This is a genomic window from Allomuricauda sp. CAU 1633, from assembly GCF_017313225.1.
Lineage (GTDB): Bacteria > Bacteroidota > Bacteroidia > Flavobacteriales > Flavobacteriaceae > Flagellimonas.
Map to the genome: position 1 here is coordinate 516,654 of NZ_JAFLNE010000002.1, position 57,671 is coordinate 574,324.

Annotated in this window: 50 protein-coding genes and 1 tRNA gene (2 of these 51 cut by a window edge); 22 read left to right on the forward strand and 29 right to left on the reverse strand. The window is 42.6% G+C overall.

The genetic code is table 11. The features are described 5' to 3' along the window. From J0X14_RS07310 to J0X14_RS07330, 5 genes are all read right to left on the reverse strand, one after another. A protein-coding gene (locus J0X14_RS07310; protein ID WP_207097106.1) for an amidohydrolase family protein crosses the window boundary here: on the reverse strand, positions 1 to 260 show its 5' end (the start). The gene continues 2,680 nt to the left of window position 1, outside the view; 260 of the gene's 2,940 nt are visible here — the first part of the coding sequence; it begins with the start codon at positions 258 to 260; its stop codon lies off the left edge, out of view. 63 nt (positions 261 to 323) lie between these two features. Further along, on the reverse strand, positions 324 to 1,388 hold the full coding sequence (locus tag J0X14_RS07315) for a DUF3810 domain-containing protein (protein ID WP_207097107.1): 1,065 nt from the start codon (positions 1,386 to 1,388) through the stop codon (positions 324 to 326). A gap of 70 nt (positions 1,389 to 1,458) precedes the next feature. Next, positions 1,459 to 2,565, reverse strand: coding sequence for a peptidylprolyl isomerase (locus J0X14_RS07320; protein WP_207097108.1), 1,107 nt, complete (start codon positions 2,563 to 2,565; stop codon positions 1,459 to 1,461). A 13-nt stretch (positions 2,566 to 2,578) separates the two neighbouring features. Further along, a complete protein-coding gene (gene gldI / locus J0X14_RS07325; protein WP_207097109.1) occupies positions 2,579 to 3,127 on the reverse strand; it encodes a gliding motility-associated peptidyl-prolyl isomerase GldI in 549 nt (182 codons plus the stop codon). Beyond that, entirely contained in the window at positions 3,124 to 4,140 is a 1,017-nt protein-coding gene (locus J0X14_RS07330; protein ID WP_207097110.1) for a DHH family phosphoesterase, read from the reverse strand. The genes gldI and J0X14_RS07330 overlap by 4 nt, the downstream gene beginning before the upstream one ends. 75 nt (positions 4,141 to 4,215) lie before the next feature. On the opposite strand from J0X14_RS07330, the gene J0X14_RS07335 reads away from it, so the two are divergent. Both J0X14_RS07335 and J0X14_RS07340 read left to right on the forward strand, forming a co-directional pair. After that, the gene (locus J0X14_RS07335) at positions 4,216 to 5,226 is read left to right on the forward strand and encodes an alkaline phosphatase D family protein (RefSeq protein ID WP_207097111.1); all 1,011 of its coding nucleotides are present in this window, start codon (positions 4,216 to 4,218) and stop codon (positions 5,224 to 5,226) included. Between the two features lie 50 nt (positions 5,227 to 5,276). Further along, positions 5,277 to 5,696, forward strand: a complete 420-nt coding sequence (locus tag J0X14_RS07340; RefSeq protein WP_207097112.1) for a nucleoside-diphosphate kinase — start codon at positions 5,277 to 5,279, stop codon at positions 5,694 to 5,696. Positions 5,697 to 5,813: 117 nt separating this feature from the next. On the opposite strand, the gene J0X14_RS07345 is transcribed toward J0X14_RS07340, so the two are convergent. The 5 genes from J0X14_RS07345 to recF all read right to left on the reverse strand — a co-directional run bounded on the left by J0X14_RS07345 (position 5,814) and on the right by recF (position 9,933). Next, positions 5,814 to 7,322, reverse strand: coding sequence for a BspA family leucine-rich repeat surface protein (locus J0X14_RS07345; RefSeq protein WP_207097113.1), 1,509 nt, complete (start codon positions 7,320 to 7,322; stop codon positions 5,814 to 5,816). 259 nt (positions 7,323 to 7,581) lie between these two features. Further along, a complete protein-coding gene (locus J0X14_RS07350) occupies positions 7,582 to 8,112 on the reverse strand; it encodes a GNAT family N-acetyltransferase (protein WP_207097114.1) in 531 nt (176 codons plus the stop codon). 21 nt (positions 8,113 to 8,133) lie between these two features. Beyond that, positions 8,134 to 8,430: a DUF721 domain-containing protein gene (locus J0X14_RS07355; RefSeq protein ID WP_036379111.1), complete on the reverse strand. Its 297-nt coding sequence runs from the start codon at positions 8,428 to 8,430 to the stop codon at positions 8,134 to 8,136. Continuing rightward, positions 8,430 to 8,852 carry a hypothetical protein gene (locus J0X14_RS07360; protein ID WP_207097115.1) on the reverse strand — a complete coding sequence of 141 codons (423 nt, stop codon included), beginning with the start codon at positions 8,850 to 8,852 and terminating at the stop codon, positions 8,430 to 8,432. The genes J0X14_RS07355 and J0X14_RS07360 overlap by 1 nt, the downstream gene beginning before the upstream one ends. A gap of 1 nt (position 8,853) precedes the next feature. Continuing rightward, complete coding sequence (gene recF / locus J0X14_RS07365) at positions 8,854 to 9,933, reverse strand: DNA replication/repair protein RecF (protein WP_207097116.1); 1,080 nt, start codon at positions 9,931 to 9,933, stop codon at positions 8,854 to 8,856. A 126-nt stretch (positions 9,934 to 10,059) separates the two neighbouring features. Here recF and J0X14_RS07370 point away from each other — a divergent pair, with 126 nt between their 5' ends. The 7 genes from J0X14_RS07370 (at position 10,060) to J0X14_RS07400 (ending at position 16,330) form a co-directional block, all read left to right on the forward strand. Continuing rightward, positions 10,060 to 10,821, forward strand: coding sequence for a tetratricopeptide repeat protein (locus tag J0X14_RS07370; RefSeq protein WP_207097117.1), 762 nt, complete (start codon positions 10,060 to 10,062; stop codon positions 10,819 to 10,821). A 3-nt stretch (positions 10,822 to 10,824) separates the two neighbouring features. Beyond that, a complete protein-coding gene (ribH, locus tag J0X14_RS07375) occupies positions 10,825 to 11,307 on the forward strand; it encodes a 6,7-dimethyl-8-ribityllumazine synthase (protein ID WP_207097118.1) in 483 nt (160 codons plus the stop codon). Between the two features lie 224 nt (positions 11,308 to 11,531). Further along, positions 11,532 to 11,816: a riboflavin synthase subunit beta gene (locus J0X14_RS07380; RefSeq protein ID WP_207097119.1), complete on the forward strand. Its 285-nt coding sequence runs from the start codon at positions 11,532 to 11,534 to the stop codon at positions 11,814 to 11,816. Then, positions 11,816 to 13,663 (forward strand): DNA mismatch repair endonuclease MutL, encoded by a 1,848-nt coding sequence (mutL, locus tag J0X14_RS07385; protein ID WP_207097120.1) that lies wholly within the window; start codon positions 11,816 to 11,818, stop codon positions 13,661 to 13,663. Before J0X14_RS07380 ends, mutL begins: the two co-directional genes overlap by 1 nt. Beyond that, the gene (locus J0X14_RS07390; RefSeq protein ID WP_207097121.1) at positions 13,664 to 14,419 is read left to right on the forward strand and encodes a rhomboid family intramembrane serine protease; all 756 of its coding nucleotides are present in this window, start codon (positions 13,664 to 13,666) and stop codon (positions 14,417 to 14,419) included. Positions 14,420 to 14,422: 3 nt separating this feature from the next. Then, positions 14,423 to 15,286: a rhomboid family intramembrane serine protease gene (locus J0X14_RS07395; protein ID WP_207097122.1), complete on the forward strand. Its 864-nt coding sequence runs from the start codon at positions 14,423 to 14,425 to the stop codon at positions 15,284 to 15,286. A gap of 117 nt (positions 15,287 to 15,403) precedes the next feature. Then, positions 15,404 to 16,330: an endonuclease/exonuclease/phosphatase family protein gene (locus J0X14_RS07400; RefSeq protein WP_207097123.1), complete on the forward strand. Its 927-nt coding sequence runs from the start codon at positions 15,404 to 15,406 to the stop codon at positions 16,328 to 16,330. On the opposite strand, the gene J0X14_RS07405 is transcribed toward J0X14_RS07400, so the two are convergent. The 12 genes from J0X14_RS07405 to udk all read right to left on the reverse strand — a co-directional run bounded on the left by J0X14_RS07405 (position 16,319) and on the right by udk (position 27,103). Then, positions 16,319 to 16,627, reverse strand: a complete 309-nt coding sequence (locus J0X14_RS07405; RefSeq protein WP_207097124.1) for a DUF6122 family protein — start codon at positions 16,625 to 16,627, stop codon at positions 16,319 to 16,321. The two genes, J0X14_RS07400 and J0X14_RS07405, sit on opposite strands and share 12 nt — an antisense overlap. Beyond that, positions 16,620 to 17,267, reverse strand: a complete 648-nt coding sequence (locus J0X14_RS07410) for a WbqC family protein (RefSeq protein WP_317194437.1) — start codon at positions 17,265 to 17,267, stop codon at positions 16,620 to 16,622. The genes J0X14_RS07405 and J0X14_RS07410 overlap by 8 nt, the downstream gene beginning before the upstream one ends. An 18-nt stretch (positions 17,268 to 17,285) precedes the next feature. Further along, a complete protein-coding gene (locus J0X14_RS07415) occupies positions 17,286 to 17,645 on the reverse strand; it encodes a four helix bundle protein (RefSeq protein WP_207097125.1) in 360 nt (119 codons plus the stop codon). A 57-nt stretch (positions 17,646 to 17,702) separates the two neighbouring features. Further along, positions 17,703 to 19,451, reverse strand: coding sequence for a signal peptidase I (gene lepB, locus J0X14_RS07420; RefSeq protein ID WP_207097126.1), 1,749 nt, complete (start codon positions 19,449 to 19,451; stop codon positions 17,703 to 17,705). Between the two features lie 48 nt (positions 19,452 to 19,499). Further along, positions 19,500 to 20,201 (reverse strand): 4-hydroxy-tetrahydrodipicolinate reductase, encoded by a 702-nt coding sequence (gene dapB, locus J0X14_RS07425; RefSeq protein ID WP_207097127.1) that lies wholly within the window; start codon positions 20,199 to 20,201, stop codon positions 19,500 to 19,502. 3 nt (positions 20,202 to 20,204) lie between these two features. Continuing rightward, positions 20,205 to 20,861: a DUF5683 domain-containing protein gene (locus J0X14_RS07430; RefSeq protein ID WP_317194432.1), complete on the reverse strand. Its 657-nt coding sequence runs from the start codon at positions 20,859 to 20,861 to the stop codon at positions 20,205 to 20,207. Continuing rightward, on the reverse strand, positions 20,854 to 21,759 hold the full coding sequence (locus tag J0X14_RS07435) for a ParB/RepB/Spo0J family partition protein (RefSeq protein WP_207097128.1): 906 nt from the start codon (positions 21,757 to 21,759) through the stop codon (positions 20,854 to 20,856). The genes J0X14_RS07430 and J0X14_RS07435 overlap by 8 nt, the downstream gene beginning before the upstream one ends. Beyond that, on the reverse strand, positions 21,760 to 22,533 hold the full coding sequence (locus tag J0X14_RS07440) for a ParA family protein (RefSeq protein WP_207097129.1): 774 nt from the start codon (positions 22,531 to 22,533) through the stop codon (positions 21,760 to 21,762). Positions 22,534 to 22,668: 135 nt separating this feature from the next. Next, positions 22,669 to 24,777, reverse strand: coding sequence for a methylmalonyl-CoA mutase (gene scpA, locus J0X14_RS07445; RefSeq protein WP_207097130.1), 2,109 nt, complete (start codon positions 24,775 to 24,777; stop codon positions 22,669 to 22,671). Further along, a complete protein-coding gene (locus J0X14_RS07450; protein WP_207097131.1) occupies positions 24,770 to 26,167 on the reverse strand; it encodes a methylmalonyl-CoA mutase subunit beta in 1,398 nt (465 codons plus the stop codon). The genes scpA and J0X14_RS07450 overlap by 8 nt, the downstream gene beginning before the upstream one ends. Then, positions 26,160 to 26,492 (reverse strand): FtsB family cell division protein, encoded by a 333-nt coding sequence (locus J0X14_RS07455; protein ID WP_207097132.1) that lies wholly within the window; start codon positions 26,490 to 26,492, stop codon positions 26,160 to 26,162. Before J0X14_RS07455 ends, J0X14_RS07450 begins: the two co-directional genes overlap by 8 nt. A 2-nt stretch (positions 26,493 to 26,494) precedes the next feature. Then, complete coding sequence (udk, locus tag J0X14_RS07460) at positions 26,495 to 27,103, reverse strand: uridine kinase (protein WP_207097133.1); 609 nt, start codon at positions 27,101 to 27,103, stop codon at positions 26,495 to 26,497. Between the two features lie 175 nt (positions 27,104 to 27,278). On the opposite strand from udk, the gene J0X14_RS07465 reads away from it, so the two are divergent. From J0X14_RS07465 to J0X14_RS07480, 4 genes are all read left to right on the forward strand, one after another. After that, a complete protein-coding gene (locus J0X14_RS07465) occupies positions 27,279 to 27,779 on the forward strand; it encodes an acetyl-CoA carboxylase biotin carboxyl carrier protein subunit (RefSeq protein ID WP_242527948.1) in 501 nt (166 codons plus the stop codon). A gap of 6 nt (positions 27,780 to 27,785) precedes the next feature. Then, the gene (gene accC, locus J0X14_RS07470; RefSeq protein ID WP_207097134.1) at positions 27,786 to 29,228 is read left to right on the forward strand and encodes an acetyl-CoA carboxylase biotin carboxylase subunit; all 1,443 of its coding nucleotides are present in this window, start codon (positions 27,786 to 27,788) and stop codon (positions 29,226 to 29,228) included. A 5-nt stretch (positions 29,229 to 29,233) separates the two neighbouring features. Then, positions 29,234 to 30,775, forward strand: a complete 1,542-nt coding sequence (locus J0X14_RS07475) for an acyl-CoA carboxylase subunit beta (protein ID WP_207097135.1) — start codon at positions 29,234 to 29,236, stop codon at positions 30,773 to 30,775. Between the two features lie 308 nt (positions 30,776 to 31,083). Beyond that, a complete protein-coding gene (locus tag J0X14_RS07480) occupies positions 31,084 to 32,292 on the forward strand; it encodes a multidrug effflux MFS transporter (protein WP_207097136.1) in 1,209 nt (402 codons plus the stop codon). On the opposite strand, the gene J0X14_RS07485 is transcribed toward J0X14_RS07480, so the two are convergent. From J0X14_RS07485 to nagB, 5 genes are all read right to left on the reverse strand, one after another. Next, complete coding sequence (locus J0X14_RS07485; RefSeq protein WP_207097137.1) at positions 32,289 to 33,374, reverse strand: anhydro-N-acetylmuramic acid kinase; 1,086 nt, start codon at positions 33,372 to 33,374, stop codon at positions 32,289 to 32,291. The two genes, J0X14_RS07480 and J0X14_RS07485, sit on opposite strands and share 4 nt — an antisense overlap. Beyond that, the gene (locus tag J0X14_RS07490) at positions 33,371 to 34,972 is read right to left on the reverse strand and encodes a glycoside hydrolase family 3 protein (protein ID WP_207097138.1); all 1,602 of its coding nucleotides are present in this window, start codon (positions 34,970 to 34,972) and stop codon (positions 33,371 to 33,373) included. The genes J0X14_RS07485 and J0X14_RS07490 overlap by 4 nt, the downstream gene beginning before the upstream one ends. Next, positions 34,965 to 36,245, reverse strand: coding sequence for an MFS transporter (locus J0X14_RS07495; RefSeq protein WP_207097139.1), 1,281 nt, complete (start codon positions 36,243 to 36,245; stop codon positions 34,965 to 34,967). The genes J0X14_RS07490 and J0X14_RS07495 overlap by 8 nt, the downstream gene beginning before the upstream one ends. A gap of 10 nt (positions 36,246 to 36,255) precedes the next feature. Next, positions 36,256 to 37,740 (reverse strand): glycoside hydrolase family 10 protein, encoded by a 1,485-nt coding sequence (locus J0X14_RS07500; RefSeq protein ID WP_207097140.1) that lies wholly within the window; start codon positions 37,738 to 37,740, stop codon positions 36,256 to 36,258. Positions 37,741 to 37,834: 94 nt separating this feature from the next. Further along, positions 37,835 to 39,781: a glucosamine-6-phosphate deaminase gene (nagB, locus tag J0X14_RS07505; RefSeq protein ID WP_207097141.1), complete on the reverse strand. Its 1,947-nt coding sequence runs from the start codon at positions 39,779 to 39,781 to the stop codon at positions 37,835 to 37,837. A 173-nt stretch (positions 39,782 to 39,954) separates the two neighbouring features. On the opposite strand from nagB, the gene J0X14_RS07510 reads away from it, so the two are divergent. Beyond that, positions 39,955 to 40,704: a DeoR/GlpR family DNA-binding transcription regulator gene (locus J0X14_RS07510; RefSeq protein ID WP_207097516.1), complete on the forward strand. Its 750-nt coding sequence runs from the start codon at positions 39,955 to 39,957 to the stop codon at positions 40,702 to 40,704. 5 nt (positions 40,705 to 40,709) lie between these two features. Further along, positions 40,710 to 41,522, forward strand: coding sequence for an N-acetylmuramic acid 6-phosphate etherase (murQ, locus tag J0X14_RS07515; RefSeq protein WP_207097142.1), 813 nt, complete (start codon positions 40,710 to 40,712; stop codon positions 41,520 to 41,522). 3 nt (positions 41,523 to 41,525) lie between these two features. On the opposite strand, the gene J0X14_RS07520 is transcribed toward murQ, so the two are convergent. Then, a complete protein-coding gene (locus J0X14_RS07520) occupies positions 41,526 to 42,644 on the reverse strand; it encodes a PQQ-dependent sugar dehydrogenase (protein WP_207097143.1) in 1,119 nt (372 codons plus the stop codon). A gap of 156 nt (positions 42,645 to 42,800) precedes the next feature. Here J0X14_RS07520 and J0X14_RS07525 point away from each other — a divergent pair, with 156 nt between their 5' ends. The 7 genes from J0X14_RS07525 to J0X14_RS07555 all read left to right on the forward strand — a co-directional run bounded on the left by J0X14_RS07525 (position 42,801) and on the right by J0X14_RS07555 (position 57,228). Continuing rightward, a complete protein-coding gene (locus tag J0X14_RS07525; RefSeq protein ID WP_207097144.1) occupies positions 42,801 to 51,089 on the forward strand; it encodes a T9SS type B sorting domain-containing protein in 8,289 nt (2,762 codons plus the stop codon). A 215-nt stretch (positions 51,090 to 51,304) separates the two neighbouring features. Next, complete coding sequence (locus tag J0X14_RS07530) at positions 51,305 to 51,604, forward strand: hypothetical protein (RefSeq protein WP_207097145.1); 300 nt, start codon at positions 51,305 to 51,307, stop codon at positions 51,602 to 51,604. Positions 51,605 to 51,817: 213 nt separating this feature from the next. Next, positions 51,818 to 51,891 (forward strand) — tRNA-Pro (locus J0X14_RS07535). A gap of 228 nt (positions 51,892 to 52,119) precedes the next feature. Further along, complete coding sequence (locus J0X14_RS07540; RefSeq protein ID WP_207097146.1) at positions 52,120 to 53,376, forward strand: site-specific integrase; 1,257 nt, start codon at positions 52,120 to 52,122, stop codon at positions 53,374 to 53,376. Between the two features lie 104 nt (positions 53,377 to 53,480). Further along, positions 53,481 to 54,092, forward strand: a complete 612-nt coding sequence (locus tag J0X14_RS07545) for a DUF6088 family protein (protein ID WP_207097147.1) — start codon at positions 53,481 to 53,483, stop codon at positions 54,090 to 54,092. Then, the gene (locus tag J0X14_RS07550) at positions 54,073 to 55,101 is read left to right on the forward strand and encodes a nucleotidyl transferase AbiEii/AbiGii toxin family protein (RefSeq protein ID WP_242527949.1); all 1,029 of its coding nucleotides are present in this window, start codon (positions 54,073 to 54,075) and stop codon (positions 55,099 to 55,101) included. Before J0X14_RS07545 ends, J0X14_RS07550 begins: the two co-directional genes overlap by 20 nt. Before the next feature lie 330 nt (positions 55,102 to 55,431). Further along, the gene (locus J0X14_RS07555) at positions 55,432 to 57,228 is read left to right on the forward strand and encodes a ParB/RepB/Spo0J family partition protein (protein ID WP_207097148.1); all 1,797 of its coding nucleotides are present in this window, start codon (positions 55,432 to 55,434) and stop codon (positions 57,226 to 57,228) included. Between the two features lie 47 nt (positions 57,229 to 57,275). On the opposite strand, the gene J0X14_RS07560 is transcribed toward J0X14_RS07555, so the two are convergent. Further along, positions 57,276 to 57,671, reverse strand: the 3' portion of a protein-coding gene (locus J0X14_RS07560; protein ID WP_207097149.1) for an SOS response-associated peptidase. Its footprint extends 363 nt past the window's final position; the window shows 396 of its 759 coding nt (coding positions 364–759); its start codon lies beyond the right edge, outside the window — the gene reads right to left on this strand; the stop codon is at positions 57,276 to 57,278.

The following is a 57,671-nucleotide window of genomic DNA, read 5'->3' on the forward strand; positions in this document are numbered from 1 at the left end:
ATAAATTTCCCCTGCAGGTCTTCAACAATAGCATTTTTGGGAATATTGACCGATTTTCCAACTTGAACCACTTTTCCATTCTGAATAAGAAGGGTTCCATTCTGGATGACCTCTGAAGGGGTCACGTAAATTTTGGCATTGGTAAATGCCTGGTAATTGTTGTTTTTTGCTTTTACCCCATCGTTTTTTGGAAAATACTCCTGTGCGAACAGGGAAGTACCTCCTAAAAATAGGATTAGAGCTGTTAGTTTGAGTTTCATATATCCAGTATTGAATTAGTCGGACTAAAGGTAACGGAAGTGTGTGTTTTGCACAAGTTGCAATTACCCCCTTTTTTTATGGTGGTTGATCATGAGCCCAACCACGGAGTGGTAGCTAAGAATTCCCTCTTTTTGATTGTTCACCTTTAAAAAAGTATTGAAAATGGCTTTAAACATTGGCTCCAAAGGATTTTGGTAACTCTCCCAAAAACTTCGCAACTCCTGATAGTTCTTTTTCACTCCGGGATGCAATTGGGCAATGATTTCCTTGGATTTTGCTTCATTTTTTCTAGCAAGATCAGACAGGCAATACCCCAAAGCATGATTGTAAGCAGAATATTTAAAATAGATATCGTCACTATTGGAAGTGACTAAAAAACCGATAAAATTGGTGGCATCTTCAGCTGAATACCCCAATTGATGCCCAACTTCATGTCCACTTACGGCAGGTAATCTGAAGAACGGCATAATCCCATTTACTTGGGCTTCATTAGTAAAGGGATTCAAATAACCGCCGTAACCCATATAGGTAAGGGGAATGCTGTAAATTGATGATTTTAAACTGTGATTTTGGTATTCAAAATCGGGGTAGTATTTCTGTAGTTTGATGTACCCTTCTTCTGTTTTCTGGAAAATTTCCCTTCGGGAATAAGGAACTTCAACCGCTGCCAAACTATCGCCTGTGATGTCCATTTGGTAAGTATTGGTTCGCTCAGCAAGGTATTGGGTGAAATCAATCAGTTCGGATAGGGTATATTCTTTTTCGATGCCCATTTTCCAGGTTATGGGCTGGCGGTAATAGTTCATGCCCCATAAGAAGTGAAACGCAAAATAGGTGATGGACAATACCACAACAATATCCTTCAGAAAAAGCAAGGGTTTTGTTCTGATGGTTTTCCAATGTTTATAGACATATCGAATGCCAAGAATGACCAAGGCGGTATAGAGCAAATCTCCAAATGAAAAGGGAATCCAACCCAAAAAAAATCGCAATGTCTTTGAAATAAGCGGGTACAGGCCATTACTGTAGTAGTTCTCCACAAAATTGGGATAGCTCCCTATCCATTTCACCAACAAAATTTGGATGGGTAGGGCTAGGGCAATGCTAGTTTTGGTTTTCTGTCCCATAAATCAGCGGTTGAGAAATTAAAAAGCCGCACGGAAAAGTACGGCTTTTTCTATGGTTTCTCAATTTGATTTACTCTTGGATTCCGGTGATTTCCAAATCAAAAGTTAGATTGGCATTAGGAGGAATTGGTCCACTACCTTGGGCTCCGTAGCCCAAATGTGGAGGAATGAACAAACGTACTTTGTCGCCCACTTTCATAGTTTGGAGCCCTTCCTTAAACCCTGGGATCAAACGGGCCTGTGGGCCATATTCCATGGGGGCTGGGACATAGCCTCCTTGATCTCTTTGTCCAGGATTTAATTTGTTGAACTTTTCAGCTATCTCTTGAACGTTGCTTTCAAGCAGATCACCATTTGGTAAATAAACGGCATAATTTACCATTACCTGTTGTCCTTCCACAGGTTGTTCTCCTTCGCCTTTTATTAAGGAATAGATTCGCAATCCGGTTGGGGTTTCTTCGGCCTCCTCTTTTTGTTGGGCCAATTCAGCCACAAAATCTTCCTTCATTTTTTGGAAAGCAGCTTCTACCAACTTAGCCTCCTCAAAATAATCGCTCATCACCTGAATGGCATCAAATTTTTTGGCATCCTTCCCATTGCGCACAATTTCTACCTTGTTCATGACCACTGGAACTTTTGGTTTATCGCCTTGTGCTGTTTCCACATTGGCTATAGTATCTACCACATCCATTCCTTGAACCACTTCTCCAAAAACAGTATGTTTTCCGTTTAGCCAAGGTGTGGCCTTATGGGTAATAAAAAATTGGCTGGTATTGGTCTTTGGACCACGGTTGGCCATAGAAAGGATTCCTTTTTTGGAATGCAACAAAGAATCATTGAACTCATCCTTAAAAGTGTACCCAATATTTCCGCTGCCAGTTCCCGATGGGTCTCCGCCTTGAATCATAAAATCTTTAATGACCCGGTGAAAGACAACGCCATCATAAAACTTTTTCTCTTTGTATTCATCGCTCACAAAAGGACTGTTGCCTTCGGCAAGGGATACAAAATTGGCCACTGTCACGGGAGTTTTTTCATATTCCAATTTCACAATAATGTCTCCTTTGGTCGTTTGGATATCAGCAAAGATACCGTCGCCCAATTCTGCATACTTGCTGGATTTACATCCAAAAAGTACCATGGAAAACAAGGTGATCAGCAATAGGGATTGTTTCATTTTTCTATACGTTTTAATTTATACTGTCTTTATTTATGATAATTGTGTGGAGTTCCACAGATGATTTTATTGGCGTCTGAGGCGCTACGGCATTGTTGTCTCCTTGATAGCCATATGCTTGTAAAGATGGGAACACAAAGGTGGCCTTTTCACTTATTTTAAGCAGTTTTACCGCATTCTGGAGCCCCGGGAACAACTGCTCTTTATCCACCACATACGATGTTGGACCAATCTCCTCCGCACTATAAATGGTATCGTTGTTCAATGACATGACATTGTATGAGAACAATATTTGGTCATTGGGTTGTGGGATATAGGTAGCCGTGTCGTTTTTGGTTTCAAAATAGTACCAAAACCCATTGGAGCTGGTCAAATAGTCATGAAGGGTGTCCTTGGCAATCAATTCCTGAATCACTTTTTCTTCTTTGGCCAGCAACGCTTTGTTCCGTTCCACAGATTCCTTAAAAAAATTTCCGGATTTTACTTCCACGGGCCTACGAGGTTCCGGGCCTCCACAGCTCAGATAAAGTAATGCAACTAAAAGAATCAAAACAGGTCTCATGGATTCAATTCACTTTTATGGGTTTTCAGGATTTCATTAAACCGCGCAACGGTTTCCTGCATGGATAAATCACTTTTTCCACCTGCGGCGTTATCATGGCCACCACCATCAAAATGCTCTCGAGCAAATTGATTCACAGAGAAATCCCCAACAGAACGCAACGAAATTTTGATGATGCCTTCGTCTTTGTTCTCAATAAAAATCAGGGCAAAAATAATCCCTTCCAACGTTAAACCATAGTTTACAAACCCCTCGGTGTCTCCTTTTTTAAAATCGTGCTGGTCTAATTCCTCTTGAGTCAATGTAATATAGGCTGTACTATATTCTGGTAAAATAACCATGTTGCTGAGGGCAACTCCTAGCAAATGCAAGCGCGAAGGAGAATTGGTATCAAACACCTGACGATGGATTTCCATATTATCTGCCCCTTTGTCAATGAGGTCCGCAACCACGCGATGGGTATTGCTAGAGGTAGATTTATATTTAAACGAACCTGTATCCGTCATGATACCGGCGTATAAGTTGGTTGCAATATCGGCCGTAATGCTATCGGTCTGCCCCAAATATGCAATGAAATTGTAGATCATCTCGCAGGTGGAGCTCATGCTTACATCAGAATAGGTGATTTTGGCGTAATCACCGGGCTGTTGGTGGTGATCGATCATGATGAAATCAGCATCTCTTCCCTTTAAAGCAGCTTCCATGGGTCCAATTCTGGATAAATCATTGAAATCCAAAGTGAAAATTACCGTTGCTTCATCCAAAAGTGCGTAGGCTTCTTGGGGTTGCCATTCAAAATTGACCACCTCGTCATTGCCGGGCATCCATTTTAAGAATTTTGGATAATCGTTGGGGGAGACTACATGGGCTGTTTGCCCCATTCCCTTCAGAAAACCGCACAATCCCAAGCAAGCGCCCATGGCATCACCATCGGGGTTTTTATGGGGTACAATTACGATTTTTTGAGGCTGGGAAAGAATCGACTTAATTGTCGTGATATCCGCTAAATTCATGCGGCCAAATATACAATAATATAATGTAGAGGTAACTTGTCATGCCCTATTTTTGTGATTTGCGAAATGAATGTAATGAGACTTTTTCCTTTTTTGTTGTGTGTTGTTTTCGTTTTGGGATGTAAACAAAGAGAGAATCCAAAGGATTCCACTTTTGTGGTGGCTTTTGGTTCGTGTAATATGTCCCAAGAGCCCAATCCGTTTTGGGATGATATTTTGGACGAAGACCCCGATGTTTGGATTTGGGGTGGGGATATTGTCTACGCAGATACGGATGATATCGATAGGTTACGGGCCATTTATGCCCAACAGGATACAGTTAAGGGCTATGCAGCGTTGAAAGCTGAGGTTCCTATAATCGGTACATGGGATGACCACGATTTTGGCGTGAATGATGGTGGAGCAGAGTTTGCCGTGAAAAAGGAAAGCCAACAGGTGTTTTTGGAATTTATGGGGGTTCCCAAAGACAGCGAGCGATGGAACCAGGAGGGCGTTTACACTTCCCATGACTATGAAACCCCAGAAGGGAAGGTGAAAGTCTTGGTCTTGGATACCCGCTATTTTAGAAGTGAATTGATAAATGACGAAGACCCCGACCGACGATATAAACCCAATCTGGACGATGAGGCTACGGTTCTCGGCGAGGCGCAGTGGAAATGGCTTCAAAACGAATTGAATACTTCAGATGCTGAGTTCAATTTGATTATGTCCAGTATTCAGTTTTTATCGGGAGAGCATGGGTTTGAAACCTGGGGCAATTTTCCCAAGGAAGTGGAAAAACTAGAAAACACGATTGTGGATTCCAAGGCAAAGGGAGTGATTATCTTGTCTGGAGACCGACATATTTCGGAGTTCTCCAAAAAGACGCTTTCTGGTTTGAGTTATCCACTCATCGACTTTACGAGCAGTGGACTTACCCATTCGTATTTCAGTTTCAGTGGAGAACCGAATCGGTATCGAGTAGGAGAGGTGGTTTCCAGTAAAAGTTATGGAACCTTGACTATAAATTTCAAAAACAAAGAAGTCGATTTTAAGATAATGGGTGATAATGGAGCGGTTCTGCAAGAATTAAAACAGGCCTATTAAACCTTGCCCGTTGGTTGAAAAAATGTACTTTTGCGCAAAATTTAAAGTAAATGACTGGAAATAGAACGTTTACCATGATCAAGCCCGATGCTGTTGAGAATGGATACATTGGTGCGATTTTGGAAAAAATAACGGCCGCAGGATTCAAGATTGTGGCCATGAAGTATACACAGTTGAGCAAAAGGGATGCTGAGGAATTCTATGGTATCCACAAAGAGCGTCCATTTTTTGGGGAGTTGGTTGAATTCATGACCCGCGGCCCCATTGTTGCCGCCATTTTGGAAAAAGACAACGCCGTTGATGATTTTCGCGCATTGATTGGTGCAACCAATCCAGCTGAGGCTGCCGAAGGTACCATCCGTAAATTATACGCAAATGACATCGCAGAGAATGCTGTTCACGGTTCAGACAGCGATGACAATGCAGCCATAGAAGGTGCTTTCCATTTTTCAGGTAGGGAAGTATTTTAATTGAAAATGAAAATTATTGAAGAAAGCCACTCAAAATGAGTGGCTTTTTTTGTTCTCAAGAAAAGCAACGAATGGATTAAGCTATTTCGTTGCTCTAACTATCCTAATAGTTTACGTTTAGTTACATTCAGAATCTCCAATAATACTCCATCCATGATTATTGATAAGTGTCTCTCTAGCAGATACTCCTTCATCACAAAAAATCATACCAGAAGCTCCAAGAGTCATATCTTGAGGAATATTTTGTTGTTCAGACCAGCCAACTAGGGTATTACTGTAGTTGTTTTGTGAGATCCCAGAATTATCGAACATATTGTTCATGTCCTCCACGGTACCAATATTCCATTCACCTAAATCAAGATTAAATGAGGTGGCTCTGGAAAACATCTCTGCCATAGACTCCACATTGCCGACGTTCCAGCCGCTGATATCTACATTGAACATTTCAGCTCCTCTAAACATTCCTCCCATGATAGTTACATTATTTACATTCCATCCACTAATATCTTCACTGAATGAGCTGGCTTCAGAGAACATCTGGTTCATGCTGGTCACATTACTGACATCCCAGCTTGCAAGTCCATTTCCTTGAAAGGAGGTAGCCTCATGGAACATACCTTCCATAGTTATAACATTTATCAGGCTCCAATTGCTTAAATCTCTATTGAAAGATGAAGCATGTGCAAACATATGATCTGTTGTAGTCACATTGGCCATATCCCAATTACTAATGTCACCATTGAACAACGTGGCACTTCTGAACGTACTAAACATATTGGTTACATTTTCTACATTCCAATTTTCAAGCCCCGTTCCTAAAAAAGAAAAGGTATTATAAAATGTATATTCCATATTTTCCACATTTTCTACATTCCATCCACTTAGATCACCATTAAATTGATAAGCCTCAAGGAACATCCATTTTAAACTGGTTATTTGTGATAAATCCGGAACATCCGTTGCATTATATTGCATATTCTGACATCCACTAAAAGCAAATTCTAAACTTTGCCATTGGATGGTACCCCATTGTTCTATACTCCTTAGATTTAGTTTGGATTGAGAGTTAAACATAGTAATGGAGGGAAATTGCCCCTCGATTATCACGGTATAAGTTCCCAAAGATTCATACATATGTGAAGGAGATCCCTCTGTAAGTTGTTCAACGGCACCATCTCCCCAATTAATAGTATAGTCATATACCAAATTGATATCAGCACTAGTTCCAATGGTAATAACCTCACCATCTTCTGTGGTATCCCAAATGGTAATAAAAGATGAGAAATCCTCTCGTTCAGCTTCAACAATGTCTGTAACATTAATCATTACAGGGACTGTAACTGGTGCATTTATGCTATCATTCACAGCCACTGTGATTTCATGGAACTGTGCAGCTTCGAAATCCAACACCTGTCCATCGGCCAAACTTAGTTCTCCTGCTTCTGTGATTTCAAACAAGTCATTGTCGTTCACGGTAATTGAAAATGTAAGTTGGTCGTTCTCTGGATCGCTAGCTACTACGGTTCCTATCACATCGGCATCCGTAATGTTCTCTGGTACTTCAAATTCGAGTCCGGTGACAAATTCTGGAGGGGTATTGACATCCCGTTCCTCTCTGTTTGTCATGGAGTTATGACTAGTGTTCTCATTCAGTTCTGTAGTTTCCTCCTTTTCACAAGCTAGAATTGCTAGCGAAAGAAAAATCAAATAAAGTAGGTTTTTCATTTTCATCCTTTTTTGGTTTTTAATTACACGATTGTAATAAACATCTATTTAGATGAGGTTTTAAGGAAGGATTGACGGATGGTCTATATGAATTGATGGATTTTTGTAAGGTGATTACAAAGCAGGAACTACGATTGGGATTGATAGATACAGATACCCGTTATGATTTGGTAGATGGATTTTTTTTGTTGGAAAACAAGAGCAGTTCCTGGCCTCCTGTGTTTTGCTTTATCGTCCCAATTTCTTGCAGTCCAATTTTTTCCAGAAGTCTGCATGATTTTCCATTGGTCGGTAACACAATGGCGGAAACGCATTCGAGTTTTAGTGCAGACTCAGCATGGTTCATTAGGGCATGGCATGCTTCAAACATGAATCCTTGCCCTTCAAATTCCGGAAGTAGTGCAAAACCAATGTCAGGATGGTCCAAATAGTCGCGTTGCAAAAACCCACAGAGCCCAATTGGAATCAAAGATGATTGTAAACAAAGTTTATAGAGTCCAAAGCCATTCTTTTTATAGGAACCGACCAAGCTCTCATCGATATAACTCAGTGCTTGCTTCTTGGTTTTCACACCTTTATCTCCAATAAATTTCAGCCAAGTTTGGCTGTTCAGCAACTGAACGATAAAGTCAGCATCGTTGTGGTCAGCTTCCGCAATCAAAAGTCGCTCGGTCTTCAGGATGGTTTTCACAGTATTTGGGAATACAGAGATTTAACGGAGTACCAATTTCTTCACCAATTCCCGGCCCAATTCCTCATTGATCATGGAAATAATCTTGGTCTTGCCCAAACTCAATTCTTCGCGAAGTACAGAAGAAGATAATGAAACAAAAAGTGTCTCATTTTTAAGCTCAACACCTGTGGTGTAGTTGTTCACCCCATTCCCCATCAAATTGGCCCACGCTTCCCGCGCATCCACCTTGTCCATGCCTTTTTGGAGCTTGTTTTCTTTGATGAATTCGTTCAACGCTTCGCTTAAAGGTAAGTTTGAATTTTGTCGCTTTGCCATTATTTTGGGATTTTAATGGGTTCAAATCGCTTGTAGAAATAGGTGATCCCATCTTGGTTGACCACTGCGAACGAAGTGGAATCCAATTGCACCAAGGTTTCCTCCCAATCGCTGAAATCATTTTCATAAAGAAAGGCAAAACCACTGTTCACATGGGCAATGGAGAATTTTTCTGTATCGTTGGAAGTGGTGTAGCTGCCATCGAACTTGGGTTGCATTTTTTTTCGATAGCCCTCGTTTTCCTCCAATTGGATAAAATCGATGCTGGGGTTCATGCCATATTCCTTTACGCTACCATCCGGGAATACTACTTCGTCAATTTCCCAGTAGCCATTCAAATAATGTAGGTCTGCTTCGGCTACAGAGGTTTTCTTGCAGCCCATAATCAGTAAAAACAGGAAAAAGGGAAGAATTCGAGACATACTACAAGGTAAAGATTTTATAACTCTGGTGAATGGTTTTAACAACATTTTCCGTGCGTTCTGCGTGGGTGTCGCTGATAAAAATCTGTCCGAAATTCTCATTTTTCACCAATCCAACGATGTGGGATACCCGACTCTCGTCAAGCTTATCAAAAATATCATCCAGCAGTAAAATAGGTGTGGTGCTGGCCAGCTCTTTTATAAAATGGAACTGGGCCAGTTTCAATGCAATCAAAAACGATTTTTGCTGACCTTGACTCCCAAATTTTTTAATGGGATGTCCCGCAATGGTAAAGTTTAAATCATCTTTATGGATTCCTACAGAGGTATATTGCAGAGCCCTGTCCTTATCAATGTTGCTTTCCAATAGTTTCAACAGGTTTCCTTCGGAAAGTTGACTGTCGTATGACAGCATGATTTCCTCGTTTTTGTCCGAAATATGGGCGTACTGCTCTCGAAAAATCGGGACAAAAGCGGCGATGAAGGCTGTTCTTTTTTTATGGATTTCCGTTCCTAGAAGATGTAATTGCTCGTTGTAAATCGCCAAGGTATTCGGGTCGAAGGTATGGTTGGCCACAAAATACTTCAACAACGAATTACGCTGTACCAATACCTTATTGTATTTGATAAGGGTCTGTAAATAGGCTTTGTCTGACTGCGAAATCACCCCATCCATGAATTTTCGGCGGGTATCGCTTCCTTCAAGGATAAGATCACGGTCCGAAGGCGAGATGATGACCAACGGTAAAAATCCGATGTGCTCTGAAAACTTTTCGTAGGCTTTCCCGTTACGCTTGATGATTTTTTTAGTACCCTTTTTAAAGGAGCAGAGTATTTTTTCGGTGCGTTCTTCCTTCTCAAATTCACCTTCTACTACAAAAAAATCGGTGTCGTGTTTTATGTTTTGGGTAGAGACGGGATTAAAATAACTCTTGCCAAAACAAAGGTGGTAAATGGCGTCCAAAATGTTGGTCTTTCCCACGCCATTATCGCCCACAAGACAGTTGATCACAGGGTCGAAATCCAGTGTCTTGGAATCAAAATTTTTGTAATTGACTAAAGATAAATGTCTTAAAAACATAGAGAGTTAGTGGAACAATGTGATTTTTGGGGTTTGGCAACCGATTAAAGATTCCAAAAATAACGAATAAATTGCCTTTTGGTTTTGGATAAAAACTTTATTTTTGCGCGACCAATTAAATGACGCATGGCAACATACAAGAAGAGAGGCTTTAAGCCAAAAAATAAGGCTGAAGAAGCTCAAATTGAAGAACATGACAGTACAACGGCTGAGGTTTTCAATACCCTTGATGAAAGTGCTTCCAAGACCGAAGCATGGGTTCAGAAGAACCAAAACTATATTCTAGGGGTAATTGGAGCGGTAGCTATTGGAGTTTTGGCTTTTTTGGCCTACCATCAATTTATACAGAAGCCTAAAGAGGCCTCAGCGGCGAACGAGCTGTATTATCCACAACAATATTTTGACCAAGCTTTGGCCAGCGAAACCGCCAAAGATTCTTTGTTCACTTTGGCTTTGAACGGCGCCGAAGGAAAATATGGTTTTTTGGATATCATTGAAGAATATAGTGGCACCAAAGCAGCCAATTTGGCTGAATATTCTGCTGGTATGACCTATTTGAACCTTCAGCAATATGGTGAGGCTGTTTCACATTTGGAGAACTTTTCTTCGGATGATGCCATTATGGGGGCCATGGCTAAAGGAGGTATCGGTGATGCATTCTCACAGTTGAATCAACCTGAAGATGCTTTGGACTACTACGAAAAAGCGATTGCCCATAGTGATAATGAATTCACAACGCCTAGGTTTTTGTACAAAGCCGGAGTTGCAGCCATGGAGCTAGGTCAAAATGAAAAAGCTTTGGGGTATTTTGAACGTATCAAGGAAGAATATCCAAAATCCCCTGAGGGCATTGGCATTGATGCGCTGATTGGATTGGCCCAAAATTAAACTATGGCCACCGAGAACAAGAATTTATCCACTTACGATAAAAGCAAAATCCCAAACGCGAAGGACCTTCGGTTTGGGATTGTTGTTTCTGAATGGAACAACGAAATCACCTCGGCACTTGCTCAAGGTGCCTTTGATGCTTTACTCGATTGTGGGGCCAAGACCGAAAATATCCTAAAATGGGATGTGCCTGGAAGCTTTGAACTCACCTTCGGAAGCAAAAAAATGATCACGACCCAAAAAGTGGATGCAGTCATAGCCATTGGAAGTGTTATTCGCGGGGAAACCAGTCATTTCGATTTTGTCTGTAGTGCCACGGCTCAGGGCATTAAAGATTTGAATGTTGCCTATGATATCCCGGTAATTTTCTGTGTCCTGACGGATGACACCATGCAACAAGCCAAAGATCGTAGTGGCGGTAAGCATGGCAATAAGGGAACGGAAGCGGCTATCGCGGCAATCCAAATGGCGGTGTTGGGCAAATAATCTTAAGTTCAAGTACAGGTTTCAAGCTCAAGCTCAAAAAATCCAATATTCCAGTAATCCAACTGTTCAAAAGTTCAATTTCATAAAATTAGGGAACCCCTATGTTCATTCTTGATTCTTGAACTTGCACTTGAACCTGTCCCCCTGTTAACATTTTTTGGGAGCAGTCCCCAATGCCTTTTTTCTATTTTGAGTACCTTTGAAGTTACACGGAAAAGGATACCATGCGAAACCCGCTAAAGCTCAGAAAAAATAAGGAGTTCAATTATTCGCCACGCTATTACAAGGGCGAGGGCAATCCTTTTAAAATAGAACACAAACTAGATAAATTCCGAAGTACAGCAAATACAAAAAGAGGACTCAAAAATAAGGTCAATTCTGCCATGGATGATCTAAAGGTAGAAGGGGACAAAAACCTAAAACTCCGTTTTGTCATCATTGTGGCCATTTTGGTACTGCTCTTCCTTTTTGTGATCGACTTTGATTTATCGATATTCCTGAATCCCTAATGGCCGACATCATTAAACTTTTACCGGACCATGTTGCCAATCAAATTGCAGCAGGGGAGGTGGTTCAACGGCCAGCTTCTGTAGTGAAGGAGTTGCTGGAGAATGCTATTGATGCGGGGTCCACTACCATTAAATTGATTGTAAAGGATGGAGGTAAGGCTTTGATTCAAGTGGTGGACAATGGCATAGGCATGAGTGAAACCGATGCCCGTTTATCTTTTGAGCGCCACGCCACTTCCAAAATATCCTCCGCACAGGATTTGTTCAACTTGCAGACCAAAGGGTTTCGGGGTGAGGCTTTGGCTTCCATTGCAGCCATTGCGCATGTGGATATGCAAACTCGGACCGAATCCAAGGAAGTCGGTACGCAATTAAAAATTGAAGGAAGCAAGATTGTTTTCCAGGATGTGGTGGCCACGCCAATTGGCACTTCCATATCTGTAAAAAACCTCTTTTTCAATATTCCGGCACGTCGTAATTTTTTGAAATCCAATCAGGTGGAATTGAGGCATATTACGGATGAATTTCATCGAGTGGCCTTGGTACATCCCAATATTGAGTTTCATTTTTATAACAATGGCTCTGAAATTTTTAATCTACCCAAGAGCAAGCACCGTCAACGTATTGCCCATATTTTTGGAAGTAAGATGGAAAGTCGCTTGGTGCCTGTGAATGAGGAAACGGAAGTGGTGAAGATTTCAGGATTCATTTGCAAGCCCGAGTTTGCCAAAAAGAGCAGGGGAGAGCAGTTTTTCTTTGCCAATAACCGATTTATCAAGAGTCCATATTTGCATCATGCAGTAGTGGCCGCTTTTGAAGGACTCATCAAACAAGACATGTACCCAGGCTATTTCTTGTATTTGGATGTGGACCCGGCCTCCATCGATATCAATATCCATCCCACAAAAACCGAAGTGAAGTTTGATGATGAAAATACACTGTATGCCATTCTTCGGTCGACCATAAAGCACAGTTTGGGTCAGTTTAATGTGGCCCCGGTCTTGGATTTTGACCATGACCCCAATCTGGATACACCGTATGCCTACAAAGAAAAAGGGGCAACACTGCCCAAAGTCACGGTAGACCCAACCTTTAATCCATTTCAAAATACTTCAACGGGACGGAGTAGCGGGGGCAGTTTTCAAAAAAAGAGCAGCAAAGGTTGGGAAGGCCTATATGAAGGGCTTGAAAGTGATGTGGATATTGAAGCGTTCAGCAGTGTGGCCATTGAATCTGAGGGGGAAGTGCAGGGGACCTTCTATTCGGATACGGATTTGGAAGAACACTTGGCCACTACGTTTCAACTGCGGCGTAAATATGTGGTGAGCACGGTAAAATCGGGAATGTTGGTCATCCATCAAAATAGGGCGCATGAGCGCATTCTTTTTGAAAAATTTTTAGGTGAAATCACCGTAAAGGAAGGAGTGAGTCAGCAACTTTTGTTTCCTTTGGAATTGAATTTCAGTAAACAAGAGTTGGTCATATTAAAAGAAATTAAGGATAGTCTAACAAATATTGGTTTTGCCTTTGAAAGTTTGGAGGAAGAAACTGTAAAAGTGACAGGTGTGCCGTTGGTGGTCCCCGAAAGTGGGATTGGCACGGTGTTGGATCGCTTGATAGCGGATTATCAAGATGGGTTCACCGATGGTTCCCTTTCGCAGGCCGAAGTGCTGGCAAAAGTACTGTCCAAAAACTTGGCGGTGCGAACTGGGGAATCTTTAGATCAGGAATCACAACAGGCCTTGGTGAACAATTTGTTCGCTTGTAAGGAACCTAACTTGAGTCCGTTTCAAAAATTGACGTATACCATTATCTCCGAAGGAGATATCGATAAAAAATTCAGTTAGATGGGTAGAATGACCGAAACCGTAAAGCACCTATTGATCATTAATGTGATCCTATTTTTTGCCACGCAGATATATGGAGCCCAAATGGAGCAATGGCTTGCCCTTTGGTTTCCAAAAAATGAAAATTTTCATGTGTGGCAAATAGTTTCCCATATGTTTATGCATGGAGGTCTTATGCATATAGCGTTTAATATGTTTGCTCTTTGGATGTTTGGAACTCCCGTTGAACGGGTTTTGGGCAGGAATAGATTCTTATTTGTCTATTTTTCTGCTGGATTGGGAGCCGTATTGTTTCAATTGGGGTATTATTATTTTAATTTCTTACCGGCTCAATCTGAAATGCTCAGTACCGGACTCTCAAATGAGCAAATCATGCAAATGTTGTCTACTAACCAACTTCAGGATGGTTTGACTGAATTGCAGGTTAACACGTTGAGGTCGGTTATGCCGGAATACGCTTCAATATATTATGCAAGAATGGTGGGTGCTTCTGGATGTATTATGGGAATATTGGCTGCCTTTGGAATGATGAATCCCGAGGCAAGACTTATGCTGATTTTCTTGCCTATTCCAATTAAGGCCAAATACTTCATCCCTGGAATTATTCTGCTGGATGTTATTTCGGCGATTACAGGACAATCATTTTTTAGCCCAAGTAACACCGCTTACATGGCCCATGTTGGGGGTGCTATAACAGGTTTTATTATAATGTGGTACTGGAAAAAGAACCAGTTTAACCAAAATCGTTGGGATTGATTTATGGCGAGCGGAGGAATACAATATTATATAACGCGGATGAATATCGCTGAAAAGCTGATAGTCATCAATGTGTTGATTTTTATTTTGGATGGTTTGTCCACGGCACTTTTGGGGTATTCAGTCTCCCAATGGTTCCATTTGCCAAAAGGTTTTATGGACTTTTTTGGTCAACCTTGGTCTTTGGTGACGTATTCTTTTTTTCATGGGGGGCTTGGACATATCTTTTGGAATATGCTGATGCTGTATTTTACCGGACGGATTTTCCTCAATCTTTTTGATGCGCAACGATTCATCAATGTGTATTTTTTGGGAGTGATCATCGGTGGATTGGTATTTCTACTGAGCTACAACGTATTTCCAACTCTTTTAAATACCAATACGGCTTTGATAGGGGCCTCTGCTGGGGTCACCGCTGTACTGATTTTTATTTGTGCCTATATTCCCGATCAGGAAGTACGAGTCATTTTCTTTAATGTGAAATTGTGGTACATAGGGGTGTTTTTTGTTTTGATAGACTTGGTACAGATTCCTATCGGTGGAAATATTGGGGGCAGATTGGCCCACTTGGGAGGTGCTTTTTTGGGCTATGTATATGCGAGACAATTATTAAAAGGAAAAGATATTGGTTCAGGATTTGCCAAAGTTTGGGAAGCCATCGCCCAACTCTTTAAACCTAAAGAGAAAAAGGCGCCTATGAAAACGGTTTATAGGAAGAATGCCTCAAAAAAGAGCGCAGCGGAATATGACAAGGAAGCCCGTCAACGAAAAATAGATACCATTCTGGATAAGATCAGTAAATCGGGATATGAAAGTCTGTCCAAGGAAGAAAAGGATTTTTTATTCAAAGCAGGTAAGGAGGATTGAGCTGTGAAAAAAACAACTTCAATAGCTGACAGGATTATTTTTGCAATCAATGTATTGATTGCTTTTTTCTTGCTTATAACTTCCCTGTCTTCGTATCTGACTTTTCAGGTGATTCCTATGTTTTCTGTACTGAGCCTGTTTGTTCCACTGCTCTTTGCTCTTAATCTTTTGTTTGCGGGATACTGGATCTATAAAAGAAAAAAGAAATTCTTATTGTCCTTGATTACTTTGATGATTGGATATGTTGTTTTTGGTTCATTTTATGGGATGGGAAATGAAGCAGGCAAAGCAGAGTCATCAGATTTAAAAATTATGACCTACAATGTACGGGGATTCAACAAGAATGAATGGAGTAAGGATTCTACCATAGGAAATAGGATTATACGCTTTATAAAGGATAGAGACCCTGACATTCTGTGTATTCAAGAGCATGATAGCAGGAGTATGCGTTACAAACAACTGAACCAATATCCGTATGGTAGGGAGATTCGATATTCTCCTGCCGGTAAATCTGCCCAGACCATACTCTCAAAATATGAAATAGTTGGGCACGGTTCGTTGGATCTTCCAGATACCGCCAATAATATTGTTTACGCAGATATTCTATATGGAAAAGACACAGTACGGATCTATAACCTGCATCTACAATCCTTTAAGATCATCCCTTCGGCGGAAACTTTCTCTGAGGGTCAATCCGAAAAAAACTACCGGCGATTGGTCAGTACATTTGACAAACAGTTGGAACAAGCCAAGATTTTTGATGCCCACCGGAAACAAAGTCCATATGCCACCATTTTATGCGGTGATTTTAACAATACCCAGTTTTCCAACGTGTATAAAATTGTTAAAGGGAATTTGACCGATACTTTTTTGGAAAAAGGAGAAGGTTTTGGAAGAACATACAATTTGTGGAAAATCCCATTGCGTATTGACTACATTTTAACCGAGCCGAATTATCAAGTGATTTCCCATACAAATTTCAACGAAAAATTATCCGACCACTATCCCGTTATGGCCACTTTGCGAATAGCATCATTGCAATAGGCAATCCACCAAATCGGCAATGATATGGAGAATGAGTGCCAAGCCAATGATTCGGGTGGTTTTAAAAAAGGGTAAAATGCAGTACACCAAAATAGCCCAATATGAGTGTAGGGGGTGAAAACCTATACTACAGCGATTGGGGTCGAATAAAGGGTTGGCCCAAAGATGATCCACATCAATTACAATTCCGGCCAAAAGAATAAGTGCAACCTTGATTCTGTTTTCCTTAAAAAAGAAAAAAGCAATAAGAATGGGAACCAAAAAATGAATGCCGTAATGTAGGATATGCCTATACATTTAAAAAGTCTATAGACTGATTTTTTAAATAGGAAAGCGTATTGGTGCCTTCGTTGAACAAAAGATCTAAGATACTTAGATTGGGGATAAAGCCATGGCGTTCACCAAAAACTTGGGTGTAAGGTTCCATTTTTACCGGAAGTTTCTTTTTGGCCTCAACCAAAAACCGAGCATCAAAGGAGTCTTTTGGCTGAAGTTCATAAGATGAAGTTGTATGCTTGGAAAATTCCAGCCCCAAACAATCGGATATAGCTTGTATGGTTGCAAGGTTGAATTCGTACAAAGATGATTGATCTCCTTCGTACAAAGGTTTTATATCATCTTCATAAAATTCAAAAAATGGAGAAGTCCTATAGGCAGTTTCCAAAGTTCGCCAATGTACCTTTTTCCAATCGTAGGTGTTGTCCAGTTCAACATCGGTATATTTTTGACGCCCTTCATGTCCCCCAACATGTTTTATGGGGATGTTGAGCATATGTTTTCCCTTATCGGTACAGATATAGCAACGATTCCGATAGGTTTGTTTCTGAAAATTGTCATGGGCTTCCCAAACCATTTCTTTTTGCTTCAGTACGGCAAACGTGGCGATACTTGGAAAATAAGTGGGGTGGATTAGTATTTGTTGATTTGTTGATTTGATAGTTTGAAGTTTGACTCGCTATTTGGTTTGGTGGTTCCGCAAAGCGTTGAGTTTATTTGTTATACTTTCCAATTTCAACCTCAGCTCTTTGTAGCTTTCCTGAGTTAGTAGCCCAAGTTCAACCGTTAAAATTAATTGATTTAAGATTTCTACCGCAGAACCAAAGGAAATTGTGGTAAAACGCGCTTTGTCCTTATTGGTTCTTCGCGTAGATCCTTCAGCAATATTGGAACAGATTGAAACAGCCGCTCTCCTCATTTGTGATGTTAACCCGAATTTTTCATCATTTGGAAAGGTAGATGTTACATTGTAGATTTCTTTGGTAAAATCTTTGGATTCTTTCCATACTTCAAGTTTTTCAAAAGAATAGGTGTACATAGGTTAAGTTGTTCAGATAAACAAATAAACAAATTCGCGGATGAACAAATTAACGAATTAACCATTTTCTTTTTTCTTTTTGCGTTTTCTAAAGAAGTCAAACACAAACCAACCCACGATCAAAGCAACAAAGTACCAACGGTACGATACGGGTTCCCCACTTCCACCTACGGTGGTGAAAACTCTCTCCCAACGTGGTCTCCAATTGGCAATCCCTTCTGTGAAATTGTCAAAACTCATCCAAAGGAAAACGGGCTTGCCCACAATATGGTCCGCGGGTACGTAGCCCCAGGTTCTACTATCTTCTGAGTGATCTCTATTATCGCCCATCATCCAATAATAATCCTGTTTAAAGGTATAGGAAGTGGCTTCTTCTCCATTGATGAAAACCTTTTGTCCAGTCACCTTTACATCATTGTGCTCATAATCCCGGATGATTTTCTTGTATAGGGGAATTGTTTTGGCGTTGATGTCAACCGTGGCACCGGCTTCTGGAATATAAATAGGACCAAAATTATCGTTGTTCCAAGGGTACAGATTGGGTTTTTGTGGGAATATATTCCCACCGTAACTGCCTTTGGGGTCAATGATTTTTACCACAGAATCAATGGCAGGGTCTTTTCTTAGTGCAGTGACCATTTCATTGGTCATATTGGCATTTCGTTCCCTTCCTGTGATTTCTTTTAAGGATAATCGTACGGCTCGAATGGTTTCGGGTTGGATTCCTTTACTATCCGTAATGATAACATCAGGAGAGTTTTGGGAAAATACACCATACCCCATGTTTCTTAAAACTTGTATTTGTGATGTTGTCAAAGGGCTGTTTGAAACATAAGTTCTACTGAACTCATCAATATTTAGGCTTAGAAGAAGTCGTGTTGAAACCCCTTTCTGAGCATAAATGTTATACTCATACATGGGTTTGGCACGATCTGATAGCGTTAATTGCTCTCCATTAATGTGAACATAACCATCAATCACCGCAAGGGAATCTCCGGGAGTACCCACACAACGTTTTACATAATTTGATTTCTTATCAATGGGCTTTATCACCGCTTTTTGTGCCTTAAAAAACTGATACAGGGTATCGGAAGGAAGACTGAACACCACAATGTCGTTTTTCTTTACCTTTTCAAAGCCCGGTAAGCGCATATAGGGTAATTGCAATTTGTTGATCCAAGAAGTTTTATGAGTTTCTGGGTCTACATCCGCCAAATAGGACCTGGTTTTAAAAACGGGAAGTGTATCATGCACCATGGGCGCGGCCAAAGTGGTCATGGGAACACGTGCCCCATAATGGAATTTACTCACAAAGAGAAAATCCCCAACCCTTAGGGTACGTTCCAACGAACCTGTGGGAATCACATAGGGTTGAATAAAATAGGTGTGTACAAGCGTGGCTGCGACTATGGCAAAGACAATAGAACTTACCCATTCCCCCAATCCGGTACGAGGTTTTAGGCTCCGGTCCTCGATATAGGTGACATCCTCAGCATAATTTATATAGTAGATATAAAGGCCAAGGGTAAGAATCACCAACCAAGTATCCAAAAGTGTGTTTTTTCCAAAACTTCGGATGGTCTCCACCCATACCACGGGAATCATCAATAAATTGATGATGGGAATGAATAGCAATATCACCCACCACCAAGGACGGTTGATGATTTTCATTAAGACAATGCCATTGTAAACTGGAATGGCGGCCTCCCAAGCCTTACGTCCCGCTTTTATATATAGCTTCCAAGTTCCCAAAAAATGGATGACTTGGATGATCAAGATAAAAATGATCCATTGTGTGCCGTTCATGTGAAAGTTTCTTTGTTAGACTTTTTGTCTATGTTGTTGTTACGTTTTTTAGCTTAGGTTTAACACATCCTTCATGGAGAAAACCCCTGTTTTTCCTTGAATCCATTCTGCGGCAATGACCGCGCCCAAGGCAAATCCCTCCCTGTTATGGGCCTCATGTTTTATATGAATGCTGTCCACATTACTTTCATAGAAAATACTGTGTGTTCCCGGAACCATGCCTTCCCGTTTTGATACAATGGGAATGATTTTATCACCGGACTTTTCCAGTTGCCATTCGGTATACCCCGTGTTTTTGATGATGCCTTCTGCCAAGGTAATGGCAGTTCCACTGGGGGCATCCAATTTTTGAGTGTGATGGATTTCTTCCATGGACACTTTATACTGCTCCAAATTGGACATCATTTTGGCCAAATGTGCGTTCAGTTCAAAAAAGATGTTCACCCCCAAACTAAAGTTTGAGGCATAGATAAAGGCACTTTTATTTTTTTGGCATAGGTCCACGGCTTCATTGTATTGGGACAACCAACCTGTTGTGCCACAAATCACAGGAACCCCATTTTCAAAACAGCCTGTAATATTATCAAAAGCGGAATCAGGTGTACTAAAATCTATGGCAACATCCATGGAAGCATAATCTATATCCGTAGTATCCACATCCACCTTTGCAACAATCTCATGCCCCCTGCTTTGGGCAATTTCGGCAATCATCCTACCCATTTTGCCATAACCGAACAAACCTATCCTCATATGCTAAAATTTTACGACCAGGGCCATCCCATAATTGGGTTGGTTGGTCATTGGGTTCAAATCCAAGTACGGTTTAAAATCAACCGACAGATTATCATCCACATTATATTGTTTAAGATGCGCATCTACGTTGGCATCAATAATGTTCAAAGCGTACATGGCTATGGTGATTACCAAGGCCAAATCCCTGTCTCGTTGCCGCGCCTCTTGGGCATCTTGCAAGGCTTCATCCGATACATCTGGGCCACTTCCATCCCCGTTGATATCAAAAAACTCATCGTCTTCAAAGCCAGCCAATCTTCTTTTAAAGGCATCCCTTGTCCTTCTGTATTCTGTATTGTTGAAGGAATAGACATAGATCCCGGTTCCTATGGCGCCGTATACTAGGGGCACTTTCCAATAACGTTTGTTATAGATTTGACCTAATCCGGGGAGTATTGCGGAATAAAAAGCGGCCTTACTGGGGGCCAATGGATTGATTTGTTTTTTTTCATAGGTGACCTCCTGAATGGTGATGCCTTCGCCCTCCAAATTCTGGGCCAGAGAATCCACGGCAGTGGGTTGCGGTTGCGCCTCTTCTTCTTTTTTCTCATCCTCTTGGGAAAGGCCAACGTGAAGAAACAGCAAAAAAAAGAACAACAAAAAGAGGTTTTTATTCACCTGTCAATAGTTTTTTAATACGCTGAAACTCCTCCTCGGAGTGGAACGGAATCACAATTTTACCTTTTCCGTTTGCAGAAGCGGTAATGTCCACTTTAGTGGAAAGATGTTCTTTAAGGACATCAGCTCCCTTGGTCACAAAACTCGGTACCTTTTTGGCTTCTTTTTTTCCTGAACCGGATTCGCTTTTGGGTTCTCTCAGGGATTTAACCAATTGCTCGGTTTCACGAACAGAAAGACCATCGGAAACCACTTTTTCATAAACGGCAATCTGCTCTTTTTTCTTGTCGATGTTGATAAGGGCCCGTCCATGTCCCATACTGATGAAACCATCCCGCATTCCAGTTTGGATGATGGGGTGCAATTTCAAAAGACGAAGGTAATTGGTGATGGTGGAACGCTTTTTGCCCACCCGGTCACTCAATTTTTCTTGAGTGATTTGAATCTCATCAATGAGTCTTTGGTAGGAAAGTGCAATTTCGATGGGATCGAGATCTTGGCGTTGAATATTCTCCACCAAGGCCATTTCCAAAGACTCTTGGTCGTTGGCGATTCGGATGTATGCAGGAATGGTCTCCAAGCCCACCAATTTGGAGGCACGGTACCTTCGTTCTCCAGAAACCAGTTGAAACTTGTTGAAATCGAGTTTGCGAACGGTTATGGGTTGAATGATGCCCAATTCCCGGATGGAACTGGCCAATTCTTCCAAGGCTTCATCATTAAAATTGGAGCGGGGCTGAAAGGGGTTCGTCTCAATGGAATCAATATCCAGTTCCACCACATTTCCTATGACCTGGTCCGCATTTTTGTCCGAAACGGATTGAATATCGTTGTCGGGGTCTTTCAATAGAGCAGACAGGCCTCTTCCCAAAGCCTGTTTTTTGGTTGCTTTCGCCATCTAAACTTTCTCCTTGTTTTTCTTTAAAATTTCATTGGCCAAGTTAAGGTAATTGGAGGCTCCTTTACTGCTGGCATCGTATTTTATGATGCTTTCCCCATAACTTGGTGCTTCACTCAGCCTAACATTTCTTTGGATGATGGTATCGAAAACCATATCGGCAAAGTGCTTTTTTACTTCTTCAACAACTTGATTGGATAAACGCAATCTGGAATCGTACATCGTCAGCAACATGCCTTCAATGTCCAAATCGTTGTTGTGTATTTTTTGTACGCTTTTTACGGTGTTCAACAATTTACCAAGACCTTCAAGCGCAAAGTATTCACATTGAATGGGAATCATCACTGAATCTGCTGCGGTAAGCGCGTTCAAGGTGAGCAATCCCAACGATGGGGCACAATCGATGAGGACATAATCGTAGCGATCCCCCAAATTTTTGAGCGCTTCCTTTAGCATGTACTCCCGGTTGTCTTTGTCCACCAATTCAATCTCAATGGCCACAAGGTCGATGTGAGCTGGAATCAAATCTACATTGGGAGAATCGGTTGGAATGATGACATCTTCCACACGCATGGTGTGCTCCAAAAGCTGATAAGTTCCTTGTTCCACAGAATCCACATCGATACCTAAGCCGGATGTGGCGTTTGCCTGGGGGTCGGCGTCAATCAGCAACACTTTCTTTTCCAAAACGCCAAGGGAGGCAGCCAAGTTTACCGTAGTGGTTGTTTTACCAACACCGCCCTTTTGGTTTGCAATAGCAATAATCTTGCCCATTTCATAGTAAGTTAGGTGCTAAAAATACGATTATTTAGGATGCCAAAAAATGTATTTTGTTAACAGGGAGTGAATAACTGGGGCAATCTGCGTTAAAGAAAGTTAAAGTTATATTTATGAGATTGTTATGGGCTGTTAATCCATCAAAATATTTAAGATTTCTATAGCAGCATTACTGATTTTGGTTCCTGGCCCAAAAACGGCCACTGCGCCTTTGTCCAATAAGTGTTTATAATCCTGTTTTGGAATGACGCCACCCACAATGACCATGATGTCTTCCCTGCCTTGCTTTTTTAATTCTTGAACCACCTCGGGAACCAAGGTTTTATGTCCTCCCGCCAAGGATGAAATTCCTAGAATGTGAACATCGTTTTCTACGGCTTGTTTGGCCACTTCGGAAGGGGTTTGGAACAATGGACCGATATCCACATCGAAACCAAGGTCGGCATAGCCTGTAGCGACCACTTTGGCACCACGGTCATGCCCGTCTTGGCCCATTTTGGCCACCATGATGCGTGGTCTTCTGCCTTCTTGAGCGGCAAATTCATCGGCCATTTTTCGGGCCCTTTCAAAACTTTCGTCGTCTTTGATTTCTTTGGAATACACTCCAGTAAAGGATTGAATTTTAGCTTTGTAGCGTCCAAAAGCGCTTTCCATGGCATCGCTGATTTCACCCAGGGTAGCACGTGCTTTGGCCGCTTGTACCGCTAAAGCTAACAAATTTCCACGGTCGGTTTGGTTTTGGGTAGTTTTTTTGGAGGCAATTCGGATGGCATCCAAGGCTTTTTCAACTTCGGATGCATTCCGTGTGGATTTAATTTTCTCTAGTCGAGCCATTTGTTGTTGGCGAACTTTTGCATTGTCCACCTCCAAAATTTGAAGCTCATCCTCATTCTCCAATCGATATTTGTTCACCCCCACAATCAGATCTTGAGCACTATCAATTCTGGCTTGTTTTTTGGCGGCGGCTTCTTCAATCCGCATTTTGGGAATGCCCTCCTCAATGGCCTTGGTCATCCCTCCTAATTTTTCAACTTCTTGTATCAATTTCCAAGCCTCTTCTGCGATTTCCTGGGTGAGTTTTTCAACTACGTGGCTTCCGGCCCAAGGGTCAACTGTACGAGTGATATGCGTTTCTTGCTGTAAGTAAATTTGGGTATTCCGTGCAATTCGAGCGGAGAAATCTGTAGGCAATGCAATGGCCTCATCCAACGCATTGGTATGGAGGCTCTGCGTACCGCCAAACGCCGCTGCCATGGCTTCAATAGTAGTTCGGGCCACATTGTTGAAGGGGTCTTGCTCCGTTAAGCTCCAGCCACTGGTCTGACTATGGGTACGGAGCATGAGCGATTTTTCATTTTTCGGATTGAACTGCTTAACGAGTTTTGCCCAAAGCATCCGACCGGCCCGCATTTTGGCAATTTCGGTAAAGTGGTTCATTCCAATGCCCCAGAAAAAGGATAGCCGAGGTGCAAATTCATCAATTTTCAGTCCTGCTTTAATTCCGGTTCGGATATATTCAATCCCGTCAGCCAAGGTATAGGCCAATTCCATGGCCGCCGGAGCACCTGCTTCGTGCATGTGGTAACCGGATATACTGATACTATTGAATCGGGGCATATTTTGACTGGTAAACTCAAAAATATCAGCTACGATTTGCATGGAAGGAGTAGGTGGGTAGATGTAGGTGTTTCGCACCATAAACTCCTTTAAAATGTCATTTTGAATGGTCCCTGAGAGTTGTTCCATGGATACGCCCTGTTCTTCAGCGGCCACAATGTAAAAAGCCATAATAGGAATCACCGCCCCGTTCATGGTCATAGAGACGGACATGTGGTCTAAAGGAATGCCATCGAACAGAATTTTCATATCCTCAACCGAATCAATGGCTACTCCAGCTTTGCCTACATCACCAACAACACGTTCATTGTCAGAATCATAGCCACGATGCGTAGGAAGGTCAAACGCTACGGAAAGGCCCTTTTGGCCTGCCTCCAAATTTCTTCGGTAGAAGGCATTGCTTTCCTCGGCCGTGGAAAATCCTGCATATTGTCGGATGGTCCAAGGTCTTCGAACATACATGGTGGAGTAGGGGCCGCGTAGGAAAGGTGGAATGCCCGCAGCAAAATCTGAATGAGGAAAGTTATGAGTTATGAGTTTTGAGTTATGAGTACTATCCGACTCTGAACCCTGAACTCTGAACTCTGAACTCAACTTCAACTGTTGAAGGTCTTTTCTACTCATCGTTCAATCTTTTTTGTTCCACGGTTTCCGCCAATCGTTTTTCAATCATGGGTTCTATCAGGGTTTTTCTGGGCTGGGTCTTTACGAAAGGGTACAGCTCCAGATTTTCCTTCATGCAATCCTGTTTGTTTTGGAATTTGTTGGTCCCGACCAAAACCAATTGGGCTTCATCAAACAACTGTTGTTCCTTGGCAGCACTTTCCTTTATTTTTTGCAGGATGGTTCCTTTTTTCAAAGCATCCAAAAAACCACCTGATTTCTCAATTTGTTTGAAAAGCACGAGTGCTTTTTCAGCCAATTGCTGTGTTAACGATTCAATATAATAGGCTCCTTCGGAAATTTGGGAAGCTTCTTCAAAATAGCTTTCCTCCTTCAAAAGCAACAATTGATTTCGTGCAATACGCTCCCCGAATTCATTGTCCTTGTGATAGATGGCATCGTAGGGAAGATTGCAAACGGTATCGGCCCCGCCTAAAACGGCAGACATACTTTCTGAAGTGGTACGTAGTAGATTTACATTATAATCGTACACCGTTTTATTTCGTTTGGAAGGCATGGCAATGATATGGCAATCATTGTTAATTCCATATTCAGAAGCCAGACTCTTCCACAGCCAACGCAGCGCCCGCAGTTTTGCTATTTCAAAGAAATAGTTTCCGCCAACGGCTACTTTAAAGGTGATTGGAAAGTGTCCCTCGACTGCGCTCGGGATGACATTGCTGAAATGATTCAAATATTCATTGGTATGGGCCAATCCATAGGCCAATTGCTGGATATTATTGGCTCCCGCATTCTGGTAGAGTGAAGTATCGATACCAATGGAACTGACCCTCTCCTTCTTTGAAGTGACGGCATAGATTTCTTCTAAAATAGCGTGGTCTTTCCCCATGTTTTGGCACCAATTTCCACTTCGGGCAAGATTTCCAATAAGATCTATATTCAGGTGAACTTGGGTTTTTTTGTCCCCAAGATATGCCATGAGTTTTTTGACAGGCTCTACACCCAAAAACTGAAAATTGAAATGAAGCGGTGTGGTTTCCAAATCAATTCCATTCAGTAAGGTAACAAAGTCAATGTTCTCATTTGGGATAGTGAAAACCAAACTCTCCACTCCTTTTTTTAGAATATCCAAGGCTTTTGCGTTAGCTTTCCCTACATCACCGGAATAAATGGTCTGCGCAATCCTCCAGCCATGGCCTTTAGGAAGATTGAAGGTTTTTAGACCTCCCAAATCCTCAGCATGGTAAAACGGTTTAACATTGATGCCCTCCAAGGATTCCCAAACCAAGGTGTCATTGTAATCTGCACCTTTTAGGTCAAATTGAATCTTTTGTTTCCACTGTTTGGCGGAAACTGGTGGGAACTCATCAAACAAACCGACATTACTCATCTTCCTTGTTTTTTAAGCTGTCTTCGTATTCAATCAGGAAAATTTCTTCACCTTCTTTTTTCATGTAGTATTTTTCCCGGGCGAACTTTTCAAGCTCTTCTTTATCCGATAAGGTTTCCAGTACCTTCTTGTCCTTTTCAATCTCGCCCTTCAAAAATTCTTTCTGTTCCTCCAGTTTTTTGATTTCCCTGCGGAGCTCCAAATGGATGAGCATGGAATTCGTATCAAAAAAAGCCATCCAAATCACAAAAATGGTCAATACCAAAATGTACATATTGGTCATGATTTTGAACCATTTTTTCTTTCGCAATTCCTTCAGCCCCATCCCTACACCAATTTATTGTTGATAATGGTCCTAACCATATCCACTGCAACCGTGTTATAGTGGTTATTGGGGATGATGATGTCTGCAAATTCCTTGGACGGTTCAATGAACTGCTGATGCATGGGTTTTACCGCGGTCTGGTAGCGCGTCAATACTTTTTCAAGGTCATGGCCCCGTTCGCGAATATCCCGTTGCAACCTCCGTATCAATCGTTCATCCGAATCCGCATGCACGTATATTTTAATATCGAACATATCCCGTAACTGTGGATTGCTCAACACCAAAATGCCCTCCACGATCATTACCTTTCTGGGAGGCGTGGAAAGGGTTTCGTCCAAGCGGGTTTCTTCCACAAAGGAGTAGACGGGAATGTCCACCGTTTTCCCCTGCCGTAATTCTTCCAAATGCGAAATCATAAGGTCAAAATCTATGGAATTGGGATGGTCAAAATTGATTTTTCCCCGTTCCTCCCTGGTCAAATGTGAAAGATCATTGTAATAGGAATCTTGGGAGATCACGCCTACTTCGTTCTCCGGCAATTGGTCCACAATTTGGTTGACAACCGTGGTTTTTCCACATCCTGTGCCCCCCGCTATCCCTAGGATCAGCATAGATATTATTTTAATCCCAAAAGTAAGCATTTGATAAGATTTGCAAGCAACCAATGCTTTTGCATAGGTAGCACTGATTTTCGGTAAAATGAATGACAGTTATCATAAACCTTGAAAGTTAATGGCAGTAGCTTTGTGTGGGTTTGATCTTAATCTTATATTTATCTAGTAACCCATGGCAACTTTTTTTATGGATAATTCATATACGGTCAAGGTTGATGGCAATTTTGACTTTCCGCTGTCTAAGGATGCTATTTCCAAATTGGATATCATCAAATCGAGCAAAGACAGCTTTCATGTGTTAAATGAGAACAACTCCTATCATATTGAGATTCTTTCAAAAGACTTCAACAAGGGATTGTATACCATCAGAATCAATGGAAACGAACATGAAGTTTCCATTCAAACACCTTTGGATGACCTTATCCAAAAAATGGGTTTTGCTACCAATGGTGCCAAGAACGTCGACTCCATTTCAGCTCCCATGCCCGGATTGATTTTGGATATTTCTGTGGAAGAAGGCCAAGAAGTGAAAGAGGATGAGCAACTCTTGGTGTTGGAAGCCATGAAAATGGAAAATAGTATTACCTCCCCCCGAAATGGTGTCATCAAGAAAATTGCCGTAAATCAGGGTGACGCCGTGGACAAAAAACAGCTTTTGATTGAATTTCAATAAAATACCATGAAGAAAATATTGATTGCCAACCGGGGAGAAATAGCGATCCGTGTCATGAGAACCGCAAAAAAAATGGGTATTCGTACCGTTGCGGTTTTTTCTGAAGTGGACAGAAACGCACCCCACGTACTTTTTGCCGATGAGGCTGTATGCATTGGACCGGCACCTTCCAACCAATCCTATTTAAAGGGAGACAAAATTATTGAGGTGGCCAAGAAGCTCCATGTGGACGGAATTCATCCTGGCTATGGTTTCCTGAGTGAAAATGCGGATTTTGCGGAAGCTGTGGAAAAAAATGGACTGACGTTCATCGGACCAAAATCCAAGGCCATACGCATTATGGGAAGCAAATTGGCAGCTAAGGAAGCCGTGAAAAAATACAAGATTCCCATGGTCCCTGGTATTGACGAAGCCATTACCGATGTGGCCAAAGCCCATGAGATTGCCAACGAGATCGGATATCCTGTGTTGATCAAAGCTTCGGCAGGCGGCGGTGGAAAGGGTATGCGGATTGTGGAAAAAGAACAGGATCTCGAATCTGGAATGAAACGCGCCATCAGTGAGGCTACTTCCGCCTTTGGCGACGGTTCTGTTTTTGTGGAAAAATATGTGACCTCTCCACGGCACATTGAGGTACAGGTGATGGCGGACACTCACGGCAATGTGCTCCATTTTTTTGAACGGGAATGTAGTATCCAAAGGCGGCATCAAAAAGTAGTGGAGGAGGCACCTTCATCGATTTTAACCCAAGAACTTAGGGACGAAATGGGCATTGCGGCCACCAAAGTGGCTAAAGCTTGTGATTATGTAGGGGCCGGTACGGTGGAGTTTTTAATGGACGCCGACCATAATTTCTATTTTCTGGAAATGAATACACGCTTGCAGGTGGAACACCCCGTTACCGAACTTATAACAGCTGTTGATTTGGTGGAATTGCAGATAAAGGTGGCCCGTGGTGAAGAACTTCCCATAAAACAAGAAGACTTAAAAATTAATGGACATGCATTGGAGCTACGGGTGTATGCCGAGGATCCCTTGAATGATTTTCTGCCCAGCGTGGGTACTTTGGAGACTTATCAATTGCCCATTGGAGAGGGCGTTCGGGTGGATAATGGGTTTAGGGAAGGCATGGATATTCCTATTTACTACGATCCCATGTTATCCAAATTGATTACCTACGGTAAAACGCGTGAGGAGGCTATGGAGCTGATGTTGGAAGCCATTCAGAATTATAAGGTGAAGGGCGTACAGACTACCTTGTCTTTTGGAAGCTTTGTTTTTGCGCACGAAGCCTTTCGTTCAGGGAATTTTGACACCCATTTTGTAAAAGACTATTATTCTCCTGAAAAAATACATGAAAAGAATGCCAAAGAAGCTGAAGTAGCTGCCTTGGTTGCTATGTACCAATATCTTGAGGACAAAAAAAAGATACAAATCCCTATAAATTAAATTCAATGGACCCCAAAATAAAAGCACTGGAAGAAAAAATAGCCCAGGCCCGTTTGGGTGGTGGGGAAAAGCGGATAGAAAAACAGCATCAAAAGAAAAAGCTTACCGCAAGAGAACGCATTCATTATCTGTTGGACGAAGGTTCTTTTGAGGAAATGGGGATTTTGGTGACCCACCGTACCACCGATTTTGGCATGGATAAAGAAATCTATTACGGAGATGGAGTAGTTACTGGATATGGCACCATCAATGGTAGATTGGTCTATGTGTACGCTCAGGATTTTACGGTTTTTGGGGGGGCTTTATCGGAAACCCATGCCGAAAAAATCTGCAAAGTGATGGATTTGGCCGTGAAAGTAGGAGCACCCATCATTGGATTGAATGATTCTGGTGGTGCTCGGATTCAGGAAGGGGTGAAATCCCTTGGCGGTTATGCTGATATTTTTTACCGAAACGTTCAGGCTTCGGGGGTAATCCCACAAATATCCGCAGTGATGGGGCCTTGTGCAGGTGGAGCCGTATACTCCCCAGCCATGACGGATTTTATCATCATGGTCGAGGAGACCAGCTATATGTTTGTTACTGGGCCCAATGTGGTGAAAACTGTAACCAATGAGGAGGTGACTTCGGAAGAATTGGGAGGAGCCAGTGCGCATGCCGTTAAATCTGGGGTGGCCCATAAAACGTCTTCCAATGATGCAGCCTGTTTGGATGACATCAAAAAACTGATGGAGTACTTGCCCCAAAACAACACAGAACTTCCTCCACTTCAGGAATATCAGTTGGGCGAAGAACTTCGAGAAGAATTGTCGAGCATCGTTCCTGAAAATCCCAACAAACCCTATGACATGCACGATGTTATCAATGGGATAATCGATTCCGAATCGTTCTACGAAATTCATAAAGATTATGCTGAAAATATCATTGTAGGTTTTGCTCGATTGGGGGGTAGAAGTATCGGAATAATTGCCAACCAGCCCATGTTTTTGGCAGGAGTTTTGGGGGTGAAAAGCTCCCGAAAAGCAGCCCGGTTTACTCGTTTTTGTGACGCATTTAATATTCCATTGTTGGTTTTGGTGGATGTACCCGGCTTCTTACCCGGCACCGACCAAGAATGGAGTGGTATCATCATGCACGGGGCAAAATTATTGTATGCACTGAGCGAAGCCACTGTGCCACGGGTCACTGTCATTACCCGAAAAGCCTACGGCGGTGCTTATGATGTGATGAACTCCAAACACATTGGGGCCGATTTTAACTTCGCATGGCCCACAGCGGAAATTGCGGTGATGGGGGCCAAAGGTGCCAGTGAAATTATTTTCAGACGCGAAATTGCTGCTGCGGATGATTCAGAGGCCAAATTGAAGGAGAAGGAAGCCGAATATGCGGAAAAATTTGCTAATCCTTATCGTGCTGCACAACGTGGGTTTATCGATGAGGTGATTTTACCAAAAGAGACCAGACGTAAATTACTCAAGGCTTTTGCCATGTTGGAGAAAAAGCATGTGGAGCCGCCGAAGCGTAAGCATGGGAATATTCCGTTGTAAGCTTTCTGTAGCTTCGATTAAAAATGTCATTCTGAACGGAGTGAAGAATCTACTACCTGGGTTAAAGGTGAAGGGTTTGACACTAATTACACCAATTTCCACTAATATAGCTGCAGATTCTCGCCAAATGCAGAAATGCTTCGCATTATGAATATAATCCTGACCAAGATTGAGGTCTCGATTGCCTGCCCGTCCGGCAGGCGGGCGCTCGACCTGACATCTGAACTGCTATGTAAGGTATCAAAAACATAACATTAATACTTTCTTAAAAGCTTCACCATTCCATGGGGTATGTCTAATTTTGCGCCATGCAAAAAGAAAATCAGAAGCCCAATTTCGAATTTATCGCTTTAATGGCCGCTTTAATGTCTATAGTGGCGTTGGCCATTGATGCCATTTTACCCGCAATTTCCAATATCGGTATTGCCATTAACAGCTTGGATTCCACTGATAATCAAATGCTGGTGACCATGATTTTCTTGGGGCTCGGTCTGGGTCAGTTGTTCTTTGGCCCACTCTCTGATTGCTATGGAAGAAAGCCCATTGTTTACACAGGTTTTGTGCTGTTCTTGATAGGAAGCATTATCTGTTTGTTTGCTCCATCATTAGTGATAATGATTGTTGGAAGAATCCTGCAAGGTATAGGACTTTCTGCCCCAAGAACGATGGCCATTTCCATTATTCGGGATACGTATGTTGGGGATTACATGGCCAAGATCATGTCTTTTGTGGTGGCCTTCTTTATTTTGGTGCCGGTAGTGGCACCCGCCATTGGAAAAGTCATTATGGATGGATTTGGATGGAAAGCCATTTTTTATGCCCAACTTATCTTTTCACTTATTGTAGCCATCTGGTTTTGGAAAAGACAACCTGAAACCTTGCATCCCGAGTATAAGATTCCATTTTCAAGCCATGTCTTTGTTGATGGGTTCAAGGAATTTATCAAATATCGGGAGGCGGTCGCCTTCACTATCATATCAGGTTTGGTAACGGGGGCTTTTTTGGTCTATCTGAGTTCGGCCCAACACATTTTTGAGGATATCTACAGGATGAAAGACATCTTTCCATACATTTTTGCAGGATTGGCCGTTTCCATTGGTCTCTCCACATTTTTAAACGGGACATTGGTAATGCGATTTGGTATGCGGAAATTATCGTGGATGGCCACTATGGCATTTACCATTATCGGTTTAATGTATACCATTTTCTTCCTGAATGCCCCAAACCCCAGTATTTATGTATTGGTTCCCTTTCTATCAGCACAGTTCTTTTGTTTGGGCTTTATGTGGGGAAATTTCCGTTCCATTGCCATGGAGCCCATTGGTCATATTGCGGGAATAGGTGCAGCCATCAATGGTTGTGTTTCTACCATAGTTGCCATCCCCATAGCCACATTTATCGGCGAGTTTGTGGAACATAGTGTTTGGCCTCTTTTTGTTGGGTTGGGTATTTGTGGCCTGCTATCCCTTGTCATTTTTATGATGGTGAAACGGCCTAAACGGTTGGTGACAGCTTAGGAGTTTTCTGGAAAATAAACTTCACCACTACAAGAGTCTTTACGCGCCCCAGTAACAGAGCGTAGCACATTGGTCATCCCTTTCAGCCGCAGCACACCCATGAAGGCAAAAACCAGGGCTTCTTTATAAGAAACCAAGGTGGTATTGGGAATGATTACCTCGACTTTTGCCCCAAGTTTTTCTTGAAGTGTATCCATGAAGAACAGGTTAAGGGCTCCACCACCCGTGACCAGTAACTTGCTTTTGGGTGGGTTGGTGTATTTGTATACTTGTGCGGCTATTTGCTCACAATTATGATGGATAAAAGTGTGTAAAAGGTCAGCTTCGGGACTTTCAGAAGCTTCAATCAAAGGGACGACCTTACCCGTAAACCATTCATAACCTGTGGATTTAGGGTAGGGTAGGCGGTAGTAGTCCAGATTGTTTAGTTTTTTGAGCAAGGTTTCATCCAATTTTCCACTTCTGGCCAAGGTTCCATTTTCATCATAATCCATTCCCATTTTGTGTGTGATGTAATTCAGGGGCATGTTGGCCATTCCAATGTCATAGGCAATTCTTTTACCCTTTTTTTCAAAGGAAATATTGCTGATGCCTCCCAAATTCAGGCAGAAATCATATTCATGGAACAAAAGTCGGTCCCCGATAGGAACCAAAGGGGCACCTTGTCCGCCCAGACTGACATCTTTCGTCCTAAAATCACACACCACCTGCTTACCACTGAAATTGGCCAAAAGCTGTCCATCACCCAATTGAAAAGTGACGCCATCTTCAGGTCTATGGTGTGAAGTATGTCCATGACTGGCGATAAAATCGACTTCAATTCCACTTTCTTCAATAAAAGTTTTGGACTGTTCCCCTAACCACTTGCCAAAATCCTTGTGGAGTTGGGCATGGTCCTTTTCAGACAAATGAATTGCATTTTTGAGGTATTCCCGAAGATTATCGGAATAGGGGAGTTCTTTGGTCTGGTCAATAGTAAATTTCCAACCATTTGTCTCATCCCAAATACGACAATAGGCCATGTCCAGACCATCCAAGGAAGTGCCCGACATCAATCCCAAGACTTTATAAACAGTATTCATGCTTGGAGGGTTTTTAGTTGAATGGGCAACTTACCCAAAGCAGGTATTTCTCCATTAAAATGACGAACCGCCTCTTCCTGAAATTCGTCAAAATCTTGATAGACCAAAACCACATTGGAATTGGATTGCAATTCCAAAATATCCAAAACATAGGGATTACCAAAAAGATAGACCAAAACAGTTTTCTTCCCTATTGCTGTTCGAATGAAATCCAATAGTTCAGAATCAAAACCAAACTGATTCTTGGGTTTCACGGCTGGTGGAAAAATTGATAGTACCACATTTTGATACTTTTCCAGTTCGACTTTTATTTCAGGCAATTCGGACGACAGTTCCCATGCTTTTTGCTGGAAATCCTCCTCCAGCTTGTTGGAAAAAATATTGATTTTATTTGGGGCAAATGAAAGATTCAAAAAAGGGGAATTCTTGATTTCCACTGCTTTTTTAGGATTACCATAAAGCTCGGTCAGCACATTTTTCGCAATGGTTTTGTTCAACTCGATAGGGCTTTTAACTTCAGCAACATTCTCCCCTTGTTTTAAAAACGCCTTTTCTTTAAGCTGCCATATTCTTTTAAAACTCTCTTCAATACGAAGCTCCGTTGCATCGTTCAGTATGTTTTTGATGCCTTCCACAGGGTTTTCACTAAAACAAAGCACATCCATTCCTGCTGCAAAAGCAGTGGCTTCCAATTCGCCTTCTACTGAATGTTTTTTGGAAACAGCATGCATGTTCAATGCATCGGAAACGATGATACCTTCAAATCCCATTTCATTTCGAAATAAGCCCGTAATAATTTTTGACGAGGTTGTCGAAGGTTCCTTTGCATCCAGCTGGGGGAGCGATAAATGTCCCACCATCACAGAATCAACTCCTTTTTCAATCAACTTTTGAAATGGATAGAGTTCATTATCCTTTAATTCTTCCAGCGATTTATCAATAATAGGAAGCCCTAAATGAGAATCGGTTGCCGTATCGCCATGCCCGGGAAAATGCTTAATGGAATTTAAGGTCCCCGTATTTTCCAAACCTTTTACATAAGCTTCTGCCTTGGTACAAACCTGTTCTTTGTCATCGCCAAATGAGCGATAACCAATCACAGGATTTTCAGGATTACTGTTGATGTCCACCACAGGGGCAAGATTCCAATGAATGCCGACTTCCCTGCAATCCAAGCCAATTTGCTGGCCCACCTCAAAAATGAGTTTATTGTTATTTTGAATGGCTCCCAAAGTAATGGCATACGGATATTGGGGCGTGTTCTCAATACGCATGGCAAGACCCCATTCGGCATCCATGGCTATTAGCAAAGGGTGTTTTGCAGCGTTTTGATAACGTGTTATGAGTTCTTTTAACCTATCATAGCTGTTTTCATTGTGAACAACTGCTTTCTTTCCTTCAAAATTTGTAGCGGCACTGGCTCTACTATGAAAAAAGCAAAGTGCCCCAATACGATAGTCATGAATCAATCGCTCCATTTCTTGAACTTCCTCTTCAGTGTCATTGATGAAAGCAGCCAGCATGAACAATTGCCCCACTTTTTCTTTTAGACTCAGTTGGTTTTGTGCAATTGAATATGAAACAATTTCTTTAGGCATTGGATTCATTCGTTTTTTTGCCGTAATCGGCGGGATACTTTAAGAATTTGAGGACCAAAAAAGCCGGGATGGCGGCTATCACCACCCAAATGAAGAAGCCATCATACCCCAACCATTCCTGAATGTACCCACTGACCATTCCTGGGAGCATCATGCCGAGGGCCATAAACCCGGTGGCTATGGCATAGTGAGAGGTTTTTGAGACGCCTTCGGCCACAAAAATGAGATACATCATAAAAGCGGTAAAGCCAAATCCATACCCAAATTGTTCCAATACTACGGTTCCTACCACGGCATAGATGCTAGTGGTTTGGGTTACCGCTAGAATCGCATAGAGGGCATTGGGCAGATTAAGTGCTAGGAGCATGGGCAGCATCCACTTTTTTAAGCCATCTCTGGAAATCAAGATACCGCCAAGTATTCCGCCAAGGGATAGCATGATTATGCCCACGGTTCCGTATATGGTTCCCACAGCTTCGGTGGAATATTCCAAGCCGCCCACTTCCAATTTGTCCAACAGAAATGGAGAGGTCATTTTAACCAATTGCGATTCGCCCAATCGATAGGTGAGGATGAACAGGAGAGCAATTCCTATTTGATTTTTTTGAAAGAATGAGGCAAAAACTTGTAAAAAACCTTCAGGTTTCTCGGCAGGTTCAATTTTAGCATTTTCAAATTTAGGAGCACTAAAAAAGTTGGCAATGGTCAATATCAGCATAAGAGCTGCCGCGCTGACCATCGTTAGGGACCATGCTTTGGTATTGTCCCCATATTTGTTTTCCAAGAACCCGGCAAAAATGACCAAAAGGCCTTGCCCGGTCACCATGGCCAATCGGTAAAAGGTACTTCGCACTCCTATAAAAAAGGACTGTTTCTTTTGGGTGAGGCCCAACATGTAGTAGCCATCCGAAGCAATATCGTTGGTTGCCGATGCAAAAGCGGCAATCCAGAAAAAGGCCAAGGTGATGATAAAAAATGAGTTGGAGGGGACAAAAAGACCAATGCCCAGAAACGCCATGGAAATAACCAATTGCATGAGCAAGAACCAATTTCTTTTGGTGCCGTTCAAATCCACGATAGGACTCCAAAGGGGTTTTAGTACCCAGGGAAGGTAAAGCCAGCTAGTATATAGTCCGATTTCAGCATTTCCAATACCAAGCCGTTTGTACATGATCACGGAAACGGTCACTACCAAAATATAAGGAATCCCTTGGGTGAAATAGAGGAAAGGAATCCATAGCCAAGCATTTTTGTCTTTTGGTGCGACACTCATTTGTTTGATTTTAAAAATTCAACGGCAGTACGGCACTTTCATTCCCGTATGCATCGGATATAGAAATGCCCACCTTGTTTCTTTGTTGTTTATTGGTCAATTTGAGCTGAAAACAGCCTGAATTTTGACTTTCGGAAAGATACTTCTTTCCTATGAGTTGTTTTTTGTTGTGATTCAGTTGATAGTAATTCAGGAATCTAGGGACGGAATCTATATGCGATATACAGATATCCAGCGTTTCATTTTGTTTTTGAACCGATTCGATTCCGAGAAGCTGAATTTTCCTTGAAATCCTGTTCAATGTCGCAGGGTTTTTCGCAGGAAGTGGATAAAATTTCCGTTTCAGGGTTTTGACCACTTTTTCATGCTGGCCAATCAGCGATTTTGCACTGAAAAAGATATTGCCATCAATGTTTTTTTGGTCTCTGGCAAACATTAGCTGTTTGGGGATTTCTTTCTTTTTGTCCCAAGCTTTGTCACTGTTGTTTTTGATTTTGTAGGCTCCGTTTCCAAGGTACAAATTGGTGTTGGGTGTGGTATTAGACCACCAAGAACCCACGGCTCTATGCGAGGCAGGGGGGTAGTCCATGCTCCAATAGGCTTGGGGTGCCAAATAGTCCAGCCAGCCTTCTTTGACCCAAAGAACGGGGTCTGCGTACAAATCTTCAAAGGTGGTTTGTCCCGCACGGGTATCTGAACCTGCAGGGTCTGTGCTTTTGTTTTTCCATACCCCAAATGGACTGATACCAAATTGTACCCACGGTTTATTTTTCTTGATGGTGTGGTAGACATTTTTCACCAAAGAATCCACGTTACTGCGTCGCCAATCTTCCAAGGACTGATTGGGCAAACCGTAGGTTTGAAATGCAAGTGAGTCATTGAAGACTTCACCTTCTATTTTATAGGGATAGAAATAATCATCAAAATGGATGGCATCCAACTCGTACTTCACAACCAATTCCTCTACGACTTTTGCAAATTTCTTTTGGACCTCGGGCAATCCGGGATTGTAGTAGTATTTTTTGCCGTATTTCACCATCCAATCGGGATGCTGGTAAAAGTCATGATTTTTGGAAAGGGCCAAGGTATCCAGGTCAAAGGTGGCGCGATAGGGGTTGAGCCAAGCATGAAATTCCATGCCTCGTTTATGGGTTTCCTGAATCATCCAGTCCAAAGGATCATCAAAACCTTGGGGAGCTTCCCCTTCTTTTCCAGAAAGATATTTGGACCAAGGCGCCAAATCCGTTTGGTAAAAGGCATCACCCGCGGTTCGCACCTGAACAATGGCCGCGTTGAAGTTCAACTCTTGATAAAAATCCAGAATGGTGATAAAGTCTTTCTTTTTCTTTTCAGGTGAATCGTTGGGGTTTTTGGGCCAGTCAATATTGGCCACTGTGGCGATCCATACCCCTCTAAATTCTTGTTGTGGGGCTTTGATAACCGCACAGGAAGCTAAAAAAATGAAGAGAATCGAAAAGAATAAAATGGTACGCATAAAAGCTGAAAAGGCCTACTTTAAAAATAAATGTAGGCCTTTTTGATTGAATTAAACAATTAAAACTACTTAATGGAAATCTTCAATGGTACTATTATTTGGAGTCAAACCGATAGCGAACAAAACCTTCCATAGCCTCATATTCTGCCATACCTAGTGCATTGTATCGGTTGGCGGTATCCTTGTTTCGTTGCTCGGCGCGTTGCCAGAACTCCCTTTCATCGTTTCCAGGGAACATGGCACTGTCTTTTTGGGATTGGTGTTTAAAGATGGCGTTGATTTTTCGGGCCATATCCTTGGGCCCGATGGGTACGGCCATTTCCATATCTGCAATTTCCCATTCTTGCCAAGCGCCGCGATACAACCATACGTAGCAATTGCGTATCCAATCTGAACCCTCATCCAGCAAGCGTTGGATGGCCCTAAAAATGACATCCAAACAAACCCTGTGCGTGCCATGTGGGTCAGAAAGGTCACCAGCAGCAAAGATTTGGTGTGGCTTGACTTCGTTAAGCAGTTTATACGTGATTTCTACATCTTCTTCTGAGATTGGTTTTTTACGTACTGCTCCGGTCTCGTAAAAGGGGAGGTTTTGAAAGTGCGCATTTTCTTCTGGAACACCACAATAACGGCAAGCTGATAGTGCCTCACCTTTACGTATCAATCCTTTAAAGTTTTGTACTTCAGCACTGTCAATTTCCCCCGGTTTTTTTGAAGCAAGGAACTCCCGAACCTGCTTAAACTGTTTTTTGAGCTCTTTGTTTTCTTTTTGTACATCAGTGGCGAAGTCCAGGAAACGGATGACCTCATCGTCAAAAACAGCAATGTTTCCTGAAGTTTGATACGCTACATGGACATTGTGCCCCTGATCTACCAATCGCAATAAGGTGCCACCCATCGAAATAACATCATCATCTGGGTGCGGACTGAAAATCAAAGATGTTTTAGGATGGGGCTGGGCTCTTTCAGGACGTTGGCTGTCATCTGCATTGGGCTTTCCGCCTGGCCATCCGGTGATGGTGCGTTGCAACTGATTGAAAACCGAAAGGTTAATTTGCTCTGCAGAGCCAACCTCGGCAATCAGATTCCCCATTCCATATTCGTTGTAGTCCTCATTGGTTAGCTTTAAAATGGCTTTTCCTAATTTCTCGGACAACCAAATGGCTGCTGTTTTGATGAGTTTTTCATCCCATTCGCATTCAGTGACCAACCATGGCGTCTTAACGCGGGTCAAGAACGAAGAGGCGGCATCGTCCAAAACAAAGTCACAATTGTTATGGTGTTGTAAGAAGGTGGCTGGAACGGATTCTTTAATTTCCCCTTCCACAGCTTGCTGTACAATGGGGGCCTTACCTTCACCCCAAGCCATAAGAATAATCCTTCTAGCGTTCATGATGGTGCCAACTCCCATAGTAATGGCTCTTCGGGGAACATTTTCCTCTCCAAAAAAGTCGCTGGCTGCATCCAATCGTGTAACTCTATCCAAACGAACCAAACGGGTCTTACTGTTCAATGAGGAACCGGGTTCGTTGAATCCGATGTGTCCGGTCCTACCAATTCCAAGAACCTGTATATCGATGCCCCCAACATTTTGGATTTTTTCCTCATAATCCAAACAGTATTTTTTGATGTCTTCCTTGGAAAGACTTCCATCAGGGATATGAACGTTGTAGGGCTCAATATCGATGTGGTCAAAAAGGTGTTCGTTCATGAAACGCACATAGCTGTGGATGGAATCGGGTTCCATGGGAAAGTACTCGTCCAAATTAAAGGTGACCACGTTTTTGAAGCTCAACCTTCCTTCTTTATGGAATTGGACCAAGTAATCATAAACTTTGGTAGGGGTGGAGCCAGTGGCCAAACCAAGAACCGCTTTTTCGCCCTGTTCTTCTTTTTGCTTGATAAGACTTGCAATCTCGTTGGCAACATACCAAGAAGCACTATCTGAATCTTGGTAGATGTGCGTGTTGATTTTTTCAAACTTCACGGTTTCCATATCCAAGGTTTCTGGTTTTGACGGATTTTTGACCAATTCTTGCATGATTTGTCAGGATTAAGAGTTTAAACAGGACAAATATACTTTATATTTGCAGTATTTTGCAATATATTTGCAGCTTTATGCTTTTTTATCGACAGACAACATTGCTCTGTATACGAACAGCATAATCTGGAATAGTTTTCTACTTTTGAAATTGAATTATAATGGCGGCTTTAATGCTGAAAGAAGAACGACAACATGCCATCCTTAATGAGGTTGAGCTCCATAATCGGGTTTTATTGACTGATTTGGCAGAGAAACTGGATGTTTCCATTGACACTGTCCGGCGCGATGTCAAGGAACTGGATGCGGAAAGTCTCTTGATTAAGGTGCACGGTGGTGCCGTTTCCCTTGGTTTTGCCAATCACAGTCCAACACGCAGCAATGTATACGCACTGGACAAAAAAATTGCCATTGCCAAAAAAGCAATAGGTTTAATTCGGGAGAACAGTGTTGTTCTCATAGATGGAGGAACGACCTGCTTGGAACTTGCCCGTTTGCTTCCGGCCAATCTAAAGCTTACCTGTTTCACTTTAAGTCTTCCGGTAGCCATGGAATTATTGAACAAACCCAACATTGAGACCATATTTATTGGAGGTACGCTTTCCCCAGACTCTCAAATAGCCATGGGTTCCAGCGCCATTCATGCCTTGTCTGAAATAAAAGTGGACTATAGTTTTATTGGAACCGGTTATGTGGATGCCCAATACGGATTGACAGAATTTGATTGGGATGTGGTCCAGACCAAAAAGGCGGTAATCAATGCTTCCAAGAAAACGGTGCTGTTGTGTATTTCGGAGAAGTTGAATTCCCAACACCGATTTAAAACCTGCGATTTAAATGTGATCAACACCATGGTGACCGAATTGGAACCTTGGGACGAAAAACTCGCCGCATTCAAAAATATGAACCTACAATTATTGTAACCCCTGTGAAAAAACACATCAAAATAACAGAAGAAGCTTCCCTGTACGACCAGTTGGAAGAAATGTCGAGCTTGGATATTGTAAGCAATATCAACAATGAAGACAAGAAAGTTGCAAATGCCGTTGAAGAAGTATTGCCCCAAGTGGCAAGATTGGTAGATGAGACCGCTAAACGATTTGAAAAAGGAGGTCGATTGTTTTATATCGGTGCTGGTACAAGTGGACGTTTAGGCATTTTGGATGCTTCTGAAATCCCGCCAACCTTTGGAATGCCCTATGATAGGGTCATTGGGTTGATTGCAGGAGGTGATACGGCCATTCGAAAAGCGGTGGAATTTGCTGAGGATGATTTAGACCAAGCATGGAAGGATTTGCAGGAGTTTGACATCAACTCCAACGATGTGTTGGTCGGTATTGCAGCCTCTGGAACTACACCCTATGTTTTGGGGGGAATCGCAAAGGCTAAAGATCATGGTATTTTAACAGCTGGGATAACCAATAATCCAGGGTCGCCCTTGGCTACAGGGTCTGATATCGCTATAGAAGTGAATGTTGGTCCCGAGTTTTTAACCGGAAGCACCCGTATGAAAAGTGGAACGAGTCAAAAAATGGTGCTCAACATGATAACCACTGCCCTAATGATACGTATTGGTCGCGTAAAAGGCAACAAAATGGTGAACATGCAACTGAGCAATACCAAATTGGTGGACCGTGGTACCCGCTATATTATGGAAGAACTCGGCCTGAATTACGAAGAGGCCGAAAAAGCTCTGAAGCAATATGGTTCGGTAAAAAATGCAGTCGATGCTTTAAAATAGTGGTTATTTGGGAACTAATCTTACAATTCCTTTCCCCTCTATACCTACATATATATAACCATCCGGTCCTTGGCGCACATTCCGTACCCGGCCCATACCATCCAGTAGTTTTTCACGGTAGGTGACTTTGTCATTTTTTAGTTCGAGACGTTCCAGATATTGAAAGGATAGGGAACCCACCAACAAATTCCCTTTCCATTTGGGATATTTGGCCGAAGTGACAAAGGTCATTCCAGAAGGCGCAATAGAAGGTGTCCATTGATATAGCGGTTGTTCCATTCCGGGTCTGGAAGTCTCATCCGTGATTTTGGTGCCGCTGTAATTAATGCCATAAGTAATGACGGGCCAGCCGTAGTTTTTTCCTTTTTGGATGATATTGATTTCATCCCCACCCCTTGGGCCATGTTCATGCTCCCAAATTTTTCCAGTTTCGGGATGTTTGGTCAACCCTTGTGGGTTTCGGTGCCCATAACTAAAAATGGCCGTCTTTGCTCCGGATTTTCCAACAAACGGATTGTCGTTGGGAATACGTCCATCATCATGGATTCGGTATATTTTGCCTCCATCCCGGGTAATGTCCTGAGGGTTAACGTCCCTGTTGCCACGTTCCCCTACTGAAAAATAGAGGTGTCCTTCATTGTCAAATTCCAGTCGGGAGCCAAAATGCTGCCCTCGGGTGGAATTGGGTTCCGCCTTATAGAGTAATTGTTTTTGTGTTAGCCTATTATTGGAGAGTTTGGCCCGCATAATGGCGGTGTTCCCACCCTTTCCATTACCCTCTGAGGAGGCGTAAGTGAGGTAAAGCCATCCATTTTCTCTGTAATTGGGGTGTAGTTCAATGTCCATCAAACCGCCCTGACCCCGCACATAAACTTCGGGTACATTACTGATTTTAGAAGTTTTTCCAAAGGAGTAATGTATCAATTCCCCAGTTTTCTCCGTTATCAGCATACTGCCATCAGGAAGAAATGCCATGCCCCAAGGGTTCTGTAGGCTGGATACAACGGATTCCACAGTAAAATCAAGGGTTTCGGGAAGATTTATGCTTTTATCGGGAGTTTGGGCGCAGGATGTACTAAGCAGTACAACGAAAAAATACGGAAATACGATACTTTTTTTCATAGTTTTACGTTGAAATAATAGATTTCATGGATAAACGGTTACTTTTTGGTAATCGAGTGAGTTGAAGATAAAGAGATTTTTATAAGTATAGAAAATTACGATGTAAGAATATTAAGGTCCCAAATCTGAATATTCTGCCCTAACAAGACTTAACCTATGCTCCCTCAAAAAACAAGGCATTTGCTATATGCCGTGTTGATGGTGTTCATATCCATATTTTGTTCCACGGTATTAGCAAAGACAGAGGTCAACCGGATACTAGCCAGAATAGTGTCCACTGTTTCAGAACCACAAGCTGAAGAAAAAGCGGAGATTTCCTCCGAGAAAGTTTCAGTTACACGGCCAGAAGCATCTTTTGCTGCAAGCAGCAGCATGTTCATGACCATTATCCAAGGGGCCAATGAAGAAGTGGTTTGCCCCAACGACGGTAGTACACTTGCCAAATTCTTTCTCTGTGGTACAAGTGATATCCGAACCATTTCCCTGAGTCAATCCGGTAGTAGTTACCAGTGGCAAAAACTGGACCCCAATACCTGTGCACCCACAGTAGTGGATGATTGCCCTACCATAAACGGAGCCTGTACCTGGAATACGGTTGGTACCGGTTCTACTTATAATCTATCCACCGCAGGTGAATTTAGGGTTCGAGTAAATTCTGGACAGTATTTCTATTTCAAGTCTACCTTGAACCCGTTAAACCCACAATTGATCAAGGAAGATATTGTATGTGGGAATCCAGGTAGGGTGGAGGTGACCAATGTTCCGGCAGGATATGAGTATAGTTTAAACAGTGCTGCGGGGCCATACCAAGATGCTCCCTTCTTTGATATTACATCTTCAGGTGATTACAGGGTCTATGTGCGCTTGAAAAATGTATCCGCTACGGCTTGTGTATTCCCATCTAATATTGTGACCATAGATGATTTGGACATTAATGTAGATGTCACTGCCAACGATATTCTTTGTAGCAGTGAATTGGGTAGTATAGATGTTAGCGTTTCGGGAGTTCCGGGATTCTATACCTATAGATTGGTGAAAAATGGGGTTACTGTAGATACTTTCGGACCAAACGGAGCCGATTCCTATACTTTTGCCAATGTTAGCCCAGGTACCTATACCATCCGTATAGATACTAATGATTGCTCCGAAACGGTCACCACTGACATCAATGGGGATTCCATCACAATCGGAAATGGGATAAGTCCGTTGGCTGTTTCTGCAACCGCTTCTGATAGTTTTGGTTGTGGAGCCACCTCGGTGGACGTAAACCTGACCACTTCCGGGGGTACGGCACCGTATCGCTTTAGTGTGGACGGTGGACCTTTTGGTTCTACCTATGCAGGTTCCACGACATTTACGGTTACATCAGCGGGGACATACAATATATTGGTGGAAGATGCCAATGGATGTCAACGAAGCGCATCCGTAGATGTTCCAGACATTCCACCACCTATTTTCAATTTTACGGAAGAAGATGCCAATTGTGGTGGGGCCAATGATGGTAGAATCACCATTAACGTGACCAACGGATTTGGCTATGAAATTGAATACAGCATCAATAACGGCTCAAGTTTTCAGATAAGTAATACGTTTTCCAATCTGGCTCCGGGAAGTTATGATATTGTATTGCGCTATGAGCAGGATTCATTTACCTGCACCACAACCCCACAAACAGCAACCGTAGGGACACCTTCAACCATTACGGCTACAGCTACACCTGATACGGTGCCCACCTGTGGTGACGAAAATGGAGGACAAATTACGATTTCTGGGGTATCTGGAGGAACAGCTCCGTATGAATATAGCGTTGGGGCAGGATTCAGCACCAACCCCGTTTTTACAAATCTTGGTGTGGGAACGTATACGCCCATGATTCGAGATGCCAATGGATGCGTAGAAGCCCTTTCGGATATTGTTTTCAATGCATTGAACAAGCCCACCAACTTGGATTTTGCAATTTCCAGTTTGGATTGTATCACTACCACGGCTTCCGTTGGATTGACCGTTACCGGAGGCACTGGTCCTTATACCTATGAAATTATTGCTCCAGCCGCCAGTGCGGTAAATAATGGGAACAATGATACCTTCAGTGGATTGGGATTGGGAACCTATACCTTCAGGGTTACCGACAATGCAGGATGTTCGTATGACGAGAACTATGCCATAACCGATATTAGTTCCATTGGAGCTCAAGGTCAACAGACCAGAGTGGTAACCTGTGTAGGTGATTCTGATGGAGAAGGACGCTTTTTGGTGGATGGATTCAACTCCACCTATAGCTATAGTATTGATGGTGGTCCTGTTTCAACCGGACAGAGTGGAAACATTATCCCATTGACAGGCTTGACTGCCGGAAGCTATGTGATTTCTGTCACTGATGAAGAAACCAATTGTATCGATACTGCTACCTTGGTGATTGAAGAGCCATCGACCGCGTTTGCCATTTCCAGTTTTGATGTTACTGATATGAGCTGTCAAAATGGGAATATTGGTGCCGTTCGTATTAATACCGTAGGTGGATGGGGTGGTAACCGATACACCTTGACTCAACCAGATGGCTCCACGCGAGGTCCTAAAAATGGAAGTACCTTCTCTAATCTCTCCCAAGATGGAACCTATCAAGTTAGTGTTACCGATGCCAATGGGTGTACCGTTACCGATAGTTTCACCTTGACCAGCTTGGATGCACCTACTTTGACCTTGGACAATGGTGCTTCAGATTTTTGTTACGACAACTTTGGTGCTGCGACTTTGGTGGTCAATGCATCAGGAGGCTTAGCTCCCTATCAATACCGAATTAATGGGGGTGCTTTGGGTGCCAGCAATACTTTTGCTGGACTTACCCCAGGAACCTATACCATTCAGGTGGTGGATGCCAATGATTGCCGGGATACGGTCACCGCAACCATTGAACCTCAAGTAATGGCCAATGCCACAACCATTCAAGAGTTGGATTGTGCGGGCCCTCCGGGACAGATTCAGGTGAACATCAGCAATGGATATACCTCGGGAGGTAACTATGATATTTATGAAGTAAGTATCAATGGAGCACCCTATACTTCAGGCAACAACAATATTACAGGGAACTCATTTGTGTACAGTGTACCCAATGATGGTTCTATTATTACGGATACCACTTTTCAATTTCAGATTACAGATAGTCGGGGTTGTGTAACCGAATCCAACATAGTTACCATTTCTCCTCCAGAGACAATTGCAGGTTCAGCGGTTGCTACCGATACGCAATGTGGTGACAATGCCTCTGGAATTGTGACATTGATTCCTGATACCACCCAAGGGATTCCTCCGTATGAGTTCAGTAATGATAATGGAGCTACTTTTGGTTCACAAAATATTTTCTCTGGATACGGACCCGGAACCCATGGCGGATTTGTGATTCGCGATAGTAGGGGATGTGTGAGTCCACCGTATAGTGTAACCATTGCTGCTAGCACCCCATTGGATGCCACTGCGACCCCTACGGATGCGGTTTGTTCCTCTGGAGCAGTGAATGGTTCCATTTCAACAACCATTACTAACGGAGTGGCCCCTTTTGACTATGTCCTTCTGGACGTGGCTGGAAATCTAGTGTCCAACTCATTGGGAACCACAAGTACAACGGTGAATTTCCCTAACCTTCCTGTTGGGAATTATACCGTGGTCACTACGGATGCATCAGGTTGTGAGGATCGTGATGAAGTGGTCATCGACCAAAATACGTTGGATTTGATTCCTTTGGATCCAGACCCAGCAATATGCTCAGATACATCTTTCCCATATCGGGTAAGGGCCACAGGAGGAACCGCGCCTTATGAGTTTAGGTTGGTGGGTGAACCAACGTTCAATCCGGCAACTTCAGGAGGCGATACCTATGATTTTACGGGGCAAGTTGTGCCTGGTGTCACCTATTTTGTTGAGGTTAGAGATGCTTTGGGATGTACTTACATTGAAGAAATCGACCCGATTGGTCCTCTAAATCCGGTTACGATTACCGCTACGGCTACCACAGCATCCTGTGATGTTGCAGGTAGTGGAAGTATTGATTATGATATTTCTGGGGTTGCTGCCCCTGGTAATTTTACGGTTACACTGCAAAATACTGATACAGGGGTTATCGAATCAGGGCCAACGTCATTCACTGGACAAACTATTCCCTATAGCGGAACTTTTACTGGTTTGGCTCCGGGGAACTATCAAATTATTGTGGAGGATGATACCACTGGATGTAGCTCGAGTACTTTGGTCTTTATCAGCTTTAGTTCTCCATCCATAACTATTGATAATTTTGTAGAAGCTACCTGTAACGCAGGTGCGTTGGTTACCGTAAGAGGGTTTGGCAGCAATGGCCCTTTCAATTATGCGTATGTTCCATCTGGTGATCCTGCACCAACCGTATTTGCAGCTGAAACTACCTTTGAAATCCCAGGGCCCTACCCTACAACTTATGATTTCTATGTGCAAGATGCCAACGGATGTACAGCCCTAACAACTTTAAATGTTACCCAAGAAGCGGGTGTTCCCAATCCAGTGATTGATGTGGTGAATCAGTGTACGGCCACTAGCGGTTACCAAATTCATATGGTTTCCCCGCTAACATCGGGACCAGAACCCGAGAACACTTTTCAGTACAATATTGGAAGTGGTTTTCAAACCGGAACAACGTTTACGGTACCGAATCCAGGTAGTTATGTAATCACGGTTCGTGATGGCAATGGATGTATTAATACGGTCACTGCTGAGGTATTTGATTTCTTTGCCATTAGTGCGGATGCCACTTCATTGCCAACATGTAACGCTGGCGATGGAACCATTACGGTGAACACTACAGGAGGTAGTGGAAATTTTGAATACCAGCTTCGTGATGCAGGCACCTTGGCAAACATTGGTCCAGCGCAAAGCACCAATGTGTTCAATAATGTATTGCCAGGGGACTACAATATTTTGGTTACGGATTTGGACTCTAACACTGCTATCTTATGTTCCGATGAGGCTATTGTGAATGTGTCTACGGTAAACACCCCAGTAATTGCGGCCACACCCAGTAGCGACGTGACCTGTAATGGAGCTGACAATGGAACTATTTCTGTGGAACTTCAACCTGGAACTGATACGGATACACCTTTAAGCTATATTCTGTATGACAGTAGCTTAGCTATTTTTGCAGGTCCACAAGGTTCTCCAGTTTTTGATGATCTACCGCCGGACACCTATCAAGTGGAGGTGGTTTCTGATAGAGGATGTACCGATCAAGTGGGAGGTATTGTCATTGCTGAACCTACTATGCTGCAGGTCAATGCAGTGAACACAGAATTCAGTTGTAATCCATCCAGTAATCAGTTCAGTACGGCCACGATTACCATTTATACCGATGATAACGGTGACGGCACTGGAACTGTTACGGGAACTGGCCCTTATACCTATAGCATGAATGATGGTACCCCACAGTTTGATGGTACCAACTTCCAGACCAGCAATACTTTTGAGGTAATTGATAATGGAACCAACCAGACCATTATATTGACGGCCCGAGACCAAAATGGGTGTGAGGAAACCTCCACAGTGACGATCAACAGTCCAACGGATATTACCTTCAGCTATGCTGTTAACCAGATTACTTGTGATACTCCGGGAACTATCGATATCATTGTCAATGAAGGTCCAGGAAATTACCAAGTGGAGATATTGCCTTTGGGCTCGGAACCAGCTAGAAGCTCTGGCGGTACTGATCGTGTAACTTGGGATATTGCCACTCCGGGAGATTACATATTCGCTGTGACGGACATAGGCAATGGAGGGTGTTCGTATCTCACGACCACCATCACCATGCCAGAGTACAATACCATTGAGGCTTTGATTGCCGAAGTGCAACCTGTAACCTGTTTTAATGGTAATGATGGTGCAATAAGTTTGGAAATCAACAACTATAGCGGAACCTATAACTACGAAGTTTTCTCTAGGGATAACAGCGGGGTTGAAACTTCGACCGGGGTTACCGGTAGCTTTGATACCAATGCGCCCATAAACTCCCCAGAAATTATTGGAGGCTTGCCCGCAGGTAACCTTGTGGTGCATATAGAAGCATTGGATTCGCCTTTCTGCGATGTGGTCAGTAATGTCACCACGGTTCGCTCACCAGATAGGGAATTGACGATTGATGCCATCCAAACCTCTCCAGTGACCTGTAATGTGCCAGGATATGGTGAAATTACAGTAGCTGGAGATGGTGGTTGGGGCACATATGAGTACCAATTGATTGCTCCTGATGGCACTACCATATTGGTGGATTATCCCAATACCAACCCTATTTTTGAAAACCTTTCCACAGGAATCTATACCGTAAATGTTAGGGATATTCGAGGTTGTGAAGCCACGAACACCATTGATTTACCGTTGCCAATACCTATTTCTGCGGATATTCAGGTGGTACAACCCTTGGCATGTAACAATGACAACAACGGAATTATTGAAGCTTACAATGTGGGAGGCGGCCAAGGCCCAGGAAACTATCTGTATCAATTGAATCGGATAACCGATGGTACCAATAGTGGACTTCAAACTACGCCAACCTTTGCCAATCTTTCGGCTGGGGAGTATACCATCACCATTTTTGATGGATGGAACTGTAGTTTTACCACAATTCCAATAACGGTTCAAGACCCAGAAATCGTTGTGGCCGAATTGGTGGAATTACAACCACCGGGTTGTGGGGATTTGGGTAGAATGGAGTTGAGTGTTACCAATCCAGAGCCAGGCGTGGATTATTTCTACCGCAGGGCAGGAACTTCAGACCCATTCACACCTTTTGGAGCAGGGATGACCAGTGTTGAAATTGCAGCAGACATTACTTTGGATCCCGGACCGTTCCAGTATGATGTTCAAAATTCCAATGGATGTCCTTACGAGCGATCCAACCAAATTTCCTTGGATCCTGCGGCGCCTTTGGTCATTGCTTTGGATTTAACGAATGCGACCATTAACTGTGCAGGTGAAGCAACAGGAATCATACGTTCTGAAGCCTTTGGCGGTATAGGAAACTATATGTACACACTGGTAAATTCAGATGTGTTGCCTGTAAGCCCAGCAAGTATACTTCGTCCAGCGCAAAGCTCAGGAATTTTTAGGGAGCTGAACCCAGGTACCTATTATGTGTATGCCCAGAGTGGAGGGTGTGAGGCCATTTCAGACCCTATTGTCATTGAACCCAAACCACCATTGGTCTTGGAATATCTAGAGGCTGTTCCTGTAATGTGTGCAGGTGATACCAACGGTCAGATTATCATCGAGGCCAGTGGAGGAACTGGAGCCATCCGGTATTCCATTTCGGATACCTTGAGTGAGTTCTTTGAAGGTGACGATCCCGATAATCCGAATAGAAAAACATTTACTGATTTATCGCCCAGAACATACGACATTATTATTCAAGATGACTTGGGTTGTACCATTACCAGAACCGTTGAGATTACCCAACCTATGGAATTGGTAGCTGGAATTGCATCCACCACGCCAGAAGTTTGTATTGGGGATGGGGATGGTACCCTTACCTTGGAGGTTTCAGGGGGTACAGCACCGTATTACACTAGTGTGAACTCCGCTGATGATGCTGATTTTGTACAAAATGATGACATGTTCTTTGATAACCTAATGGGTGGTGAAACCTATGTGATATTTATTAGGGATGCCAATGGGTGTCAGACCAATGTTGTTGCAGAAATAGGAGTGGGCGTGGAACTTATGGCCGAACCGATTGTAGAGTACGGTTGTGAAGGCATATTCCCAAATAGTACGGCCACGGTTTCCATTGCAGATACATCTTTATTACCTCAGCTATTGTTCGCGTTGGATGTTGAGGACATTCAATTGGCGACAGAGCAGCGAACTTTTGGCGATCTTCCACCAGGCGAGCATACCGTTTACATTTACCACGAAAATGGCTGTGTCACCTTTGTGGAGTTTGAGATTGATGCGTATGAGCCCCTTACCCTGGAAGCTATGAAAACAGGCCCCAATGAGGTCACCGCGGTAGCCACAGGAGGATTTGGAGGGTATGAATACTTCTTCCAAGGGGAATCCTATGGTGAGACCAATACGTTCAATATTAATATGGATGCCAATGTAAATATTATGGTAAGGGACCAAAACGGTTGTGTGGCCAATTTGGTAATGCCCTTTAATTTTGAGGGGATGCCGGAAATGCCCAATTTCTTCACTCCGGATGGAGACAACCTAAATGATTACTGGTACCCTGGAAACAGGGAGTTTTTCCCAGAAATTGATGTAATCATCTATGACCGATACGGAAGAGTGGTCGCACGTTTGGACCAAGTGAAGAAATGGGATGGTAACTACGAGGGAAGCCCACTTCCTACTGGTGATTATTGGTATGTGGTGAATGTAAACGATCGTGAAAAGCAACGATATGTAGGGCATTTTACACTGTATAGGTAGTATTTAAGGCTTTTTTGTCTATATTTACTCGGACAACGTATTGGCGTATACCGTATTTGAATTCAACCTTCTTCCCCCCACCACGGAATTTCAAATAAATGGTCAATAAGTGGCAAAGGAATTGAATTTGGCTTGGGTGAAAGTCAATGGTAATCAATTCCCTTGAAGGTTCGAATAAAAAGGATTAATCACCAAGTCTTAAACAAACTACCTTAATGGATAACACAAAACCTACTACTGGCGCGTCATCATTTTTGGCGCCCGAAAATGAAAATCTTGACTACTCCATTTTTCAACTGAATCTCTTCCTCAACGCATACAGCGATGGACAAAAGCCCTATAAAATAGATTATAATGTGTTATTGATGAGCTACCGTCAATGGAACGGCATCGATATTGATGAATTTTGCCAAGATCAGACCATAGGCTATTTTTTATTGAATCCATCCAATGATTCTGCAGAGGCTCGAGAAGCTTTTTGCATGGAAATCAGGGAGTTTCTTTTAGGAGTATAAGCAGTTCAAAGTACCCTTTTTATCTTCAGCATTTTTATTTCTTAAAAATGAAGATATAGTTTTACTAAAATTTATATTTTTGCAATCCGTTTTCGGGATGTGGCCCTTCGGCTACGCTCAGGATAGACCCCGTCTGTCACCCAGACTGCTTAGCAGTGGACGTTTTGGAAATTGGGTATTGTTTATTGGAAATTGTTGACCGTAGGTCAAACACGGGATGTGGCGCAGTCTGGTAGCGTACACGCATGGGGTGCGTGTGGTCGCTGGTTCGAATCCAGTCATCCCGACAAAATGGGTTTTAAAGGAACCCAATAAAAAGTCAATCAAATGATTTTCAAAGAATTACATTTTTTTTGATTTCATTTGATTGGCTTTAAAACCAAAACAAAAGTTACCTATTCGGTTACCTTTTTTTGACCGATTTTTTTCGATACTTTGGTAACCCTTTAGCATTTGACTTTCACTTCGATTTGACTTTCAAAACAAAATCGAATATTCACCTAAAGTGAGAGTCTATGGGAATTTCAAGAACTTTTAGCATCCTTTTTTGGCTCAATACAGCCAAGGAAAAAAATGGTTTTGCACCGATTTATGCACGGATAACCGTGGATGGAAAGCGTGCAGAAATCAGTTTGAAACGTAAAACAAAAGTTACCTTATGGGATCCGGAGGCCAGTAAAACCGTTGCCAGGACCTCCCAAGGGAAGCAATTGAACGACTATTTGGACGAGGTACATGCCAAGTTATTGGCCTGTCATAAACAATTATCCTCTGATTTTGAATTGGTTACAGCGCAATCGATTAAAGCGAGGTTCGTCGGGGTGGATTCCCGACACAAAACTTTGCTACAATTGGTGAGCTATCACAATGAGAACATGGAGGGAACCTTAAGGCCGGGAACCCTTAAAAATTACTACACCACGGAGAATTATCTCAAAAAGTTCTTGCTGAAACAGCAAAAGACCGGGGATATCTACCTACGTCATATGAGGTATAGCTTTATTATCGATTTTGAGCAGTTCCTTCGCAAGGGTCCATCCTTGCAACGTTCAAATTCATTGAACAATAATGGGGTTATGAAACACCTTTCCCGGTTAAAGAAGCTGATGAACCTTGGCCTCGATCTGGAATGGTTGGACAAAAACCCCTTTGCCCGTTACAAATTGAAGTTCCATAAACACAAAAGTGAGTTTTTGGAAAAACAAGAACTTGAATCCTTGATTAAAGCCTTTATTCCCGAGGAAGGCCTTCGTATCGTCAGGGATGTCTTCGTGTTTTGCTGTTATACGGGCCTATCCTATAGTGATGTCAAAAAATTGAAAAGTGGCAATGTCGTTAGGGGTATTGATGGCAAGTTCTGGTTGTTCTTGCAACGGACCAAGACCAATTATCCGCTTCGGATTCCCTTGTTGGAAGAGGCGATGCTGATTTTGGAGCGATATAAGGATGCTCCCGGAACCGGGAAGGATTATCTTTTGCCTGTTTTTGTAAACCAAAAAATGAACACCTATATCAAAGAGGTGGCAAAAAGGATAGGTATAGATAAAAATCTGACCTTTCATTCGGCAAGGCACACTTTTGCCACTACGGTCACGCTCTCCAATGGGGTTCCCATCGCAACGGTTTCCAAGTTGTTGGGCCATACCAAGATCACAACGACACAGGTTTATGCCAGAGTATTGGAAGATAAGATCAGTTCGGATATGGAAGGACTTCGTTCAGTACTCAGAAATAATTCTGAAAATGATAGTGGTTTTGTTTCAGGATGGTAATAACTGTACATAATCCTTTTTGAAATAAGTGAAGGGTCTTTGTTGATGAAGTTGAAATGTCGCAAATATTTACTAAATTTGCGACAAAATAATAAAATTGTAGTATGGACTCCATTGATGACCATATCAAAAATGAAATGGCCAAGGCTGATAAGGGAACCATATTCTTTACGGAGGATTTTTTGAATTTTGGTTCGGCAAAAGCAGTTGGAAAAGCTTTGGAACGGCTTTCGAACAAAGGTGAAATTACCCGCGTGGCAAGGGGTATGTATGCAATTTTGGAAAAACACAAGGTATTTGGAGAAATTCGACCTTCCACGGAAGAAATAGCTAAGGCGATCGCAAAGCGGGACAAGGCCCGAATTATTCCAACTGGGGTGTTGGCCTTGAACGTATTGGGTCTTTCCACACAGGTGCCATTAAATACAGTATACCTGACCGATGGTTCAGCACGATCCATAAAAGTGGGGAAGCGAACCATTAAATTTAAAAAGACCTCGCCAAAAAATTTATCGGTACTTGGTGAAATCAGTAGCTTGGTCATTCAAGCTTTGAAGGAGATAGGTAAGGAAAATGTTATGGCAAACGAAATACATATTGTCCTGAAACACCTCAAGAAGGAAAAAACCGAGCATTTGGAGCATGATATAAATCTGGCTCCAGAATGGATACGTGTCATTATGCGAAAAGCATTAAATGATAAAAAAAATGGATAGATGGTATAACGTTTCAGAGGAAGAGAAAAAAATAGCCTACAAGCAAATAGGGGAACGTACCAACCTTCCAGCATTTGCTGTTGAAAAGGACTGGTGGGTCGTGCAGACATTGGCCATCCTATTCGAATTGGAAATAGGAGAGCATCTGGTATTCAAAGGAGGCACATCCTTAAGTAAGGCATGGAAAATTATTGAACGGTTCTCCGAGGATATCGATTTGGCCGTTGACCGTTCCTTTTTTGGGTTTGAAGGTGATCTGGGCAAGAACCAGCGTACCAAACTTCGAAAAAAAGCAAGTGCCTACATCATTGACACAGTATTACCTGAAATACAAGCTGCCTTTATGGAGAAAGGTCTGAAAAATGTGCGAATTGAACCTGAAGAAATTGTTTCCAGTGACCAAGACCCGGTAATTCTAAGTGTTTATTATCCGAACGTGATCGAAACGCCAGGTTATATACAGCCCAGGGTTCAAATAGAGATTGGTTGCCGATCTTTAAGGGAGCCATTTAAAAAAATGCCAATACTTTCATTGATTGATGAAAAGTTTCCAGAAGCTGCCTTTGCCCAAACCGCTGTCGAAATACCTTCGGTATTGCCCGAACGAACTTTCCTGGAAAAGATTTTTTTGCTACATGAGGAATTCCAAAGACCGGTTGATAAAATAAGAGTGGATAGGTTAAGTAGGCATTTGTACGATATTTATCAGATGTCGGTAAAGGAATTCGATGAGAAGGCTCTAGAAAACAAGGATTTATATGAAACTATTGTAAAACACCGCCATAGCTTCACAAAGTTGGGAGGCGTGGACTACAATTTGCACCAACCCCAAACCATCGATTTTATTCCCCCTGAAGATTTACTTCCAGCTTGGGAAAGGGATTACTTGATAATGCAAGAGCAAATGATCTATGGTGAATCCCCAACATTCAAGGAACTTACAGGGTATTTGGAAGCACTTCGAGGGCAGATCAATTCCATGTCATGGACAATGGACTGTAGTTTTTAAAACTTTCTGTAATGACCAGCTTTTTCAATTCTCGTGAAATTGAATTGTATAAATGAATAAGTTCTCATAGCCATTTAATAGAATACTACCAGGAATAAATTCTGGGATTGAAACTTTTTACAGAGAATCTACCCATTATAAAAGTTTTATTTTAGGAATAGTTTATTTATTCCAATTTTTTTCGCAAGATAAGCTCGCATAATTTTCTCGGACAAGGGACGGCATAAAGCCGCTCCTTATGTCACTATTTATTCCGTTTCCTTTCCGCTCCAAAATTTTGTCTTCCGCTTGGTAACCGCTCAAATATTGTTTAACCAAAATCCAAAAATCATGGAAACACAAACAAAACAAAGAGCGACACGCAAAAAAGGTGACAAACAAGGTGGAAGGGCATTGAAATCTTCATCCCATGGAAATGCTGTATCGGTTCCTCAGATCCAGTTGTTGGGAATTGAATCGGTTTTCCCAGATCCCGGTCAACCCCGAAAGACCTTTGATGCACAAAGCTTGGACCATTTGGCACAGAGCATTGCCGAACATGGGGTATTGCAGCCGATCACGGTCCGGAAATCTGATGACAGCTATATCATTGTCATGGGGGAACGTCGGTTCCGTGCAAGTAAATTGGCAGGGTTAACCACTATCCCTGCCATGGTTAGGGACTATGTCGATACCGAAGTTCTGGAGGTGCAGATCATCGAAAACCTGCAACGGAAGGATGTGGAACCGACAGAGGAGGCCGAGGCCATCCAGTTTTTGTTGGACCGTTACGAACCCGGTGAGATAGCCAAACGTTTGGGGCGTTCGGAAAACTATGTCCGCCAGCGCATCAAACTGGCAGGCTTGATTGAGGGATTCAAGGTTTTTGTCAGAACTGGGGAAATGACAATTTCTCTGGGAGCGGCAGTGGCGCTTTTTGACCCAGGGGAGCAGCAGATGATGTTGGACAGTCTAGAAGGGGATTTTCAGGGACATCGAATCAAACGGATGATTGAAAGCCGAACCTATGATTTGACCCAAGCCTGTTTTGATGTGACAGATAAGACCTTAGTGACCAAGGCAGGGGCATGTACTGTGTGTCCCTTCAATGCCGCCAACCAAGGCAACTTGTTTGGAGATGGGAAAATGGTCTGTACCCGGACCTCCTGTTTTGAGAACAAAAAGACCAAGACCTTTATGCAACTCTTGAAAAGAGTGAAAAAGGAGGGATTGAAACTGGTACCGAACATCAGCCAATATTGGGTGGAGGAGGAACGCAACCAATGGGTCATGGCCCAAATGGAAAAAGTGGGCCTTGAAGTACATTTGACCAATGAATTGGACATTTTAAAGCAGCCAATTGAGCCTACCTTGGAAAGCATTAAAGAGGAGCACCGGCATTATGAATATACAGAGAAAGAGTTGGCTGAATTCCTGGACGAGTCCATGGAATCCTTTACCGAGGAAAAGGAGGCATGGGACAATGCATTGGACCATGGCTTTGAAAAGGGTATTCTGCTAGAAACTGATACCTATTTGACACAGCCTGTTTTTGTGAAGGTCAGGGAAGAAACCAATGATGGAAGTTCAAGTGCAAAGCCTTTGGAGAAACGTAAGATGTCAGAATGTACCCCAGAGGAACAGATCATCAAGATCAATGCTCGGGAAATGCGGAAAAAACAAATCGAGAACAATAACCAGTTCAAGGAGGTGGTGGATATGATCAGGGAGACAGATTATATTGATCGAAAGAAAGCTTTGACCACGGATGAAATGGTGGCCATTTCCATCTCATTGTTCGAGAACAACATCGGGTTTTATAGCCAAAGGGAACATTTTAAAGACTTCTTTGGGGATGATTCAAGGTTATCCCACGAAGAACTGGTGGCCCGGTTCAAAGAAAACTTCAAGAAGGAGACTTTCCATAGACTGCTAAGGTTTCTATTGACCCGGCAGGTGCATCTTGGTGAAAGTAATCACACGAATGACCTGACCAACCGATCCTTTTATGTCGCAATTCAATCCTTCTACAAGGATAAGATTTCAGGTATTGAAGAAACCTATGTCGAAAGTCGTCAAAAGCGTGAAGCACGAATCAAGGAAAGGGTTACGGTCTTGGAACAACAGGTCAAGACAATTGAAGATTAATTGGGATATAGTGAGGGGTCTGGAAACAGACTCCTCTTTTTTTATGGTCATCCATAGGAAATGGACACCTCTTCGTAATCTACTTTGTCAATAATGCCGGAATAATTGGAATCAACACTTCTACTATATAAATCCTTGGTGATGGGATAGGCTTCCAGATCACCTTCCCATAAATCGTCATCGATAAGATCTTGAACGTCGGATTCATTGTTGCCATGATGCAGCCAAGATTCCAGATTTTCGTCATCGATGATCACCGGTCGTCGTTTCTTTTCATTGTGGATTTCTTCAAACATAGGAGTTGCGTCCTTGGTCAATACCGCAAAGGTCCTTCTTCCGTCTGCGGTGTTGGTATAAATGCCCGCTAGGTATAGTGGGTCACCGTTCTTTCTATGGAAGTAAAAGGGAACCTTAAAGTCTTTGCCCTTGACTTTCACTTTCGT

What these genes read in the sequence shown, in the direction of transcription:
- J0X14_RS07315 (WP_207097107.1), bottom strand. Translation starts at nt 1,388, where the DNA reads ATGGGACAGAAAACCAAAACTAGCATTGCCCTAGCCCTACCCATCCAA.
- J0X14_RS07320 (WP_207097108.1), bottom strand. Translation starts at nt 2,565, where the DNA reads ATGAAACAATCCCTATTGCTGATCACCTTGTTTTCCATGGTACTTTTT.
- gldI (WP_207097109.1), bottom strand. Translation starts at nt 3,127, where the DNA reads ATGAGACCTGTTTTGATTCTTTTAGTTGCATTACTTTATCTGAGCTGT.
- J0X14_RS07330 (WP_207097110.1), bottom strand. Translation starts at nt 4,140, where the DNA reads ATGAATTTAGCGGATATCACGACAATTAAGTCGATTCTTTCCCAGCCT.
- J0X14_RS07335 (WP_207097111.1), top strand. Translation starts at nt 4,216, where the DNA reads ATGAGACTTTTTCCTTTTTTGTTGTGTGTTGTTTTCGTTTTGGGATGT.
- J0X14_RS07340 (WP_207097112.1), top strand. Translation starts at nt 5,277, where the DNA reads ATGACTGGAAATAGAACGTTTACCATGATCAAGCCCGATGCTGTTGAG.
- J0X14_RS07345 (WP_207097113.1), bottom strand. Translation starts at nt 7,322, where the DNA reads ATGACAAACAGAGAGGAACGGGATGTCAATACCCCTCCAGAATTTGTC.
- J0X14_RS07355 (WP_036379111.1), bottom strand. Translation starts at nt 8,430, where the DNA reads ATGGCAAAGCGACAAAATTCAAACTTACCTTTAAGCGAAGCGTTGAAC.
- J0X14_RS07360 (WP_207097115.1), bottom strand. Translation starts at nt 8,852, where the DNA reads ATGTCTCGAATTCTTCCCTTTTTCCTGTTTTTACTGATTATGGGCTGC.
- recF (WP_207097116.1), bottom strand. Translation starts at nt 9,933, where the DNA reads ATGTTTTTAAGACATTTATCTTTAGTCAATTACAAAAATTTTGATTCC.
- J0X14_RS07370 (WP_207097117.1), top strand. Translation starts at nt 10,060, where the DNA reads ATGGCAACATACAAGAAGAGAGGCTTTAAGCCAAAAAATAAGGCTGAA.
- ribH (WP_207097118.1), top strand. Translation starts at nt 10,825, where the DNA reads ATGGCCACCGAGAACAAGAATTTATCCACTTACGATAAAAGCAAAATC.
- J0X14_RS07380 (WP_207097119.1), top strand. Translation starts at nt 11,532, where the DNA reads ATGCGAAACCCGCTAAAGCTCAGAAAAAATAAGGAGTTCAATTATTCG.
- mutL (WP_207097120.1), top strand. Translation starts at nt 11,816, where the DNA reads ATGGCCGACATCATTAAACTTTTACCGGACCATGTTGCCAATCAAATT.
- J0X14_RS07390 (WP_207097121.1), top strand. Translation starts at nt 13,664, where the DNA reads ATGGGTAGAATGACCGAAACCGTAAAGCACCTATTGATCATTAATGTG.
- J0X14_RS07395 (WP_207097122.1), top strand. Translation starts at nt 14,423, where the DNA reads ATGGCGAGCGGAGGAATACAATATTATATAACGCGGATGAATATCGCT.
- J0X14_RS07400 (WP_207097123.1), top strand. Translation starts at nt 15,404, where the DNA reads ATGTTTTCTGTACTGAGCCTGTTTGTTCCACTGCTCTTTGCTCTTAAT.
- J0X14_RS07405 (WP_207097124.1), bottom strand. Translation starts at nt 16,627, where the DNA reads ATGTATAGGCATATCCTACATTACGGCATTCATTTTTTGGTTCCCATT.
- J0X14_RS07415 (WP_207097125.1), bottom strand. Translation starts at nt 17,645, where the DNA reads ATGTACACCTATTCTTTTGAAAAACTTGAAGTATGGAAAGAATCCAAA.
- lepB (WP_207097126.1), bottom strand. Translation starts at nt 19,451, where the DNA reads ATGAACGGCACACAATGGATCATTTTTATCTTGATCATCCAAGTCATC.
- dapB (WP_207097127.1), bottom strand. Translation starts at nt 20,201, where the DNA reads ATGAGGATAGGTTTGTTCGGTTATGGCAAAATGGGTAGGATGATTGCC.
- J0X14_RS07435 (WP_207097128.1), bottom strand. Translation starts at nt 21,759, where the DNA reads ATGGCGAAAGCAACCAAAAAACAGGCTTTGGGAAGAGGCCTGTCTGCT.
- J0X14_RS07440 (WP_207097129.1), bottom strand. Translation starts at nt 22,533, where the DNA reads ATGGGCAAGATTATTGCTATTGCAAACCAAAAGGGCGGTGTTGGTAAA.
- scpA (WP_207097130.1), bottom strand. Translation starts at nt 24,777, where the DNA reads ATGAGTAGAAAAGACCTTCAACAGTTGAAGTTGAGTTCAGAGTTCAGA.
- J0X14_RS07450 (WP_207097131.1), bottom strand. Translation starts at nt 26,167, where the DNA reads ATGAGTAATGTCGGTTTGTTTGATGAGTTCCCACCAGTTTCCGCCAAA.
- J0X14_RS07455 (WP_207097132.1), bottom strand. Translation starts at nt 26,492, where the DNA reads ATGGGGCTGAAGGAATTGCGAAAGAAAAAATGGTTCAAAATCATGACC.
- udk (WP_207097133.1), bottom strand. Translation starts at nt 27,103, where the DNA reads ATGCTGATCCTAGGGATAGCGGGGGGCACAGGATGTGGAAAAACCACG.
- J0X14_RS07465 (WP_242527948.1), top strand. Translation starts at nt 27,279, where the DNA reads ATGGCAACTTTTTTTATGGATAATTCATATACGGTCAAGGTTGATGGC.
- accC (WP_207097134.1), top strand. Translation starts at nt 27,786, where the DNA reads ATGAAGAAAATATTGATTGCCAACCGGGGAGAAATAGCGATCCGTGTC.
- J0X14_RS07475 (WP_207097135.1), top strand. Translation starts at nt 29,234, where the DNA reads ATGGACCCCAAAATAAAAGCACTGGAAGAAAAAATAGCCCAGGCCCGT.
- J0X14_RS07480 (WP_207097136.1), top strand. Translation starts at nt 31,084, where the DNA reads ATGCAAAAAGAAAATCAGAAGCCCAATTTCGAATTTATCGCTTTAATG.
- J0X14_RS07485 (WP_207097137.1), bottom strand. Translation starts at nt 33,374, where the DNA reads ATGAATACTGTTTATAAAGTCTTGGGATTGATGTCGGGCACTTCCTTG.
- J0X14_RS07490 (WP_207097138.1), bottom strand. Translation starts at nt 34,972, where the DNA reads ATGCCTAAAGAAATTGTTTCATATTCAATTGCACAAAACCAACTGAGT.
- J0X14_RS07495 (WP_207097139.1), bottom strand. Translation starts at nt 36,245, where the DNA reads ATGAGTGTCGCACCAAAAGACAAAAATGCTTGGCTATGGATTCCTTTC.
- J0X14_RS07500 (WP_207097140.1), bottom strand. Translation starts at nt 37,740, where the DNA reads ATGCGTACCATTTTATTCTTTTCGATTCTCTTCATTTTTTTAGCTTCC.
- nagB (WP_207097141.1), bottom strand. Translation starts at nt 39,781, where the DNA reads ATGCAAGAATTGGTCAAAAATCCGTCAAAACCAGAAACCTTGGATATG.
- J0X14_RS07510 (WP_207097516.1), top strand. Translation starts at nt 39,955, where the DNA reads ATGCTGAAAGAAGAACGACAACATGCCATCCTTAATGAGGTTGAGCTC.
- J0X14_RS07520 (WP_207097143.1), bottom strand. Translation starts at nt 42,644, where the DNA reads ATGAAAAAAAGTATCGTATTTCCGTATTTTTTCGTTGTACTGCTTAGT.
- J0X14_RS07525 (WP_207097144.1), top strand. Translation starts at nt 42,801, where the DNA reads ATGCTCCCTCAAAAAACAAGGCATTTGCTATATGCCGTGTTGATGGTG.
- J0X14_RS07530 (WP_207097145.1), top strand. Translation starts at nt 51,305, where the DNA reads ATGGATAACACAAAACCTACTACTGGCGCGTCATCATTTTTGGCGCCC.
- J0X14_RS07540 (WP_207097146.1), top strand. Translation starts at nt 52,120, where the DNA reads ATGGGAATTTCAAGAACTTTTAGCATCCTTTTTTGGCTCAATACAGCC.
- J0X14_RS07545 (WP_207097147.1), top strand. Translation starts at nt 53,481, where the DNA reads ATGGACTCCATTGATGACCATATCAAAAATGAAATGGCCAAGGCTGAT.
- J0X14_RS07550 (WP_242527949.1), top strand. Translation starts at nt 54,073, where the DNA reads ATGATAAAAAAAATGGATAGATGGTATAACGTTTCAGAGGAAGAGAAA.
- J0X14_RS07555 (WP_207097148.1), top strand. Translation starts at nt 55,432, where the DNA reads ATGGAAACACAAACAAAACAAAGAGCGACACGCAAAAAAGGTGACAAA.